Annotated in this window: 56 protein-coding genes and 2 tRNA genes (1 of these 58 cut by a window edge); 22 read left to right on the top strand and 36 right to left on the bottom strand. The window is 69.0% G+C overall.

Annotated elements, in window-relative coordinates; all coding sequences use genetic code 11:
* Positions 1-267: the 5' portion of a 5-(carboxyamino)imidazole ribonucleotide mutase gene (purE, locus tag BLW27_RS15340; RefSeq protein ID WP_089884505.1), read on the bottom strand. It extends 228 nt beyond the left edge of the window; only the first 267 of its 495 coding nucleotides appear in the window; its start codon is at positions 265-267; the stop codon falls past the left edge of the window.
* A 64-nt stretch (positions 268-331) separates the two neighbouring features.
* Complete coding sequence (locus BLW27_RS15335; RefSeq protein ID WP_089884503.1) at positions 332-556, bottom strand: YdcH family protein; 225 nt, start codon at positions 554-556, stop codon at positions 332-334.
* A 155-nt stretch (positions 557-711) separates the two neighbouring features.
* On the opposite strand from BLW27_RS15335, the gene BLW27_RS15330 reads away from it, so the two are divergent.
* Together BLW27_RS15330 and BLW27_RS15325 are read left to right on the top strand one after the other, a co-directional pair.
* Entirely contained in the window at positions 712-1,122 is a 411-nt protein-coding gene (locus BLW27_RS15330; RefSeq protein WP_089884501.1) for an Hsp20 family protein, read from the top strand.
* 4 nt (positions 1,123-1,126) lie between these two features.
* On the top strand, positions 1,127-1,354 hold the full coding sequence (locus tag BLW27_RS15325) for a DUF1150 family protein (protein WP_089884499.1): 228 nt from the start codon (positions 1,127-1,129) through the stop codon (positions 1,352-1,354).
* A 124-nt stretch (positions 1,355-1,478) separates the two neighbouring features.
* On the opposite strand, the gene BLW27_RS15320 is transcribed toward BLW27_RS15325, so the two are convergent.
* The 3 genes from BLW27_RS15320 to trxB all read right to left on the bottom strand — a co-directional run bounded on the left by BLW27_RS15320 (position 1,479) and on the right by trxB (position 4,882).
* Positions 1,479-1,820, bottom strand: a complete 342-nt coding sequence (locus tag BLW27_RS15320; RefSeq protein ID WP_089884496.1) for a hypothetical protein — start codon at positions 1,818-1,820, stop codon at positions 1,479-1,481.
* A 126-nt stretch (positions 1,821-1,946) separates the two neighbouring features.
* Positions 1,947-3,665 carry a bifunctional sulfate adenylyltransferase/adenylylsulfate kinase gene (locus BLW27_RS15315; RefSeq protein ID WP_089884494.1) on the bottom strand — a complete coding sequence of 573 codons (1,719 nt, stop codon included), beginning with the start codon at positions 3,663-3,665 and terminating at the stop codon, positions 1,947-1,949.
* A 212-nt stretch (positions 3,666-3,877) separates the two neighbouring features.
* On the bottom strand, positions 3,878-4,882 hold the full coding sequence (gene trxB / locus BLW27_RS15310) for a thioredoxin-disulfide reductase (protein WP_089884491.1): 1,005 nt from the start codon (positions 4,880-4,882) through the stop codon (positions 3,878-3,880).
* A gap of 189 nt (positions 4,883-5,071) precedes the next feature.
* Between trxB and BLW27_RS15305 the strand changes: the two genes are divergently transcribed.
* Positions 5,072-5,572: an Lrp/AsnC family transcriptional regulator gene (locus BLW27_RS15305; RefSeq protein WP_089884489.1), complete on the top strand. Its 501-nt coding sequence runs from the start codon at positions 5,072-5,074 to the stop codon at positions 5,570-5,572.
* A 23-nt stretch (positions 5,573-5,595) separates the two neighbouring features.
* Here BLW27_RS15305 and BLW27_RS15300 read toward each other — a convergent pair whose 3' ends face one another.
* The 4 genes from BLW27_RS15300 to lgt all read right to left on the bottom strand — a co-directional run bounded on the left by BLW27_RS15300 (position 5,596) and on the right by lgt (position 9,182).
* Positions 5,596-6,270 carry a Hint domain-containing protein gene (locus BLW27_RS15300; RefSeq protein WP_089884610.1) on the bottom strand — a complete coding sequence of 225 codons (675 nt, stop codon included), beginning with the start codon at positions 6,268-6,270 and terminating at the stop codon, positions 5,596-5,598.
* A gap of 211 nt (positions 6,271-6,481) precedes the next feature.
* Complete coding sequence (pgeF, locus tag BLW27_RS15295; RefSeq protein WP_089884487.1) at positions 6,482-7,240, bottom strand: peptidoglycan editing factor PgeF; 759 nt, start codon at positions 7,238-7,240, stop codon at positions 6,482-6,484.
* Complete coding sequence (locus BLW27_RS15290) at positions 7,237-8,298, bottom strand: class I SAM-dependent methyltransferase (RefSeq protein ID WP_089884608.1); 1,062 nt, start codon at positions 8,296-8,298, stop codon at positions 7,237-7,239. The genes pgeF and BLW27_RS15290 overlap by 4 nt, the downstream gene beginning before the upstream one ends.
* Positions 8,295-9,182 (bottom strand): prolipoprotein diacylglyceryl transferase, encoded by an 888-nt coding sequence (gene lgt / locus BLW27_RS15285; protein ID WP_089884485.1) that lies wholly within the window; start codon positions 9,180-9,182, stop codon positions 8,295-8,297. Before lgt ends, BLW27_RS15290 begins: the two co-directional genes overlap by 4 nt.
* A 92-nt stretch (positions 9,183-9,274) precedes the next feature.
* On the opposite strand from lgt, the gene BLW27_RS15280 reads away from it, so the two are divergent.
* Positions 9,275-9,535 carry an accessory factor UbiK family protein gene (locus BLW27_RS15280; protein WP_089884483.1) on the top strand — a complete coding sequence of 87 codons (261 nt, stop codon included), beginning with the start codon at positions 9,275-9,277 and terminating at the stop codon, positions 9,533-9,535.
* A gap of 81 nt (positions 9,536-9,616) precedes the next feature.
* Here the strand turns inward: BLW27_RS15280 and BLW27_RS15275 are convergent, their stop codons facing one another.
* The 3 genes from BLW27_RS15275 to dapF form a co-directional block, all read right to left on the bottom strand.
* Positions 9,617-10,315, bottom strand: coding sequence for a CDP-alcohol phosphatidyltransferase family protein (locus BLW27_RS15275; protein WP_089884481.1), 699 nt, complete (start codon positions 10,313-10,315; stop codon positions 9,617-9,619).
* A gap of 107 nt (positions 10,316-10,422) precedes the next feature.
* The gene (gene mtaB / locus BLW27_RS15270; protein WP_089884479.1) at positions 10,423-11,682 is read right to left on the bottom strand and encodes a tRNA (N(6)-L-threonylcarbamoyladenosine(37)-C(2))-methylthiotransferase MtaB; all 1,260 of its coding nucleotides are present in this window, start codon (positions 11,680-11,682) and stop codon (positions 10,423-10,425) included.
* Entirely contained in the window at positions 11,679-12,512 is an 834-nt protein-coding gene (dapF, locus tag BLW27_RS15265) for a diaminopimelate epimerase (RefSeq protein ID WP_089884477.1), read from the bottom strand. Before dapF ends, mtaB begins: the two co-directional genes overlap by 4 nt.
* Before the next feature lie 127 nt (positions 12,513-12,639).
* Between dapF and BLW27_RS15260 the strand changes: the two genes are divergently transcribed.
* Positions 12,640-12,715, top strand: a tRNA-Lys gene (locus tag BLW27_RS15260).
* On the opposite strand, the gene BLW27_RS15255 is transcribed toward BLW27_RS15260, so the two are convergent.
* A complete protein-coding gene (locus tag BLW27_RS15255) occupies positions 12,710-13,363 on the bottom strand; it encodes a YciE/YciF ferroxidase family protein (RefSeq protein ID WP_089884474.1) in 654 nt (217 codons plus the stop codon). The genes BLW27_RS15260 and BLW27_RS15255 overlap by 6 nt on opposite strands.
* Positions 13,364-13,812: 449 nt before the next feature.
* Between BLW27_RS15255 and BLW27_RS15250 the strand changes: the two genes are divergently transcribed.
* Positions 13,813-15,387, top strand: a complete 1,575-nt coding sequence (locus BLW27_RS15250) for a flavin monoamine oxidase family protein (RefSeq protein WP_245710898.1) — start codon at positions 13,813-13,815, stop codon at positions 15,385-15,387.
* 14 nt (positions 15,388-15,401) lie between these two features.
* Positions 15,402-15,881 carry a c-type cytochrome gene (locus BLW27_RS15245; RefSeq protein WP_245710897.1) on the top strand — a complete coding sequence of 160 codons (480 nt, stop codon included), beginning with the start codon at positions 15,402-15,404 and terminating at the stop codon, positions 15,879-15,881.
* Positions 15,882-16,087: 206 nt separating this feature from the next.
* Here BLW27_RS15245 and BLW27_RS15240 read toward each other — a convergent pair whose 3' ends face one another.
* The 13 genes from BLW27_RS15240 to BLW27_RS15180 form a co-directional block, all read right to left on the bottom strand.
* Positions 16,088-17,458, bottom strand: a complete 1,371-nt coding sequence (locus BLW27_RS15240; RefSeq protein WP_089884472.1) for an aspartate aminotransferase family protein — start codon at positions 17,456-17,458, stop codon at positions 16,088-16,090.
* A gap of 85 nt (positions 17,459-17,543) precedes the next feature.
* Positions 17,544-19,019: an NAD-dependent succinate-semialdehyde dehydrogenase gene (locus tag BLW27_RS15235; RefSeq protein ID WP_089884470.1), complete on the bottom strand. Its 1,476-nt coding sequence runs from the start codon at positions 19,017-19,019 to the stop codon at positions 17,544-17,546.
* 122 nt (positions 19,020-19,141) lie between these two features.
* On the bottom strand, positions 19,142-19,615 hold the full coding sequence (locus BLW27_RS15230) for an Lrp/AsnC family transcriptional regulator (protein WP_089884602.1): 474 nt from the start codon (positions 19,613-19,615) through the stop codon (positions 19,142-19,144).
* 134 nt (positions 19,616-19,749) lie between these two features.
* Positions 19,750-21,960: a catalase/peroxidase HPI gene (katG, locus tag BLW27_RS15225; RefSeq protein WP_089884468.1), complete on the bottom strand. Its 2,211-nt coding sequence runs from the start codon at positions 21,958-21,960 to the stop codon at positions 19,750-19,752.
* Between the two features lie 188 nt (positions 21,961-22,148).
* Positions 22,149-22,673, bottom strand: a complete 525-nt coding sequence (locus tag BLW27_RS15220) for a flagellar basal body-associated FliL family protein (RefSeq protein WP_089884466.1) — start codon at positions 22,671-22,673, stop codon at positions 22,149-22,151.
* Between the two features lie 10 nt (positions 22,674-22,683).
* Positions 22,684-23,421 carry a flagellar basal body L-ring protein FlgH gene (gene flgH, locus BLW27_RS15215; RefSeq protein ID WP_245710896.1) on the bottom strand — a complete coding sequence of 246 codons (738 nt, stop codon included), beginning with the start codon at positions 23,419-23,421 and terminating at the stop codon, positions 22,684-22,686.
* Between the two features lie 8 nt (positions 23,422-23,429).
* Positions 23,430-23,876, bottom strand: coding sequence for a flagellar basal body P-ring formation chaperone FlgA (flgA, locus tag BLW27_RS15210; RefSeq protein WP_089884462.1), 447 nt, complete (start codon positions 23,874-23,876; stop codon positions 23,430-23,432).
* Positions 23,876-24,661, bottom strand: coding sequence for a flagellar basal-body rod protein FlgG (gene flgG / locus BLW27_RS15205; RefSeq protein ID WP_089884460.1), 786 nt, complete (start codon positions 24,659-24,661; stop codon positions 23,876-23,878). Before flgG ends, flgA begins: the two co-directional genes overlap by 1 nt.
* A gap of 12 nt (positions 24,662-24,673) precedes the next feature.
* Entirely contained in the window at positions 24,674-25,387 is a 714-nt protein-coding gene (locus BLW27_RS15200; RefSeq protein ID WP_089884458.1) for a flagellar hook-basal body complex protein, read from the bottom strand.
* Between the two features lies 1 nt (position 25,388).
* The gene (locus BLW27_RS15195; RefSeq protein ID WP_089884456.1) at positions 25,389-25,658 is read right to left on the bottom strand and encodes a flagellar biosynthetic protein FliQ; all 270 of its coding nucleotides are present in this window, start codon (positions 25,656-25,658) and stop codon (positions 25,389-25,391) included.
* Between the two features lie 3 nt (positions 25,659-25,661).
* Entirely contained in the window at positions 25,662-25,955 is a 294-nt protein-coding gene (fliE, locus tag BLW27_RS15190) for a flagellar hook-basal body complex protein FliE (RefSeq protein ID WP_089884454.1), read from the bottom strand.
* Positions 25,956-25,985: 30 nt separating this feature from the next.
* Positions 25,986-26,375 carry a flagellar basal body rod protein FlgC gene (gene flgC / locus BLW27_RS15185; protein ID WP_089884452.1) on the bottom strand — a complete coding sequence of 130 codons (390 nt, stop codon included), beginning with the start codon at positions 26,373-26,375 and terminating at the stop codon, positions 25,986-25,988.
* An 11-nt stretch (positions 26,376-26,386) separates the two neighbouring features.
* Positions 26,387-26,764: a FlgB family protein gene (locus BLW27_RS15180; protein WP_177177932.1), complete on the bottom strand. Its 378-nt coding sequence runs from the start codon at positions 26,762-26,764 to the stop codon at positions 26,387-26,389.
* Positions 26,765-26,866: 102 nt separating this feature from the next.
* On the opposite strand from BLW27_RS15180, the gene BLW27_RS15175 reads away from it, so the two are divergent.
* Together BLW27_RS15175 and BLW27_RS15170 are read left to right on the top strand one after the other, a co-directional pair.
* Positions 26,867-28,249: a FliI/YscN family ATPase gene (locus BLW27_RS15175; RefSeq protein ID WP_089884448.1), complete on the top strand. Its 1,383-nt coding sequence runs from the start codon at positions 26,867-26,869 to the stop codon at positions 28,247-28,249.
* Between the two features lie 70 nt (positions 28,250-28,319).
* Positions 28,320-29,705, top strand: a complete 1,386-nt coding sequence (locus BLW27_RS15170; RefSeq protein ID WP_089884446.1) for a phosphomannomutase — start codon at positions 28,320-28,322, stop codon at positions 29,703-29,705.
* 10 nt (positions 29,706-29,715) lie between these two features.
* On the opposite strand, the gene kdsA is transcribed toward BLW27_RS15170, so the two are convergent.
* The 3 genes from kdsA to BLW27_RS15155 are packed head-to-tail and all read right to left on the bottom strand — an operon-like array spanning position 29,716 to position 32,332.
* Positions 29,716-30,555, bottom strand: coding sequence for a 3-deoxy-8-phosphooctulonate synthase (kdsA, locus tag BLW27_RS15165; RefSeq protein WP_089884444.1), 840 nt, complete (start codon positions 30,553-30,555; stop codon positions 29,716-29,718).
* Positions 30,552-31,340, bottom strand: coding sequence for a 3-deoxy-manno-octulosonate cytidylyltransferase (locus tag BLW27_RS15160; RefSeq protein WP_089884442.1), 789 nt, complete (start codon positions 31,338-31,340; stop codon positions 30,552-30,554). Before BLW27_RS15160 ends, kdsA begins: the two co-directional genes overlap by 4 nt.
* Positions 31,337-32,332 carry a KpsF/GutQ family sugar-phosphate isomerase gene (locus BLW27_RS15155; RefSeq protein WP_089884440.1) on the bottom strand — a complete coding sequence of 332 codons (996 nt, stop codon included), beginning with the start codon at positions 32,330-32,332 and terminating at the stop codon, positions 31,337-31,339. The genes BLW27_RS15160 and BLW27_RS15155 overlap by 4 nt, the downstream gene beginning before the upstream one ends.
* Before the next feature lie 135 nt (positions 32,333-32,467).
* Between BLW27_RS15155 and BLW27_RS15150 the strand changes: the two genes are divergently transcribed.
* The gene (locus BLW27_RS15150; protein WP_089884438.1) at positions 32,468-33,532 is read left to right on the top strand and encodes a Hint domain-containing protein; all 1,065 of its coding nucleotides are present in this window, start codon (positions 32,468-32,470) and stop codon (positions 33,530-33,532) included.
* 21 nt (positions 33,533-33,553) lie between these two features.
* Here the strand turns inward: BLW27_RS15150 and BLW27_RS15145 are convergent, their stop codons facing one another.
* Positions 33,554-34,051, bottom strand: a complete 498-nt coding sequence (locus BLW27_RS15145) for an SH3 domain-containing protein (RefSeq protein ID WP_089884436.1) — start codon at positions 34,049-34,051, stop codon at positions 33,554-33,556.
* 105 nt (positions 34,052-34,156) lie between these two features.
* Here BLW27_RS15145 and BLW27_RS15140 point away from each other — a divergent pair, with 105 nt between their 5' ends.
* The 5 genes from BLW27_RS15140 to BLW27_RS15120 all read left to right on the top strand — a co-directional run bounded on the left by BLW27_RS15140 (position 34,157) and on the right by BLW27_RS15120 (position 38,274).
* Positions 34,157-35,143 carry a 2-hydroxyacid dehydrogenase gene (locus BLW27_RS15140; RefSeq protein ID WP_089884435.1) on the top strand — a complete coding sequence of 329 codons (987 nt, stop codon included), beginning with the start codon at positions 34,157-34,159 and terminating at the stop codon, positions 35,141-35,143.
* A 124-nt stretch (positions 35,144-35,267) separates the two neighbouring features.
* On the top strand, positions 35,268-35,729 hold the full coding sequence (locus BLW27_RS15135; protein ID WP_089884433.1) for a COG4315 family predicted lipoprotein: 462 nt from the start codon (positions 35,268-35,270) through the stop codon (positions 35,727-35,729).
* Between the two features lie 364 nt (positions 35,730-36,093).
* Positions 36,094-37,041, top strand: coding sequence for a cytochrome P450 family protein (locus BLW27_RS15130; protein WP_089884431.1), 948 nt, complete (start codon positions 36,094-36,096; stop codon positions 37,039-37,041).
* Positions 37,038-37,319 carry an acyl carrier protein gene (locus tag BLW27_RS15125; protein WP_089884429.1) on the top strand — a complete coding sequence of 94 codons (282 nt, stop codon included), beginning with the start codon at positions 37,038-37,040 and terminating at the stop codon, positions 37,317-37,319. The genes BLW27_RS15130 and BLW27_RS15125 overlap by 4 nt, the downstream gene beginning before the upstream one ends.
* Positions 37,300-38,274, top strand: coding sequence for a hypothetical protein (locus tag BLW27_RS15120; protein ID WP_089884428.1), 975 nt, complete (start codon positions 37,300-37,302; stop codon positions 38,272-38,274). The genes BLW27_RS15125 and BLW27_RS15120 overlap by 20 nt, the downstream gene beginning before the upstream one ends.
* Positions 38,275-38,343: 69 nt before the next feature.
* On the opposite strand, the gene BLW27_RS15115 is transcribed toward BLW27_RS15120, so the two are convergent.
* Together BLW27_RS15115 and BLW27_RS15110 are read right to left on the bottom strand one after the other, a co-directional pair.
* The gene (locus tag BLW27_RS15115) at positions 38,344-39,912 is read right to left on the bottom strand and encodes a 2-isopropylmalate synthase (protein ID WP_089884426.1); all 1,569 of its coding nucleotides are present in this window, start codon (positions 39,910-39,912) and stop codon (positions 38,344-38,346) included.
* A gap of 80 nt (positions 39,913-39,992) precedes the next feature.
* Positions 39,993-40,220 carry a hypothetical protein gene (locus BLW27_RS15110; protein WP_089884424.1) on the bottom strand — a complete coding sequence of 76 codons (228 nt, stop codon included), beginning with the start codon at positions 40,218-40,220 and terminating at the stop codon, positions 39,993-39,995.
* Here BLW27_RS15110 and BLW27_RS15105 point away from each other — a divergent pair.
* Complete coding sequence (locus BLW27_RS15105) at positions 40,219-42,909, top strand: type I secretion protein (RefSeq protein ID WP_089884422.1); 2,691 nt, start codon at positions 40,219-40,221, stop codon at positions 42,907-42,909. The genes BLW27_RS15110 and BLW27_RS15105 overlap by 2 nt on opposite strands.
* Here BLW27_RS15105 and epsE read toward each other — a convergent pair.
* Positions 42,849-44,114: an exopolysaccharide biosynthesis GT4 family glycosyltransferase EpsE gene (gene epsE, locus BLW27_RS15100; protein WP_089884420.1), complete on the bottom strand. Its 1,266-nt coding sequence runs from the start codon at positions 44,112-44,114 to the stop codon at positions 42,849-42,851. The two genes, BLW27_RS15105 and epsE, sit on opposite strands and share 61 nt — an antisense overlap.
* A gap of 182 nt (positions 44,115-44,296) precedes the next feature.
* Here epsE and BLW27_RS15095 point away from each other — a divergent pair, with 182 nt between their 5' ends.
* The 3 genes from BLW27_RS15095 to BLW27_RS15085 all read left to right on the top strand — a co-directional run bounded on the left by BLW27_RS15095 (position 44,297) and on the right by BLW27_RS15085 (position 47,381).
* Complete coding sequence (locus BLW27_RS15095) at positions 44,297-45,136, top strand: glycosyltransferase family 2 protein (protein WP_089884599.1); 840 nt, start codon at positions 44,297-44,299, stop codon at positions 45,134-45,136.
* Positions 45,133-46,497 carry an oligosaccharide flippase family protein gene (locus BLW27_RS15090; protein WP_089884418.1) on the top strand — a complete coding sequence of 455 codons (1,365 nt, stop codon included), beginning with the start codon at positions 45,133-45,135 and terminating at the stop codon, positions 46,495-46,497. Before BLW27_RS15095 ends, BLW27_RS15090 begins: the two co-directional genes overlap by 4 nt.
* A gap of 92 nt (positions 46,498-46,589) precedes the next feature.
* On the top strand, positions 46,590-47,381 hold the full coding sequence (locus BLW27_RS15085) for an inositol monophosphatase family protein (protein WP_089884416.1): 792 nt from the start codon (positions 46,590-46,592) through the stop codon (positions 47,379-47,381).
* On the opposite strand, the gene BLW27_RS15080 is transcribed toward BLW27_RS15085, so the two are convergent.
* Genes BLW27_RS15080 through putA form a run of 3 tightly spaced genes read right to left on the bottom strand, consistent with a single transcriptional unit; the run spans position 47,378 to position 52,066 of the window.
* A complete protein-coding gene (locus BLW27_RS15080) occupies positions 47,378-47,770 on the bottom strand; it encodes a GFA family protein (protein WP_089884414.1) in 393 nt (130 codons plus the stop codon). The two genes, BLW27_RS15085 and BLW27_RS15080, sit on opposite strands and share 4 nt — an antisense overlap.
* Positions 47,767-48,561, bottom strand: a complete 795-nt coding sequence (locus tag BLW27_RS15075; protein ID WP_089884412.1) for a rhomboid family intramembrane serine protease — start codon at positions 48,559-48,561, stop codon at positions 47,767-47,769. The genes BLW27_RS15080 and BLW27_RS15075 overlap by 4 nt, the downstream gene beginning before the upstream one ends.
* A gap of 55 nt (positions 48,562-48,616) precedes the next feature.
* A complete protein-coding gene (putA, locus tag BLW27_RS15070) occupies positions 48,617-52,066 on the bottom strand; it encodes a bifunctional proline dehydrogenase/L-glutamate gamma-semialdehyde dehydrogenase PutA (protein ID WP_089884410.1) in 3,450 nt (1,149 codons plus the stop codon).
* A gap of 104 nt (positions 52,067-52,170) precedes the next feature.
* Between putA and BLW27_RS15065 the strand changes: the two genes are divergently transcribed.
* The 3 genes from BLW27_RS15065 to BLW27_RS15055 all read left to right on the top strand — a co-directional run bounded on the left by BLW27_RS15065 (position 52,171) and on the right by BLW27_RS15055 (position 53,349).
* Positions 52,171-52,647: an Lrp/AsnC family transcriptional regulator gene (locus tag BLW27_RS15065; protein WP_089884408.1), complete on the top strand. Its 477-nt coding sequence runs from the start codon at positions 52,171-52,173 to the stop codon at positions 52,645-52,647.
* A 31-nt stretch (positions 52,648-52,678) separates the two neighbouring features.
* Positions 52,679-53,221: a tetratricopeptide repeat protein gene (locus BLW27_RS15060; protein ID WP_089884406.1), complete on the top strand. Its 543-nt coding sequence runs from the start codon at positions 52,679-52,681 to the stop codon at positions 53,219-53,221.
* Between the two features lie 44 nt (positions 53,222-53,265).
* Positions 53,266-53,349, top strand: a tRNA-Leu gene (locus BLW27_RS15055).
* Positions 53,350-53,602 lie beyond the last annotated feature (253 nt).

Genomic DNA, 53,602 nt, shown 5'->3' with positions numbered 1-53,602 from the left:
GCCGATCACCGGCACGCGGGTCTTGGAGGCCATCATGCCGGGCAGGTGCGCCGCGCCGCCGGCGCCCGCGACAATGACGTGCAGACCGCGATCGACGGCGGTTCTGCCGTATTCCCAAAGCCGATCCGGCGTGCGGTGGGCAGACACGATCCGTGTCTCGTAAGGCACCGAAAGCTCGTCGAGTACATCGGCGGCTTCGCGCATGGTCGGCCAGTCGGACTGGCTGCCCATGATGATCCCGACCCTGACCGTTTCGCCGTCCGCCATGCCGTGCCCTTTCGCCTTGCGTGGGCGCACCATAGCGGACGCGCCGCGCCGCGCAATCGGGCGCTCAGGCGATGATGTCCGGGGTCAGTCGGTCCTCGATCTGGGCGATCTTGTCCTTCAGCAGAAGCTTTTTCTTCTTGAGCCGCTGCAGGGTGATCTGGTCGGCGGTCGAGCCCGCCTGAAGCGCACGGATCGAGTCGTCGAGATCGCGATGCTCGCGCTTGAAGACCGCCAGTTCGACGCGCAGCACCTCGTCGGATTTCATTGAGAGATCGGACGGCGCGTTCATTCCATGCCCTTCGTAAAGCCCAGCCAGGCACGAATGGTAGCCAAATCCGTCGCGCCGCGCAAAGCCCTTGCGTGCGCAACGGAGCACACCCATATTTCGATGGCGGTCGCCGGAAGGGGCCGCATCGGACGGTCGCTTTGAAAAAGGACGTGTCGATGACCAAACTGACCTTGGGGTCCTATCCTCACATGCTCGGGTTTGAGCAACTGGAACGCCTTCTGGAAAGAACGGCGAAGTCCAGCGAAGGCTATCCGCCGTTCAACATCGAGCAGACGTCGGACCATTCCTACCGGATCACGCTTGCCGTGGCCGGCTTCGCCGAGAGCGACCTTTCGATCACCGTCGAGGACCGCCAACTGGTGATCCGCGGCCGGCAACGCGAGGATGCGGAGCCGCGGGTGTTCCTGCACCGCGGCATCGCCGCGCGCCAGTTCCAGCGCAGCTTCGTGCTGGCCGACGGTGTCGAGGTCGGCGAGGCGATGATCGAGAACGGCCTGCTGCACGTGGACCTCACGCTCAGCCGTCCCGAAACCGTCGTTCAGACGATCCAGATCAAGAAAGGGTAACGGTATGAATACGAAGTACGATCTTTCCAAGCTCGACGAAGGCCGGACCGTCTATGTCCGGTCCGTCAAGGCCGAGGATCTGCCCGAGGACGTGCGCGAACAGGTCGGCGGTCTGAAGACATTGTACGCGGTGCATGATTCGGAAGGTCAGCGTCTGGCACTCGTGCGCGATCGAAAGTTTGCCTTCGTGCTGGCGCGGCAAAACGACCTGGCGCCGGTCACCGTACATTGACGGCAGCGACAGCCGCGACGGGCGCGAACGTAAAAGGCCGGGCAGAGCGCCCGGCCTTTTCGCTTCGCGCAGAGCGATGTGTGCCGGATGCCTTGTCGCAGTGGCGACCCCGCCGCGCCCGTGCTCACTTCAGTGCAAAGCTCTGGCCCTTGTAGGGGCCCGAGAGACAGACAACCGTGTCCGGACGTCCGGGCGTGCGATCCACGTAGAAGCGGGAGTTGCGTCCGGTCTGCCTGTCGCGCAATTCGACGGTGTCGTCCGAAAAGACCCTGAAGCTGCCCGCTTCGCCGCCGTTGTCGTGGCGGAACGTGAAGGTCCCGTCGCCGGCGAACCGCGCGACGCTGCCGGCCTGAAACTGCCACGGTCCTTCGGCCATCATTCCAGCCACGGACTGGCCTGACATGCGTTCGGCCAAGGCCGGACCGGCCAACGCCACAAGAGCGGCGGCACATGAAAGAAGGCGCATCTGGAAAATTCTTTTTGCAATGGGCACGGATATCCTGCCGCGGAGGGCGCCACTGTCGCAACGACTGGAAAACGAGAAGACCCGGCCGTTGTAGCCGGGTCACACCATCTCACGTATCAACGCTTTCTACTGACCTGCGATCAAGCCCATGGATTCCAGCTTCAGGATCACCTGATGCGCGCAGTTGTCGACATCGATGTTGACGGTATCCACGCGCAGCTCGGGCGTCTCGGGCACGTCGTAGGGGTCGGAGATCCCCGTGAATTCTTTGATCTTGCCCTCGCGCGCCAGCTTGTAGAGGCCCTTGCGGTCGCGGCGCTCGCATTCCTCGAGAGGGGTGGCCACGTGCACCTCGACGAACGCGCCGTATTGCTCGATCATCTCGCGCACGCTGCGGCGTGTGGTGGCGTAGGGCGCGATCGGGGCGCAGATGGCGATGCCGCCGTTCTTGGTGATCTCGGACGCGACATAGCCGATGCGCTGGATGTTGAGATCCCGGTGCTCCTTCGAGAAGCCCAACTCGGAGCTGAGATTCTTGCGCACGATGTCGCCGTCGAGCAGCGTCACCGGGCGGCCACCCATCTCCATCAGCTTGACCATCAGCGCGTTGGCGATGGTCGACTTGCCCGAACCCGAAAGCCCGGTGAAGAACACGGTGAACCCCTGTTCGGCACGCGGCGGCGAGGTGCGGCGCAGCTCCTGCACGACCTCGGGGAACGAGAACCATTCGGGGATTTCTAGGCCTTCGCGCAGGCGGCGGCGAAGCTCGGTCCCCGAGATGTTGAGGATGGTGACGTTGTCGCGGTCCTCGATCTCGTCGGCGGGTTCGTACTGGGCGCGTTCCTGCACGTAGACCATGTGCTTGAAGTCGACCATCGTGATGCCGATTTCGTCCTGGTGCTGGCGGAACAGCTCCTGCGCGTCGTAGGGGCCGTAGAAATCCTCGCCCGCGCTGTTCTTGCCGGGGCCTGCGTGGTCGCGGCCGACGATCATGTGGGTGCAGCCGTGGTTGCGACGGATCAGCCCGTGCCACACGGCCTCGCGCGGGCCGGCCATCCGCATCGCCAGGTTCAGCAGCGACATGGTCGTCGTCGAGCTGGGGTATTTGTCCAGCACCGCCTCGTAGCAGCGCACGCGGGTGAAGTGGTCGACGTCACCGGGCTTTGTCAGGCCGACGACGGGGTGGATCAGCAGGTTCGCCTCGGCCTCGCGCGCGGCGCGGAAGGTCAGTTCCTGGTGCGCGCGGTGCAGCGGGTTGCGGGTCTGGAAGGCGACGATCTTGCGCCAGCCCAGTTTCCGGAACTGGGCGCGCAGCTCGTTCGGGGTGTCGCGGCGGCCGCGGAAATCGTAGTGCACCGGCTGCTGAATGCCGGTGACAGGCCCGCCCAGATAGATATTGCCGGCCTGGTTGTGCAGGTAGTTCACCGCCGGGTGCGCGGAATCGTCCGCACCGAAGACCTTTTCGGCTTCGCGGGCCTTGTTCGGCTCCCACTTGTCCGTGACGGTCATCGTCGCGAGGATCACGCCCTCCTGGTCGCGCAGGGCGATGTCCTGGCCGATCTCGACGGTCTCGGCGAAGGCCTCCTTCACGTCCAGCGTGATCGGCATCGGCCACAGCGTGCCGTCGGCCAGGCGCATGTCCTCGACGACGCTGTCGTAATCCGCCTCGGGCAGGAATCCCTTGAGCGGGTAGAAGCCCCCGTTCATCAGCAGCTCCAGATCGCAGATCTGTCGCGGGGTCAGGTCGAGCGACGTAAGGTCACCCGCCTCGACCTTCAGCTTCTGGGCACTCTCGTAGGACACGTACAGTTCGGGAAGCGGAGCGAGGTTCGCGGGCATGGACATGGGCAAGACCTTTGGTTTCAATCGAACGAAAATGGCGTGGATGTTCGCGGCGGCCTTAGCTTTGCCCTAGAGCGCTTGCAAGACCCGCAGACGGAAATGGTCGCCGTAGGCCCGGAATTGCCGCGTTGCGACAAATGCATGCCTCCAAAAGGAACCGGCCCCAGTCCGCGGCGTTGGATCTTTCGCTGTTTCGTGCGCTCTTGCCGCTGCGGCTATTCGGCGGCCGGGGTCTCGGCGCCGTAGCCCAAGGGCTCGGAAACGTCCTTTCCCGAATCCAGGTCCTGCTCGGCCAGCCAGCGTTCGGCCTCGAGCGCGGCCATGCAGCCCATCCCGGCGCTGGTCACTGCCTGCCGGTACTTGTGGTCGGTCAGGTCGCCGGCCGCGAAGACGCCGGGAATCGAGGTCTCGGTGCTATCCGGCTTGGTCACGACATAGCCGCCCATGTGGGTTTCCAGCACGTCCTTGACCAGTTCGTTCGCCGGAGCATGTCCGATGGCGACGAAGGCGCCCGCACACGGGATTTCCCGTGTCTCGCCGCTCTTCACATGCTTCACGCGCACCCCGGTTACGCCCTTGGGGTTCTCGTCGCCCAGAACCTCGTCGAGTTCGTGGTCCCACAGGCACTCGACCTTGGGGTGTTTGAACAGGCGGTCCTGCAGGATCTTCTCGGCGCGCAACGTGTCGCGGCGGTGGATCAGCGTGACCTTGCTGGCGAAGTTGGTCAGGAACAGCGCCTCTTCCACGGCGGTGTTGCCGCCGCCGATCACGACGATTTCTTTCCCGCGATAGAAGAACCCGTCGCAGGTGGCGCAGGCGGACACGCCGAAGCCCTTGAAGGCCTCTTCGCTTTCCAGCCCCAGCCACTTGGCGCGAGCGCCGGTCGCCAGTATGATCGAGTCCGCCGTGTAGGTCGTGCCACTGTCGCCATGCGCCACGAAGGGCCGCTTGTCGAAATCCACCTTGGCGATGATGTCGCCGACGATGTCGCAGCCCATGGCCTTGGCGTGCGCCTCCATTCGGAGCATCAGGTCGGGGCCCTGCACCTCTGTGTCGCCGGGCCAGTTCTCGACCTCGGTGGTGGTGGTCAACTGGCCGCCGGGCTCGATCCCCTGGACCAGCACCGGGTCGAGCATGGCCCGGGAGGCGTAGATTCCGGCAGTGTAGCCCGCCGGGCCAGAGCCGATGATCAATACCTTGCTGTGACGCGTCTTGGACATTGCTCTGCCTCCTGCTTCGGCCTACTTGCCGGGATATAGCGTCGGGGTGGGCTGGACGAAAGGGTCGTTCCGTCGCGGAGGCTGCCTGGCCCTAAGTCCAGATTGCGGAACAATGTTGCGCGATATTGAAACATTCTTGCGCCGATCGCGGTTGGTGCTATAACAATCGCGAATTCCAAGGAGGCGCAGATGCCAGGGCACCGGTTGGACCCGATCGACAGGAAAATCTTGTCAGAGTTGCAAGCCGACGGTCGGATGACGAACGTCGAACTCGCCCGCCGTGTCGGCATCTCGGCGCCGCCGTGCTTGCGCCGGGTTCGTGTGCTCGAGGAGATGGGCCTGATCCGGGGCTATCACGCCGATGTCGATGCCCGCGCGCTGGGGTTCGAGGTTCAGGTCTTCGCCAATGTCGGCCTGCAAAGCCAGGCCGAGGCAGACCTGCGCGCTTTCGAGAATCGCTGCCGCGAGTGGCCGCTGGTCCGCGAATGCCACATGCTCAACGGCGAGGTGGATTTCATCCTGAAATGCGTCGCACCCGACCTGTCGAGCTTCCAGGCCTTCCTGACCGACCAGCTGCTGACCACGCCCAACGTCGCCAGCGTGAAGACGTCGCTGGTGATCCGCGGCGCCAAGGACGAACCGGGCGTGCCCTTCGATGTGCTGGAAGACCGCTTGAGCCGATCCGCCTGAGGCGCGCGGCCCAATCGAACGCGTCAGCTTCCGATCAATCGCTCCAGCGACTGGCGCGTGGTGCGCGACAGTGCGACCTGCCCGAAGGCGCCGGGGCCGTCAAGGTTGGGGAACAGCGCCATGAACGCGCCGCGCAGGCCGGTCTGGGCAAGTGCCTCGATTGCGCTGCCGGGGTGGTAGGTTTCCAGCGAAATGCCACCAAGGCGCAGCAATGCGTGTCGCGCCAGAAGCAGGTGGTACAGTTGCACCGGGCCGTGTGGCGTGACCGGAACGAAGCGGTCGCCGTCGGCATAGTCGGACAACGGCACAAGCACCGAGGCGCGGCCGAGCAAAGGGCCCAGCCGCGGGTGACGAACCACGAGGCGCGCCGCCGGACCGACGAGGAGGTCCGGTTCCGGCAGTGCATCGCCGACGGAGTCGTTCATCACCCGCATCATGCCCGCGCGAGCGCGGTTGCGCGGACGCGAAAACAGCGTCGAGCCGATCCATATCAGACGTTCTACATCGCCGCTATCGGTCGTTACCCGGTCGCCGGGAAGCAGATCCTCGACCGCGACGGGGCCTTGCGGTGTGGGTACCAGCGTGCCACGCGCAAAGGCAGTTGCGGCCTCTTCGATCGCGGGCACGGCGGGGGCCGATACCGAGCGGTGTTCGACCGCACCGCCCGGCATGAGTGCCGCGATCTCGAACTGGCGCATGGGCATGCGCTGCGCCGCGGGCCGATCCGAAAGCGGCCCCGCAGTCACGGGCGGCGAGCGGCGGTTGTCGATCAGGGGGCTGATGCTGGACACGGGCGACGGACCTTTTCCTGCGGCGTCCGGGGCGGCGCCTTTGGGTCTGGTCGTCAAGAAATGGAGGTTGATTCGGGCCTGTTTGTGACGGTGCCGGGCCTTTCCTTGGCCCTTGGCGTCAGAGCCGGATGGCCGCGATCAGCCGACCGTAATCCGCCTCGCGCGCATGGGTCGCGCGCCGGTAGGAGTAGAATCGCGCGGCATCGGAATAGGTGCAGTGGCGCGTCCACTCCGCCGTCACTCCGGCCTCGCGCAAGCGGTGCAGGCCGTATCCGGGCAGGTCGAACAGGTAACGGTCGCCACTTCCGTTCGCGAAGAACCGGGCGTTTTCGGGGTCTGCGTCGACGAAGGTTTCGATGAACTCCGGCCCGACCTCGTAGGCGCCCTGGCTGATCGTCGGGCCGATCACGGCCGTGATGTCCGCGCGTGCGGCACCCAGTCCCACCATCGCGTCGACCGTGGCGTCCAGCACGCCGTCCAGCGCACCGCGCCAGCCGGCATGCGCGGCACCAACGACGCCGGCGTTTCTGTCCGCCAGCAGCACGGGTTGGCAATCGGCGGTCAGCACCGAGAGCGCGACCCCTAGCGTGCGCGTGACCATCGCGTCGGCGCGGGGCAGGGGACGCGGCAGGGGCGCGTCGGTCACGATGACGACGTCGGCGGAATGGACCTGGTGCGGCCCGACCAGGTGATCCGTGCCGACCCCGAGCGCGTCGGCCGCGCGGCCGCGGTTGATGGCGACGATCTCGGATTGGTCCGACGATCCCGCGCCGCAATTGAGCCCGGCGAACACCCCGGACGACGCACCGCCGCGGCGCGTGAAGAAGCCGTGCCTGAACGGGGCCAGACTGTCGGATGTGATGATCTCCAGCGTCATGGGTCCAGTCCGGGCAAGGCGGGCGCGTCGGCGGGGGCGAGCCCAAGGATCCTGAACACCGAACCCATTTCGTCGGGATGCGTCAACCGCCGATGTGCGGCGGCGATGGCGTCCACCTGTGCCGCGTCGCCACCGCTGGCTAGGCTGCGCGCCCGTTCGGTGATGCCCAGCCGTTCGAGAAAGACGCCCTGAGGGATCAGCGGCGTTGCCCTTGCCGGCGCGGCGGCCAGCGCCAATGCCTCGAAATCCACGTGCGCGGTCAGGTCGGCCTGTCCCGGCGTGGCGAACGGATCGATCGGTGCGTGGCCAGCCACCGCCTGGAGTGTGTCGCCCCGGCTGCGCCAGTCGCCGTAATCGACGATCAACGCGGCGCCGCCGCGGCTGGCAATACGGGCGCCCAGTTCGGACGCTATGGCCGCGGCCGGGGCGCGGGTCTCGACGATGCCGCCGTCGGGCGTGTCGGCCAAGCGGTGCTCCAGCGCGGCAACGGGCGCGGCGCTGGACTGACCGATGACCAGCCGATCGCCATCCAGCCCGATCATGCGTTCGGCCCAGCCATCGCCCACGCGTTGAAACTGCCGGATCGGAAGCGCGTCGAAGAATTCGTTCGCGATAAGGAATAGCGGCGCGTCGGGCAGCGTCTCGACGCTGTCATGCCAGGTTGGCACGGCGTCCAGCGTCGCCGCCTGGACAGCGCGCAAGGGCGAAGATGTCTCGACCAGGTGCAGTTGCGCCGCCTCCCGGAATCCCGGCACGGCGCGGGTGACGCGCAGCGCGTCGGCCATCAATGTGCCGCGTCCGGGGCCGAGTTCAGCCAGTGTGAAGGAGGCGGGGCGGCCATGGTCGATCCACGCCTGTGCCAGGGTCAGGCCCAGCATCTCGCCGAAAAGCTGACTGATCTCGGGCGCGGTGGTGAAATCGCCCTGCGCCCCCAGCGGGTCGCGGGTGGTGTAGTAGCCGTGCTCTGGATGGCCGAGGCAGGCGGCCATGTACTCGGCTAGGCTGATCGGACCGGTCGCTGCGATCTGGCGCACCAGCAGCGCGGCCAGCGGGGTCATGCCCCGGCCCGTCGCGCCCGTGCGATCAGCCACAGCCCCAAGGCGATCATCGGCAGGGTCAGAAGCTGGCCCATGGTCAGCCCCCAGCCGTTCACGTGCCATGCGAGACCCAGCGGGTTGCCGGGTTCGACGAACTGCGCGTCGGGCTGGCGCACGAACTCCACCGCGAAGCGCGCGGCACCGTAGCCGGCGAGGAACGCGCCCGTCAGCAGGCCGGGCCGCTTCAGCGCGCCCCGCGAGGCGAGCCACAGCAGCAGAAGCCCCAGCACAAGCCCCTCGAGGCCGGCCTCGTAGAGCTGCGAGGGGTGGCGCGCGCAGACCTCGCCAGCGGGTTGGCCGCAATCCTGCGCGGCCGGGCCGGGAAAGATCACGCCCCACGGCAGGTCGGTCGGACGGCCCCAGAGCTCGGCGTTGACGAAGTTTGCCAGCCGTCCCAGCAGCAGGCCCACGGGTGTCGCGAGCGCCATCATGTCCAGCGTGGACAGGCGGGGATGGCCGCCCCGGCCGCAGAACCACAGCACGGCGACGGCAACGCCGATCATGCCGCCGTGGAACGACATGCCGCCGGTCCAGATGGCCAGGATCTCGGCCGGGTTCGCCAGGAAGTAGGCGGGCTGGTAGAACAGCACGTAGCCTAGCCGCCCGCCCAGGATGACGCCGAGAATGACCGCGGTCAGCAGATCCTCGACCTGGCGTGGGGTCATCGGCGGAGTGTCTGCGGGCCACAGCGCCTCGCGCCGGACCGAGGCGACGGCAATCCGCCAGCCGATCAGGATTCCCGCGATATAGGCTAGCGCGTACCAGCGCAGGGCGAATTCGAACCCGAACAACGAGATCGAGAAAAGTTCGGGCGAGAGATTCGGGAAGGGGATACCTGTCTGCATGCGCGTTGTTGTGCGCGGCTGCGCGGCGAAGTCAACCTTGAGGCTCAAGCCTCCGTATCCCATATAGAGGACAAGCCAAGCTGGAGAGAGCCATGCAATCGCGCAACAAGATCTTCGAAGACATGTCGCAACTTATGACCAACGCCATGGGCGTGGCTCAGGGGGCGCGGGAAGAGGCCGAGACGGCGATGAAGTCGATGATGGATCGCTGGCTCGCCGACCGCGACTTCGTCACCCGCGAGGAATTCGATGCGGTGCGGTCGATGGCGCAGAAGGCGCGCGAGGAGAACGAGGCGCTGAAGGCGCGGCTCGACGCGCTCGAGGCAAAAGGCACGAACAGCGTCGGCGACTAGGCCGGCACACGGTGCTCGCGCCTGACGGCGCGTCGCCCCGCCCGCCGTCCCGCGGGCCCGCACCAGGGGCGGACCGTGGCCTTAGCGGGCGCGACGCTCGGGCACGATCTGCTGCACGACACCGACTAGGATCAGGTAGGCCGAGGTCGCGACCAGACCCCAGAGCGCCCAGCTTTCGGGGTGGAAATCGACCCAGGCCGCCCATCCGGCGAAGAACGTCCATGCCAGCGCGATCGGAAGCGACAACTTGCGCCACCGCTTGGTGCGCACCGGATGGATGAACTTCAGCGGCAGGAACATCGCCACCGCCAGTATCGAGACGATGAAAAGCGTCACCCAGAAGTCGGGCTCGACCGCGAAGAGCACCAGCACCAGCATGTTCCAGCAGCCCGGGAAGCCGTGGAACGAATTGTCCGAGGTCTTCATCCGCGCATCGGCGAAGTACATGGCGCTGGCGAAGGTGATCAGGATAATCGCGAACCATCCGGTCCAGCCTGGCAGAAGCCCCGACTCGAAGAGCGCGAAGGCCGGTATGAAGGTGTAGGTCAGGTAGTCGATGATCAGGTCCAGCAGCACGCCGTCGAAGCGCGGCGCGTTGGTCTTGACGTCGTACTTGCGCGCCAAGGGACCATCGATGCCGTCGACAGCAAAGGCGATCACCAGCCACAGGAACATCACGGACCATGCGGCCTGCGCAGCGGCCAGCATGGCAAGCATGGCGAAAACCGCGCCGGTGGCGGTGAACAGGTGGACCAGCAGGGCCTTCGTTGCGAGTGTCATCCACTCCTCATGCAGTAAATCCCGCACGGTTGCAAACCTCGGGAACAGGCGCCGCGGGCCGCGTGTCGCGACGGCCCGGACAGGCGCGTCACGAGCCTTTCCGCCGGTCAGGCGAGCAGCGCCGCGCCTTCATGGCCCGCTATGGAGGCCGAGATCACCGCGCCCTCGGGGCGCGGCTGAGCAAAGCGGACCTCGGTGAACTGTTCGGTCCGGCCCATCAGGGGCGATTCCATCAGCACCGAATGAGTGCGGCCCACTTGCGCATCCAGGTGCCGGGTCACTGCGCGCGCGCCGGCGTCGCGCAGGCGGGCGGCGCGGACCTTGATCGTCGCGCCGTCGACGCAGCTGGGGATGCGGGCGGCGGGCGTGCCGGGACGGGCCGAGTAGGGGAAGACGTGTAGCCAGGTCAGGTCGCATTCCTCGACCAGCTTCAGCGAATTCTCGAAATGCGCCTCGGTCTCGGTGGGAAAGCCGGCGATGATGTCGGCGCCGAAGGTCATGTCGGGGCGCAGGCGGCGCGCGTCCTCGCAGAAGGCGATGGCATCGTCGCGCAGGTGCCGTCGCTTCATCCGCTTCAGGATCAGGTCGTCGCCGTGCTGAAGGCTCAGGTGCAGGTGCGGCATCAGGCGCGGCTCGGTTGCGATGGCCTGCATCAGGTTCTCGTCCGCTTCGATGCTGTCGATGCTGGAGATACGCAGCCGCGGCAGGTCCGGCACCAGTTTGAGGATGCGCATCACCAGGTCGCCCAGCCGCGGGGTGGCCGGCAGGTCGGCGCCCCACGATGTCAGGTCGACGCCGGTCAGCACCACCTCGTTGAGCCCTTTCTGCACCAGCCGCTTGATCTGGTCGACGACTACGCCCGCGGGCACCGAGCGCGAATTCCCGCGGCCGTAGGGGATGATGCAGAAGGTGCAGCGATGGTCGCAGCCGTTCTGGACCTGCACGTAGGCGCGGCTGCGCGTGCCGAAACCGTCGATCAGATGGCCTGCCGTTTCTTTCACCGACATGATGTCGTCGACCATGACCGCCTCGGTTTCGCCCACGAAATCGGGCGACAGGCGCGTCCAGGTGTCGGGCGCCATCTTTTCGGCGTTGCCGATCACGTGATCGACTTCGTCCATCGCAGCGAAGCTGTCGGGGTCGATCTGCGCGGCGCAGCCGGTGACGATCAGGCGCGCGTCGGGGTTCTCGCGGCGCAGGCGGCGGATTTCTTGCCGTGCCTTGCGCACGGCCTCGGCGGTCACGGCGCAGGTGTTCACGACCACGGCGTCACCGAGGCCCGCATCGGCGGCAAGACGCTTCATTGCCTCGGTCTCGTAGGCGTTGAGGCGGCAGCCCAGCGTGGTGAAGCGCGGCGCGTCGCTCATGCCTCGGCCTCCAGCCAGGCACGGGTGAGCGTGCCGTCGAAGACGTGGCAAGTGGCGCCGGTCATCCAGACGCCGTCCTCGCGCCAGTCGATCAACAGGTCGCCCCCGTCGAGCGTGACGCGCACCCGGCGCCCGGTGAGCCCGCGCCGCACTGCCGCGACCGCCGTCGCGCACGAGGACGAGCCCGAGGCCTGGGTGATGCCGACGCCGCGTTCCCAGACGCGCATGCGCAGGTGGTCGGACCCGAGAAGGCTGACCACCTGCACGTTGGTGCGCTGCGGGAAAAGCGGATGGTGTTCGTAGCGTCTGCCGAACTGATCCAGCGCAACCGCCTCTGCGTCGTCGACGAAGAACGTGCAATGCGGGTTGCCCATACCGGTCGCCGTGGGAGCACCCTCGATCGGAATTTCCAGCGTGTCCATCGCCTCGGCCAGCGGAATCTCGGCCCATTCCGTCTGGGGATGTCCCATGTTGACGCTGACCTGGCCATCCGCCTCTCGACGCGCCGGCAGGAGGCCGCGGTCGGTGGTCAGCGTCAGCGCGTCGCGCCCCGTCTGGTCCATCAGGTGCGCGGCGATGCAGCGGGTGGCGTTGCCGCAGGCGGCCGAGACCGAGCCGTCGGAATTGTAGAACGTCAGGTGCGCGTCGGCCTTGCCGGTGCCGATCACCGCCAACTGGTCGAAGCCCACGCCGCGATGCCGGTCCGCCAGCCGCCGGACGAGCGTATCCGTCAGGCGCAGCGCCGTCGCGCGCGCGTCGAGGACGACGAAATCGTTGCCCAGTCCGTGCATCTTCATGAACGGCAGATCGGTATCGGTGGCCATGCTCATGCGCGCGCATATACGCCTGGTCGGCCGGGCATTCCAGCCCGGAGCGCGGGCATCCCGCGCCACCGGCGCAATTTTTCTATTTTCCGCCTTGACCCCGCCCTGCGGCCTTTGTAGGTCCGCGCCCAGTGGGCCGTTAGCTCAGTTGGTAGAGCAACTGACTTTTAATCAGTGGGTCGCAGGTTCGAATCCTGCACGGCTCACCACTGAACTTCAAGAAAATCGCCGCTCTGCGAGAGGTCGCGCACCGCGGGCAAGCCGCCGGAATGCGAGGCGGAGCCCGTCGGCGTTTCAGGCGCCACCTCCCCAGAGGGATGAAGAGGCGTCGGTGACGGGGTCGCCCTCAGGTGCGAGCCGCTCCAGTCCTGCTTCGCCGCCTTGTTTGCCTTCTGGGCCTCCTTGTTGAGCAGGTCGTCCGTTTTCTTCTCTTCCTGCAGGGTCTGGGCCAGCAGTTTCGCCGCGTCGTCGTGCCCAAGCTGCTTGGCCCAGGTCACGAGGGTCCCGTAGCGGGCGATCTCGTAATGCTCCTTCGCCTGGGCGCCGGCGATCAGGACGGCATCCGCGGCTTCGGTGGCCTTGAACTCGTCGATATGATCCTCGAATTCGGCCATCAGCCCCTGAATGCTGTCGCAGGTCTTGCCGCGGGCGGCCTTGCCGATCATCTCGAACACCTGCTCGAGGCGTTGTTTATGCTCCTCGCTTTCCCCGGCATGGTGCTCGAAGGCTTCTTTCAACTCGGGCATCTGGGCGGCCCGCGCCGCCTTCTTCTGCGCCCGCAGCGAGGCCCGTTCCGCGAAGAGGACGTCCCTGAGGCCGTCGTGGAATGCGTCCTGGAGCGTCTTGTCGGTCGCCATTTTCGTGTTCCTTTCCGGGGTGGAAGTTGTCTCGCGAGAAAACGGAACTTGCCGGGTTTGATTGCGCCCTTCCTGCCGCGGCGGACCAAGCCAGCCGGGCCGGCGCCTGCCGGCGACAGGCGCGTGGGGCGATGTCCCAGCGTGGGACATGCCTGGTGCTATGTCTTTTCAATGGCTTGCAGAGACGGATTCGTATTCCGTTAACGAACGCGCGCGCGCGACGTCGTTGCCGGGTTCCGGAGGCGACAGATGGTGGGGACCGATGCAGGGCCCTGCGCGACGTCGATCCCATCGAACGGCGCGGATCGAGGCCGCGTCATTGCGCGCGGAACGGTGCCGGCGGTCAAAGACGATCAGGAAGGAACCGCCGGTTGCCCGACCTGTTGGTCTCGGTAGGCCGCTTCCGAGAATCCGTTCGAAGCCGCCGCACTGGAACAGGGAGAAACGGCATGACCATGACACGACGTGAGCTGCTCACGACGATCGGGGTGACCGCCGGCACCGGGGCCATGTACACCGCCATGGCCAGCCTCGGCTTCGCGCAGGAGTCGAGCTATACCGGGCCGGTGGAGCTGACCGGCGATCCGGGCGGGGCGCGGGTTCTGGTGCTGGGCGCCGGGCTTGCGGGCATGACCGCGGCGATGGAATTGCGGGCCGCGGGCTACGAGGTGCAGGTCCTCGAATACCGCGAGAAGGCCGGCGGGCGCTGCTGGACCCTGCGCGGCGGCGACACCTACACCGAACTGGGCGGTGCCACGCAGGAGGTCGACTTCGAGGAGGGGAACTACTTCAACCCCGGCCCGTGGCGCATTCCCTACAACCACCACGCGATCCTCGACTATTGCCGGCGGCTGGGCGTCGAGCTTCAGCCGTTCATCCAGGAGAACCACAACGCCTACCTGCACCGCAGCGACGCCTTCGACGGCAAGCCGCAGCGCTACCGCGAGGTGGCGTCGGATTTCCGCGGCCACGTGGCCGAACTTCTGGCCAAGGCCACGAACGGTGGCGCGCTGGACGAGGAGGTGACCGAGGAAGACCGCGCGCTTCTGCTCGAGGCGCTGCGCGACTACGGGTCGCTGACCGAGGAATACGAATACGTCATGAGCGAGGAGACGAGCGACTTTCGCGGCTTCGAGCGCTGGCCTGGCGGTGGCCGCAATGCCGAGGGCGTGCCATCGCAGCCGATGGACCTCGAGACGCTGCTGGATTCGCGACTGTGGCGCTGGCTTCCGGACGCCGAGACGGTCCACCACCAGCAGGCGATCTTTCAGCCCGTGGGCGGCATGGACAGGATCGCGCAGGCCTTCGAGCGCGAGGTGGGCGACCTGATCACCTACAACGCCAAGGTGGTGACGCTGCACCAGGACGAGAACGGCGTGACCGCGAGCTACGTCGACGCGCAGGAGCCGGGCGAGGTCACCGAGGTGACGGCCGACTGGTGCGTCTGCACGATCCCGTTCTCGATCCTCGGGCAGATCCAGCACAACTTCTCGGGCACGAAGGCGCAGGCGATCAGCACGATGTACTACGCCGGCGGCTTCAAGGCGGGGCTCGAGTTCAAGCGCCGCTTCTGGGAAGAGGACGAGCACATCTACGGCGGGATCACCTACACCGACCTGCCGATCTCGCTGATCAGCTACCCGTCGAACGACTATCTCAGCCAGGGCGGCGGAGTCCTTCTGGGGGCCTATAACTGGGGGGCGAACGCCTACCAGTTCAACGCGATGCAGCCCGAGGAGCGGACCAAGTGGGTCGTCGAATACGGCTCGCGCATCCACCCGCAATACACCGAGGAGTTCAAGACCGGCGTCAGCGTGCCGTGGCACAAGGTGCCGTGGGTGCTGGGCTGCTACGGCATCTGGGAGGACAGGGAGCGCGACTACGAGGAGACGGCGCGCATGGGCGAGGGCGAGCGGATCGCGCTTGCCGGCGAGCATCTGTCCTACCTGCCGGGCTGGCAGGAGGGGGCGATCCTCTCGGCGCTCGACGCCATCCAGCAGCTTCACGAACGCGCCACGCAGTGATGAGGAGAGCGGACATGAACCCGATCAAGACAACGATACTGCCGTTCGCGCTGCTGGCTGCCGGCATGGCAACGGCACAGGAAAACCTGCCGCCGGTCGAGGTGCCCGAGGGCGAGCCGGTGTCCGAGTTCCGGACCTTCGACCCGACCGAGGAGGAGTTCGAGAACTTCCGCGGCGCGGGAAACATCCCGCACGAGGGCGGCGAGGCGGTCTACAACGCCGTCTGCTCCGGGTGCCACATGCCCGACGGACAGGGCGCTGTCGGCGCGGGTGAATACCCGGCGCTGGCCGACAACGAGCTTCTGGCGGCGCCGGGCTACCCGATCTACATGGTGGTCCACGGGCAGGCGGCCATGCCACCCTTCGGCAGCCTGCTGGACGACCAGCAGATCGCGGACGTGGTGAACTACGTCCGCTCGCATTTCGGCAACGACTTCGTCGAGGGCGAGTTCGGCGAGGCGGCCCCCGAGGACGTCGCCGCGACGCGCGAGTGACAGAGGTTCCGCGTGTCCCACGATGGGACACGCGGACGCCCCAACAAGATCAAGGGCTTGCAGAGACGGATTCACCGGGCGTTAACACTCGGGCCGGTGAGGGAGCGGGCGCGATGGCGCATCACCCTGCGCTCCGCGAGCAAGGAATAGGGGCGGCAGTCGATCGGCTGCCGCCCCATTTGTTTGCGCCCGGACGGGCGGATGGCTCAGCCCAGCACGGACCCGACCGCGGCGGCAGTCTTCTGCACGATCTCGTCGGCTTCCTCGCGCGTCAGGCAGAAGGGCGGGGCGAAGCCCAGGATGTCTCCTTGCGGCATCGCCCGGGCGATCACGCCGTGTTCCAGCAGCGCGGCGGCGACGCGGGCGCCGACCTTCTCGGACGCGTCGAAGAACGTCCGGCTGTCGCGGTCCTTGACGAATTCGACCGCCATCAGCAGCCCTTCGCCGCGGACCTCACCCACGTGGGGATGCGCGCCGATCGCGTCGGCCATCGCGGCGTTGAGGTAGGTGCCCACGGTGCCCGCGTTGGAGATCAGGTCCAGGTCGTCCAGCAGCTTGAGATTCGCGACACCCGCCGCGGCGCCGATCGGGTGGGCCGAGTAGGTCCAGCCGTGGCCGATGGGTCCGTTCTCGTCCGTGCCCTGTTCCAGCACCTTCCACATGCGGTCGGACACGATCGAGCCGGACAGCGGCGCGTAGGCCGATGTAAGCCCCTTGGCGATGGTCATCAGGTCGGGCTTCAGCCCGTAATGCTCGGACCCGAACATGCTGCCCAGACGGCCGAAGCCGGTGACGACCTCGTCGGCGATGAGCAGGATGTCGTGCTTGGTCAACACCTTCTGGATCGCGGCCCAGTAGCCGGCGGGCGGGGGCACGATGCCGCCGGTGCCGAGGATCGGCTCTCCGATGAAGGCGGCGATGGTGTCGGCGCCCTCGCGCTCGATCATCGCCTCAAGCTCGGCCACGCAGTGGGCGACGAAGGCGGCTTCGTCCATCGACGTGTCGGAACGGCGGAAGAAATAGGGCGCCTCGGTGTGGAGCACCTGCGAGAGCGGCAGGTCGAACTTCTTGTGGAAGAGTTCGAGACCCGTCAGCGAGCCAGTCACGAGGCCGGAGCCGTGGTAGCCGCGCCAGCGCGAGATGATCTTCTTCTTCTCGGGGCGGCCGAGGATGTTGTTGTAGTACCAGACCAGTTTCACGTTGGTCTCGTTCGCGTCCGAGCCGGACAGGCCGAAATAGACCTTGCTCATGTGGTCGGGCGCGCGGTCGAGGATCATCTTCGACAGGGTGATCGCGGCCTCGGTGCCGTGGCCCACATAGGCGTGGTAATAGGCCAGCTCGCGCGCCTGTTCGGCGATGGCGTCCGTGATCTCGGGGCGGCCGTAGCCGACGTTCACGCAATAGAGGCCGGCGAAGGCGTCGAGCATCGTGTTGCCGTCGCGGTCGGTGATGTGGCTGCCCTTGCCGGTCTGGATCACGCGCTGGGGCGCGTTGCCGCGGGCGAATTCGGCCAGATGGGTCGAGGGATGGAAGAAGTTCTCGCGGTCCCACTGTTCCAGCATGTCGTTGCGAAGCATCGGTCTTTCCTTTCGTGCGTGCGGAGGGCCCGGCCGGCTGTGCAGGTCGCCGGGCCGCGTGTCGATGTGTGCGTCAGGCCCGGTTTCAGGCCCAGTCGCGGCAGACGTACTTGATGTCGGTGAATTCCTCGAGTCCCTGCCGCGCCCCTTCGCGGCCCAGCCCCGACTGCTTCATGCCGCCGAAGGGGATCGGCGCGCCGGTGACCTTGGTGCGGTTCACCGCGACCATGCCGAATTGCAGCGCGCGGGTCATGCGGTAGATCCGGCGTGGGTCCATCGTGTGCACGTAGGCGACGAGGCCGTATTCGGTGGCGTTGGCGCGGCTCGTCACCTCGTCCTCGGTGTCGAACGGCACGATGGGCGCGACGGGGCCGAAGGTTTCCTCGTGCAGGATGGCGGCGTCGTCGGGCACGTCGGCGATGACCGTGGGCGCGTAGAACAGCGGGCCGAGGTCGAGGCGGTCGCCCCCCGTGAGCAGCTTGGCGCCCTTCTTCAGCGCGTCGGTGACGTGGGCTTCCTGCTTTTGCACGGCCTTCTCGTTCATCAGCGGGCCGAGGTCGCAATCGTCGAGGCCGGCGCCGATGGTCAGTGCCTTCGTGGCTTCCGTGAATTTCTCGCAGAAGGCGTCGTAGATGGCGCGCTCGACGTAGATGCGGTTGGCGCCCAGGCAATCCTGCCCGGTGGTGGCGAACTTGGCCTTGATCGTCTCCTCGACCGCCTGATCGAGGTCGCTGTCGGCGAAGACGATGACTGGCGCGTGGCCGCCAAGCTCCATCACCAGCCGCTTGATCGTGCCGGCGCACTGGCCGTAGAGCAGCCGGCCGATCTCGGTCGAGCCGGTGAAGGACAGCGCGCGCACGCGGTGGTCCTGGGTCCAGGGCTCGACGATCTCGGGGGCATTGCCCGTCACCACGTTGAACACGCCCGCGGGCATGCCGGCGCGCTCGGCCAGTTCGGCCAGCGCGGTGGCCGAGAAGGGCGTTTCCGACGACGGGTGCGCGACCACGGTGCAGCCGGCGGCGAGTGCTGCGGCGGCCTTTCGGGTCAGCATGGCGGCGGGGAAGTTCCACGGCGTGATGAGCGCGGCCACGCCCAGGGGTTCGCGCCACAGCTCGACCTCGGCGTCGGGCAGGTGGGAGGTCACGCCCTCGATGTTCGGACGACGGGTTTCCTCGGAGTAGAATTCTACGAACGAGGCGGCGTAGTCGATCTCGCCGCGCGCCTCGGACAGGGGCTTGCCCTGTTCCGAGACCATGATGCGCGCGAGGTCTTCGCGGTGCTCGATCATCAGGTCGTGCCAGCGGCGCAGGATGGCGGCGCGGTCCTGCGGCAGGGTCTGCGACCACGTGGCGAAGGCGGTGTGCGCGGCGTCGACCGCGCGGCGGGAATCGTCGGCGGTGAGACGCGCGATGTCGCCGATGCTGTCGCCGGTGGCGGGATCGGTGACGGGGATCGTGTCGTTCCCCTCGCCGGCGGTCCACTTGCCGCCGATATAGGAAAACGGCCGCACCAGGCGCTTGTCCTGAATCGTGCGGTCGGCCGAAAGAACGCTGTCCTTCATCGTCGAATCTCCTGTCTGGCTGGGGACAGGATGGCGCAGGCGGGCAGGCGATCGGGTCTTTTATCGGCGCGCGATTCAGGCGGTTCGGACCATGTGGGCGCGGTCGCGGAGAGGAATCGTCTTCAGCCGCGCAGCAGGGCGAAGGGCGGGCTTGAGGGCGGCTTGACCGCCTTGGTGACGATGTAGGTGTAGTAGCGCGCGAGCCCGATGCGGGCGTCCAGCATGTCGTCGACCAGCCGCTGGTAGGCGTCGATGTCGCGGGTCACGATCTGCAGGAAGTAGTCGAAGCCGCCGCCCAATGCCCAGCAGGCCGTGACCTCGTCGTAGGTGCGCACGGCGGCCTCGAAGGCGCGGAACGTCTCGGACGTGTGGTCGCGCAGCTCGGCGGCGACGAAGACGGTCACGTGGGGTCCGAGTTTCCGCAGGTCGACATCGGCGTGGTAGCCGCGCACCAGCCCGAGGGATTCGAGCCGCTTGAGCCGGTTCCAGCAGGGCGTGGGCGACAGGCCGACGCGTTCGGCAAGGGCTGCCTTCGAGATGCGCCCCTCGGCCGAGAGGGTGGCGAGGATCGCCACGTCGCGGTCGTCGAGCGGGATCACGTTGCGGTTCCAAGGGCGGTGCGCGGGGTCATGGGCGGAAGGAAGCAGAGCGCGGCGGGTTTGTCACGCTTTGGAAATGCAAAGCGGCGCCCGGATCCCTCCGGGCGCCGCCTGTGGTGTCTTGGACGGTCTTACGCCTGCAGGTCGAAGCGGTCGGCGTTCATCACCTTGGTCCAGGCGGCGACGAAGTCCTGCACGAACTTCTCGCGGTGGTCGTCCTGGGCGTAGGCTTCGGACAGGGCGCGCAGCTGCGAGTTCGAGCCGAACACCAGGTCGACGCGCGATGCGGTCCACTTGGGCTCGCCGGTCACGCGGTCCTTGCCCTGGAACACCTGGGCGCTGTCGTCGGTCGCTTCCCACACGGTGCCCATGTCGAGCAGACGCACGAAGAAGTCGTTCGTCAGCTGGCCGGCGCGGTCGGTGAAGATGCCGTGCTGCGTGATGCCGTAATTGGCCCCCAGCGCGCGCATGCCGCCCACCAGAACCGTCATCTCGGGCGCGCTCAGCGTCAGCAGTTGCGCGCGGTCGAGCAGCAGCTGCTCGGCCGGGACGGTGAACTCGGTCCGCAGGTAGTTGCGGAAGCCGTCGGCGGCCGGCTCCAGCGGTTCGAAGCTTTCGGCGTCGGTCCATTCCTGGCTGGCATCGGTGCGGCCCGGGGTGAACGGCACCGTCACGTCATGGCCGGCGGCCTTCGCCGCCTTCTCGACCGCGGCGACGCCGCCCAGCACGATCAGGTCGGCCAGCGAGATCTTCTTGCCGCCCTGCGCCTTGCCGTCGAAATCGGCCTTGATGCCTTCCAGCACCTCGAGCACGCGGGAAAGCTGGCCGGGCTGGTTCACTTCCCAGTCCTTCATCGGCGCCAGCCGGATGCGCGCGCCGTTGGCGCCGCCGCGCTTGTCCGAATCGCGGTAGCTCGCGGCCGAGGACCAGGCGGTGTAGACCAGTTCCGCGACCGAAAGCCCGCTGTCCAGCAGCTGCGTCTTCAGCGCCGCGACGTCCGAATCGTCCACGAGCGGGTGGTCGACCGCCGGCAGCGGGTCCTGCCAGATCAGGTCCTCGTCGGGCACTTCCTCGCCCAGGTAGCGGACCTTGGGGCCCATGTCGCGGTGGGTCAGCTTGAACCACGCGCGGGCGAAGGCATCGGCCAGCTCGGCGGGGTTCTCGTGGAACCGGCGCGAGATCTTCTCGTAGGCCGGGTCGACGCGCATCGCGATGTCGGTGGTGGCCATCATCGTCTTGACCTTGCCCGAGCCATCGACGTGCGGGGCCATGTCCTCTTCGCGGACGTCGCGCGGCTCCCACTGCCAGGCGCCTGCGGGGGATTTCACCAGGTCCCACTCGTAGCCGAACAGCATGTCGAAATAGCCGTTGTCCCACTTGATCGGGTTCGGCGTCCAGGCGCCTTCCAGCCCCGAGGTGATGGTGTGCACGCCGAAGCCGCTTTCGTGCTTCGAGGTCCAGCCCAGGCCCTGCTCGGCGATGTCCGCGCCCTCGGGCTCGGAGCCGACCAGCGAGGCGTCGCCCGCGCCGTGGCACTTGCCGAAGGTGTGGCCGCCGGCGATCAGCGCGACGGTCTCGTAGTCGTTCATCGCCATCCGGCCGAAGGTCTCGCGGATGTCGTGCGCCGCGGCCTCGGGATCGGGCTTGCCGTCGGGGCCTTCGGGGTTGACGTAGATCAGGCCCATCTGCACGGCCGCCAGCGGGTTCTCGAGCGCGCGGCCCTCGGAGTAGCGGCTGCCTTCCTTGTCGGACGTGGCCAGCCATTCCTGCTCGGATCCCCAGTAGACGTCTTCCTCGGGTTCCCAGATGTCCTTGCGCCCGCCGCCGTAGCCGAAGGTCTTGAAGCCCATCGATTCCAGCGCGACGTTGCCGGTCAGGATGAACAGGTCGGCCCACGAGATCGCGCTGCCGTATTTCTGCTTGATCGGCCACAGCAGGCGGCGTGCCTTGTCGAGGTTGGCGTTGTCCGGCCACGAGTTCAGCGGCGCGAAGCGCTGCGCGCCCGAGGACGAGCCGCCGCGACCGTCACCGCTGCGGTAGGTGCCGGCGGCGTGCCACGCCATGCGGATGAAGAACGGGCCGTAATGCCCGTAATCGGCCGGCCACCATTCCTTGCTGTCGGTCATCAGCGCGGTCAGATCCGCCTTCAGCGCCTTGAGGTCGAGACCCTTGAACGCGCGGGCATAGTCGAACTCGCCGCGCATCGGGTCGCCCAGCGGGCTGTGCTGGTGCAGGATCTTGAGGTTGAGCTGGTTCGGCCACCATTCCTTGTTGGTGCGCAGTCCGAAGGTGGTGTGCACGGGGCTGCCGTGCATGACCGGGCATTTGCTTTCGCCGTCCATGTCGCGTTTCTTCCTTCTCTGTCACGGGTCGCGCCGAGCGCGGTAAAGAGCATCGGCCGCGTCCCTTCGCAGGGGGCGGCCGACGCTTCTAGAATCGTTATAAACTGAAGCCCGGGGCATGTCATCGGCCAAAGCCGAAAAATGACGACGGCGCCGGCGCACGCCTGCGTGAGTCGGCCAGGGCGCGGTCAGCTGTCCTGGCGCGCCAGTTCGGTGATCAGGACGTCGCTGACCTGGCCGCCCATCACCGGGCGGGCGGCCTCGAGAAGGGCGGTGCGCAGCGCACTGAGGCGCGTGGCGGCCGTGAAGTTGCCGTCGAAGCCGCCGATGCTGGCGTGGTCCAGCATGACCCGCAGGAAGGCGTCGCGCAGCTTCGGCTCGCGGGCGAAGACCGCCTGGGAGCCGCCGGTCCCCACCTCGACCGAGAGCGAGGCGACGACCAGCGACGACACCTTGTCGTTCGAGATCACGGGGATGACGAACTGGTTGCTCATCTTGACGTATTCGCGTCCCTCGGGCGGCAGGTCGTGCGAGTCGGGCGCGCCCGCAATCTGCGGCACGCAATCGGCCGCGGGTCCGGCGCCGGCGGCGTGATCGGTCCCGGCCGGCGCGTCGGCTGCCGGCGCGGCCCGCGAGGGGGCGAAGGCCAGGCCTGCGCCCACGCCCGCGCCGACGCCCGCGATCAGCAGGATGAGGGGAAGGAGCTTGATCATGGTGCGTGCCTCAGAAGGGGAGGATCGCGTCCAGCACCTGCTGGCCGATCCGGGGTTGCTGCACGTCGCTGATCTGGCCGCGGCCGCCATACGAGATGCGGGCGTTGGCGATCTTGTCGTAGGTGATCTCGTTGCGGCGCGAGATGTCCTCGGGGCGGACGTAGCCCGACACCAGCAATTCGCGCAGCTCGTAGTTCACGCGGACCTCCTGCGCGCCCTGCAGCGCCAGCACACCGTTGGGCAGAACGTCGGTGATCGTGGCCGCGATGCGCAGGGTCAGTTCCTCGCTGCGGCGGACCGAACCGTCCCCGCGCGAGCGGCTGTCGCTCGTGATGCCGACCGCGGTGTCGAGGCTGGCGCCGTCCGTAATGTTCTCGTTGATGCGCTCGGGGATGCCGAACAGGTCGGCGATGCCGAGCGCCTCGGATCCCGTGCGCGAGCGTTCGCTGCGGTTGTTGATCTCGGCCTCTTCGTCGATGTCGATGACGACGGTCAGGATGTCGCCGCGCTTCATCGCGCGCCGGTCGCCCAGCAGCGAGCGCTGGCCGGCCGACCAGAGCGATGCGGCCTCGGTTCGGCGCTGGGGTCCGATCGCGTCGGGCACGCCGCCGGCAATCATCGCCACGCGTTCGGGGCTGGCGATCGGCGGGCTGAATTCGGGCGCCCGGCCGATATGGTCGACGCGGGCGCAGCCCGAAAGGCTGGCGATGCCGGACAGAAGCAGCAGGCAGGCGACGAAGCGCAGCATGGCGACCCTCATTGCGATACGATGACGGAACCGTCCGGCGCGACGGTGCCGAACAGCGTGGTGCGCGAGGACAGGTTCATCACGCGGATGCGTTCGCCCACGCCGCCGCGCGCCAGCGCACGGCCCTCGGTGGTGATGACGAGGCCGCCCTTGTCGAAGATCAGCTCGACCACCTGGTTGCGGTCGACCAGCGCCGGCCGGCCCAGCGTGCCGCGCATGACCGCGCGGCCGGGATAGATGGCGACGCGCGCCTCCTGGCCGATCACGTCGTCGATCTTGTCGTGCGCCCCGGCGATGGTCGCCGGGTCCAGCTTCACGTCGCCCTGGGTCAGCACCTGCTGCGGGCGGATCGTGCGCAACGCCACGACGCTCTCGGCCATCGCGGCCGCCGGCGCCAGCAACGCCGCGGCGAGAAGCGCGACCGAAACCGCCGATGATCGGACAGGCCGGGTCATCAGCGCACCTGCGCCGTGGCGCCCATCATCTGGTCGGCGGCCGAGATGACCTTGGAATTCAGCTCGTAGCCGCGCTGGGCCGAGATCAGGTCGGTGATCTGCTTGACCGCGTCGACCGAGCTTTGTTCCAGGAAGCCCTGCCGCAGGGTGCCCAGCCCGTCCTCGCCGGCGGTAGACTGGATCGCCGGCCCCGAGGCCTCGGTCTCGGAAAACAGGTTCGAGCCCATCGCCTCGAGCCCCTTGGGGTTGGTGAAGCCGGCCATGGTGAACTGGCCCAGAAGCTGCGCCTCGATCGCGTCGTTGAAATAGGCGTAGACCTCGCCGTTGGGATTGATCGAGATGCTGCGCGCGTCCTCGGGAATGACGATCTCGGGGGCGAGCGGGTGGCCGTCGGAGGTGACGATGACACCCTCGGCGTTGCGCTTCAGCCCGCCGTCGCGGGTATAGGCGGGCGTGCCGTCAGGCATCATCACCTCGAGGTAGCCGCCGCCCTCGATCGCCACGTCGAGGTCGCCGCCGGTCGCGGCCAGCGCGCCCTGCGCCAGCTCGACCGAAACGGCCGAGGGGCGAACGCCAAGGCCCAGCTGGACGCCGGTCGGCATCACCGTGCCATCGCTGGCGTTGATGGTGCCCGCGCGCGTGACCTGCTGGTAGTGCAGGTCGGCGAACTCGGCCCGGCGGGCGTTGTAGCCGGTGGTCGACATGTTCGACAGGTTGTTCGAGATGACCTCGACCCGCATCTGCTGGGCGGCCATGCCGGTGGCGGCGATCTGGAGGGCTTTCATGCCGTGTCCCCTTTATTTCACGAATGCTTTGAGCGCGGCGCGGACGCGGTCGTCCTCGCGCTGCAGGAAATTCTGGCCCATCTCGTAGCTGCGCTGGACCTCGATCATGCGGCTGATCTGCTCGATCGGGTTCACGTTCGAGCCTTCGACGAAGCCCTGCCGGATGCGCGGTTCGTCGACCGGCTCGAAGCCGGCATCGGCGCGGAACATCGCCGCGCCCTCGCGGCTCATCGCCGTGGGGTCGAGGGGACGGACCAGGCCGATCTGTCCGATGGGGCGGCCTTCGCTGCTGATCGTGCCGTCGCGCGCCACGGCCATGTCGGTGGTGCCGCGGGGGACGAATATGGGCGCGCCGCCGGCGTCCAGCACCGGGTGACCATCGGGCGTGACCAGCGTGCCCTCGGCGCTGGGCGTGAAGGCGCCGGCGCGGGTCAGGCGTTCGCCCTGCGGGGTCTCGACCAGGAAGAAGCCGTCGCCCTCGATGGCGAAGTCGAACTGGCTGCCGGTCGATTGCATGCCGCCGGGCGCGAACGACGTCTCGCGCACCCGCGCGGCCGCCATCGAGATCGACGTGTCGCCGTCGCCGCGCTGGATGAACTCTGAGAAGATCATCCCCTGCTGGCGATATCCGGTCGTGTTGGCGTTGGCGATGTTGTTGGCGATGATCTGCATCTCGCGCATCAGGCCCGACTGGCGGGTGAGCGTGGTGTAGCCTGCACTGTCCATGTCAGCCTCCGACGATGATCGGGATGATGTGGTTCTGGAAGAAATCCACCAAGGTTTCGGTCATGAAGCTCATCGAGAGCCAGTAGACGCCGACGATCGCCAGCAGCTTCGGCACGAAGGTCAGCGTCATTTCCTGGATCGAGGTGAGCGCCTGCACGAGGCCGACGCCCACGCCGGCGAGCAGCGCGGCGCTCAGGATGGGCAGCGCGGTCACGGTGGCGATCCACAGCCCGGTGCGCAGCGTGTCGAAGAAGACGACCTCGGTCAGCATGGTCTAGACCGGCATCCGCAGGATTTCCTGGTAGGCCTCGACCACCTTGTTGCGCACGGCGACCACGGTCTCGACGGCCAGTTCCGACTGTGCCAGCGCCTCGACCAGGGCGTGCGGGTCGGCGCCGCCGGTCATCGCCGCGCGGGCGGTATCCTCGCCCTTCTGGACGGTGTCGACGAAGTTCTTCGCCGTCTGCTCGAAACTCTGCGCGATGGGATTCGCGCCGGATTGGCCGGGTTCCATGGCGGGGCGGGAGGCCGCGTATTTCTGCGCGGCGAAAAGCGAACGGACGTCCATTCTGGGCTCCTTTGTCTATGGCGTGGGGGGTCAGCGACGCAGCAGCTCCATCAGGCTGCTGGACATCTGGCGGGTCTGTTCGAACATCTTGAGATTGGCCTCGTAGCTGCGCTGGGCCTCGCGGGCGTCGGCGATCTCGATGATCATGTCGACGTTCGAGCCTTCGTAGTGACCGGTGGCGTCGGCCATCGGGTGGGCCGGGTCGTGGATCCGGTTGAGCGCCACGTCCGACAGCCGGACGCGGCCGGCCTCGACCCCGGTCACGTCGGAGCGGGTCTGCGTAAGCTCGAACGGCACGGTCTTGCGGCGATAGCCGGGCGTGTCGACGTTGGCGATGTTCTCGGAGACGATGCGCAGGCGCGTGGCCTGGGCCTTCAGCGCGCTGGCGGTCACGCCCAGGGCATCAGAAAAGGCGCTCATGACGGTATCCTTCAGGTGCGGGAAACGGCGGTGCGCAGCAGCGTCATCGCGTTGCGGTAGATCGCCATGGCGCGGTCGTTCTGGCGCTTGGCCTCGACTGCCTCGATCATCTCGAGTTCGAGTGACACGGTGTTGCCGTTGGGGTCCTGCGCCTCCCGCCGGGTTTCGGCGACGACAAGGCTGCCGCGGCTGCCGTTCATGTGAGCCTCGCGCGTGGCGCGCTGGTCCATCAGGCGGTTCTGCACCGTCGTTGCGAAATCCGGCAGGTCGCGCGCCCGGTAACCGGGCGTATCGGCATTGGCGATATTCTGCGCCGACAGCGCCTGCTTGTGACCGGCGTGACGGGCCATCGACATGGCGGTGCTGAAAACGTCCAGGTTGCTGAACATCGGGGCTTCTCCCTCGATTGGCTTCAATCAAGGCTTAACCGTGATTCCTTTAGAAACGGTTTTCAGAAGCTGAACGGAGCGGACGATGGGCGGGGATCGGGGATGAGCAAGGATCAGGTGCGGGCGCTGCGCGCGCGGATCGCGCAGATACAGCCGGTGCGGGCGGTCGGGCGCGTGCATTCCGTCGACGGCACCGCCATCTGGGTGCGCGGCCTGTGCGATTCGGCCTGCCTGGGCGACAGGCTGCGGCTGATGCGGCACGGCGGCGCCGAGCTTTCCGGCGAAGTGCTGCGAATCCGTGACGACCTGGTGGCGATGCTGCCCGACGATCCGCCAGAGGGTGTCGCCCGCGGCGACCGCGTGGCCGTTCTGGGCGCGCCGACGCTGGCGCCCGACGATTCGTGGATCGGTCGGGTAATCGATCCCTACGGCCGCCCGATCGACGGGAGGCCGCTGAACCCGGGGGCCGAGCGACGGCCGTTCCGCGCCAGCCCACCGCCCGCCGCCGCGCGCCGGCCGCTGGGCACGCGGATCGGGACGGGCCTTGCGGTCTTCGACACGCTGCTGCCCGTCGTGCGCGGCCAGCGCATCGGCCTCTTCGCGGGCTCGGGCGTGGGCAAGTCTCATCTGCTGTCGCAACTGGCGCGCGGCATGCAGGCTGACGTGGTGGTGCTGGCGCTTGTCGGCGAACGCGGGCGCGAAGTGCAGGAATTCGTGCATTCGATCCTGGGGCCCGAAGGGATGGCGCGCACCGTCGTCGTCGCCGCCACGTCGGATCGCTCGCCGCTGGAACGCCGCCGCTGCCCGCTGGCGGCGATGACCGTGGCCGAGCATTTCCGCGACCAGGGCAAGCACGTGCTCTACCTTGCCGATTCGGTTACCCGCTTCGCCGAGGCGCACCGCGAGGTCGCCGTGGCCGGCGGCGAGCTTCCCGCCTTACGCGGGCACCCGCCCTCGGTCGCCAACCAGATCATGCGGCTGGCCGAACGCGCCGGTCCGGGCACGGTCGAGCAGGGCGACATCACTGCGGTGTTCAGCGTACTGGTCGCGGGATCGGACATGGACGAGCCGATCGCCGACATCCTGCGCGGCGTGCTCGACGGGCACGTGGTGCTGGACCGCCAGATCGCCGAGCGCGGGCGGTTCCCGGCGATCGACCTGCTGCGGTCGGTCTCGCGCAGCCTGCCCGGTGCCGCGACGCCGCCGCAGAACGAGACAATCGCGCAGGTCCGCCAGCTGCTGGGCGCCCACGCGCGCTCGGAAACGATGGTCCGCGCCGGGCTGTATCGCGACGGCGAGGACCCGGTGCTGGATCACGCGATCCGCGCGTGGTCCGAGCTGGATGCCTTCATGGCGCAGCCCGCCCCGAACGGGCCGGACATGGCGTTCCAGAACCTGCAGCTTCTGCTGCGGCGGACGGCGATGCCGGCCTCGGGGGCCGCGCGCGCGGCGGCCGCGGCGGCGGCACCGGTACGGCGGGCCTGATCGCAAACCGGCTGTGCCTCGGTTCCGACCTGCGGTAGGCATGGGCGGGACCGGAACAGGGACGGATGCGATGGCGGCGAAATTCGGAACCAGCGGGCTGCGCGGCTTGGTCACGGAACTGTCCGACGACGTGGTGGCCGACTACGTCTCGGCCTTCGCGCGGGCCTGCCCGACGGGGGCGGGGGTCTACGTTGGGCGCGACCTGCGCGACAGCTCTCCGGCCATCGCCGCGCAGGTGCGGCGGACGCTGGCCGGAGCCGGGCTGTCGGCCACCGATTGCGGCGTGCTGCCGACGCCGGCCCTGGCGCTGGCGGCGACGCGATCCGGCGCGGCGGCGATCATGGTGACCGGCAGCCACATCCCGGCGGACCGCAACGGGCTGAAGTTCTACACGCCCCACGGCGAGATCACGAAGGCGAACGAGACCGCCATTCTTGGCGCCCTGGGAGCGGCATTTCCCGATGGCGAGGATCCGGGTGCGGGCGAAGCGTCGGCGGAGCAGGCCTATGGGGCCCGGTATGTCGATGCGTTCGGCGAGGCGCTGGCCGGGCTGCGCGTGGGCATCTACCAGCACAGCTCGGTCGCGCGCGACCTGATGGTGACGGTGGTCGAGGCGTTGGGCGGCGAAGCGATCACGCTGGCGCGGTCCGACAGCTTCGTGCCGGTCGATACCGAGGCCGTCGACGCCGACACCCGCGCCATGCTGGCCCAATGGTGCGCCGAGAACCGGCTGGACACGGTGATCTCGACCGACGGGGACGCGGACAGGCCGATGGTCACCGATCAAACGGGGCGCATCGTGCCGGGCGACGTGCTGGGGCCGCTGACGGCGCGGGCGCTGGGCGCGCGGATCGTCTGCACGCCGGTCTCGTCGAACACGCTGGTCGATGCGGTCCCCGGGTTCGACCGGATCTGTCGCACGCGCATCGGCTCGCCCTTCGTGATCGAGGCTATGGAGGCCGTGCTCGACTCCGATCCCGCCGCGCGGGTGGTCGGCTACGAGGCCAATGGCGGCTTTCTTCTGGGGTTCGAGGCGGACGGCCCCGCCGGGCGGCTTGACCCGCTGCCGACACGGGATTGCCTGCTGCCGATCCTGGCGACGCTGTCGCAGGCGAAAGACGCGGGCGGCCTTGCCGCGCTGGTGGCGGCGCTGCCGAAACGCTTCACCGCCGCCGACCGGATCGCCGGGATCCCGTCGGAGCGTTCGCAGAGCTTCATCGCCGGCCTGACCGACGATCGCGCCCGGCGCGACGCATTCTTCACCGATCCGGGTAGCGAGGCGTGGGTCGACATGACCGACGGTTTGCGCGTCACCTTCGCGAACGGCGAGATCGTGCATCTGCGCCCCTCGGGCAACGCGCCGGAATTCCGCTGCTACGCCGAGGCGGACGATCCGCAGCGGGCCGAGGTCCTGGTGGCATCCTACCTGGAAAAGCTGCGCACCGAACTGGCTTAGCTCGCCAGCTTCAGCGCGCCTTCGTCAACGCGTCGATCGCGCGCAACCCGTCGAGCAGGGCGCGCAGGCGGTCGATCTGCACCATGTTGGGCCCGTCCGAGGGCGCGGTGTCTGGATCCTCGTGCGTCTCGATGAAGACCGCGGCGCAACCCACCGCGACGGCCGCGCGGGCCAGCGGCTCGACGAACTGGCGCTGCCCGCCCGAGGACGTGCCCTGTCCGCCCGGCAGCTGCACCGAGTGGGTGGCGTCGAACACCACCGGATAGCCGGTCTGGCCCATGATCGGCAGCGCGCGCATGTCGCTGACCAACATGTTGTAGCCGAAACTGGTCCCGCGTTCGCACAGCATGATGGTGTCGTTGCCGGTGCTGGCGATCTTGGCGGCGACGTTCTCCATGTCCCAAGGCGCGAGGAACTGGCCTTTCTTGACGTTTATCGCGCGGCCGGTTTTGCCCGCGGCCAGCAGCAGGTCGGTCTGCCGCGACAGGAATGCTGGGATCTGCAGCACGTCGACGGCCTGCGCCACCGGCGCGCATTGGTGAGCGTCGTGTATGTCGGTCAGCACGGGCACGCCGAACTCGGCGCGGATTTTCGACAGGATGCTCAGCCCCTCGTCCATGCCGAGACCGCGCTTGCCCTTGAGGGACGAGCGGTTCGCCTTGTCGTAGCTGGCCTTGAAGATCCACGGCATGCCGTCGGCGGCTTTGGCGATGCGGTCGGCCAGCATGCGTGCGTGGTCGAGGCTTTCCAGCTGGCAGGGGCCCGCGATCAGCGCCAGGGGCGCGTCGTTGGCGATGTGGACCTTGCCCGGCAGATCGGCGCCGAGGGTGACGGCTTTGGCGGCGTTCATGCGATGCGTTCCTTCTTCAGGACGGCCTCGATCCGGTCCACGTCCACGGGGTTGTTGAGTTCCCAGAACACGCGGCCGCGGGCGTCGACGGGGACGCAAGTGACGGCGGCGCCGTTCTCGACGAAGCGCAGCTGTTCCAGCCCCTCGGCGCGTTCCAGCGGGCCCTCGTCCCAGCCGGCATAGCGGCGCAGCGCGTCGGGGCGGTATGCGTAGACGCCCACGTGGTGCCAGACCTCGGGCGGGTTCGACAGGTCGCCGACATGGGGCAGCACTTCCTTCGAGAAGTAGATCGCGCTGCCGTCGGTCTTCATGACGGCGGTGGTGCCGCCGACGCGGCCCTCGCGGCGGTCGGTCACGAGATTCTCCAGCGTCTGCGGGTCGCAACGCAGCACCGGCGTGGCCATCTGCACGTGCCAGTCGGCCATGCGCTCGATCAGCGCCTCGACGAACCACGACGGCGTCAGCGGCGCGTCGCCCTGCAGGTTGACCACCACGTCCGGTTCCACGTCGAGCTGCGCCAGCGCCTCGGCGCAGCGTTCGGTGCCGTTGCGCGCGGCCTCGGATGTCATCAGCACGTCGGCGCCGAAGCCGCGCGCGGCGTCGGCAATCCGGCCGTCGTCGGTCAGCACGTAGACCGAGGTCACGCCGGAAACGGCGCAGGCAGCTTCCCAGCTTCGCTGGATCAGCGGCTTGGCGGCGCCGTCGGCGCCTGTCAGCGGCACCAGCGGCTTGCCCGGATAGCGGGTGGACGCGTAGCGCGCGGGAATGAAGATCGAGACGTTCATGCGACACCTGCCCTCAGCGCGTCGTGGATGTGCAGCAGGCCGACCAGGCGGTCGCCGTCGTCGACCACCGGCAGCACGGTGCGCTTGTTCATGTTCATGATGCCCAGCGCCTCGGTCAGCAGGGTGTCGGGCCGCGTGGTCATCGGCGCGCGCGTGGCCACTTCGCCGGCGCGGCGGTCCATCAGACCGGCCATATTGCGGCGCAGGTCGCCGTCGGTGATGATCCCGGTCAGCCGCTCGCCTTCCACCAGCGCTGCGACGCCGAAGCCCTTGCTGCTCATCGTCAGCAGCACGTCGGACATCGGCGTGTGGTCGGTCACGAGCGGCAGAGCCTCGCCGGTATGCATCACCGCCGAGACGCGCAGCAGCTGCGCGCCGAGCGTTCCCCCGGGGTGGAACGCGGCAAAGCTTTCGCGGTCGAAGCCCCGGTGCTGCATCAGCGCCACGGCCAGCGCGTCGCCCAAGGCCATAGCCATCGTGGTCGAGGTGGTCGGCGCCATGCCGATGGCGCAGGCCTCGGGCGCGTCGGGCAGCAGAAGGACGTGATCCGCCGCCTTGGCAAGCGTCGAGCCGGCGCGCTTGGTCATCGCGACCAGCGGAATGGCAAAGCGCGCGCAATGGGCGATCATGTCGGCCAGCTCGCGGGTCTCGCCGGAATTCGAGATCAGGATCACCGCGTCGGCGCGGGTGATCATGCCCAGATCACCGTGGCTCGCCTCGCCGGGATGGACGGTCTGGGCGGGCGTGCCGGTCGAGGCCAGGGTGGCGGCGATCTTGCCGGCGACATGGCCGGACTTGCCCATGCCGGACACGATGACCCGGCCCGAGACCTCGAGCAGCCGGGCGGTGACGCTGTCGAAATCGTCCGGCAGCGCGTCGGACAGCGTGGCAAGTGCGGTGCTTTCCGTCATCAGGACGCGGCGCGCGACTGCGGTCGGCGTCTCTGCGGCCGGCACATGGGGGGGCGGGGCGGGGGCGTGTTCGCTGGGCATGATGCGCCCCGTCTAGACCCTGCCGCGGCCCATGTCCAACGGGACGCTATGCGCTGGCCGCACGATGCGGTAGCATGAAGAAATTCCGCGATACGGTCGGGCGAACCGGCCGAACGGTCCAGCCCGAGCAGTACCATGACCCAGACCCGTGCCCGCGCGAGCTTTGCCATTCCCTGGCATCTGACCGAGACCGACGGCGTGCGCGCCGCCCCGCTGGCCGAGCTGCGGCTCGGCGCGGTCTGGCGCTGGCACGGCGAAGCGGTGCGGCTGGACGCGGGCGACCCGGCGCTGCGGCCGTACCCGCCCGAGCATCACGACCGGCGCGCGCGGGCGGCGCGCATCGTGGCGCAGCTGTCGGGGATCGACGCGCGGGCCGAGGATATCGACCTCGACCCCTACGACGACGACCTGCTCAGCGACGGCACCGTCGCGCTGACCGACGGGCGCCAGGAATACGTGTTGTCGCTGGTGACCATGCACCGCAGCGGTGGCGTGCTGGCGATGACGGATGGCGCGTTGCCGCCGCAGGACACCGAGTTGCGCGTCATCCGCCCGATGCGCAGCCGCGCGGGGCGCGGCGCCGCGCTGCGTGGCCCGGCGGATCTGACGGGGTTCGCGGCGGGCACCCGGGTCGCGACACCGGACGGCCCCGTCGCGGTCGAACATCTGCACGAGGGCGACAGGGTCCTGACCGAGGATGCCGGCGCCCAGCCGGTGCAGTGGATCGGCGCGCGCCGGATCAGCGGCTCGCAGCTGTACCTGCGGCCCGATTTTCGCCCAGTCCGCATCGCGCCCGGCGCGTTCGCGGCCGCCCGCCCGCACGCGTCCCTGCTGGTCGCGCCGGGGCAGGGCGTGCTGCTGCACAGCAGCGCCGCCGGGATGCTGTTCAACGCGACGGAGGTTCTGGTCGCAGGCCGCGACCTGGGCGAGAGCGCCTCGATCGAGCGGGATCTGCAGGTGACCGAGGCCACCTATTTCAATCTCATGCTGGGCCGGCACGCGATCCTCTTCGCCAACGGAACCGCCTGCGAAAGCTTCCATCCCGCCGCGGCCGCGTTGTCGACCTTGTCCGGCGAGGATCGCGCCCGGCTGGCCGAGCGCTGGCCCGCTCTGGCGCGCAACCCGCAATCCTACGGACCGTTCGCGCGCCGCCGGCTCGATGCGGGCGAGGCGGCGATTCTGGCAGCAAGCGCTGCCTGAGTTCTGCCCCGCTGAGGTCGGCTATTCGCGGGTTTCCTCCGGGCGCACGCCCCACAGGGCACTTTTAGGCGCCCAGCCGTCATGCCCTCCGGCGCTCAGCCAGCACCAGGTCGGCTGGCATTCGCCCAGCCGGGCGATCACCCCGTAGCCCAGGCGCGCGACGGTCGTCGCGGACTCGGCCGGTTGCGCGCGCAGCTCGAGCATGTCGCGCAGCACGATCACGGTGCGCACGCCCGACAGCAGCGAATAATGCACCCAGCCGCCGGCGCCTTCGTTGTCGCGCACGCGGCGCCAGTGGCCGTGCTCGGCCGTGATCTCCAGCGGCATGTTGCGACGCTTGTAGATCCAGTCGATCCGGTGCGTCAGCGACGGGCCGCGCCGCACGTTGACCTCGGAGGACTTGAGCGACACGAAGCGCGGCAGCGGCAGGTTGGTAACGGGCCCGCGCTCGGTCGACGAAAACGCGGCGGTCGCCCACAGAATCGCGGCCAGCGCGAGGCCCAGCGCTTTCACACTCATGTCGATGTCCTGCCCGAGTTTTTCGGCGGGGGTTCTTGTGCCCCATCCGTTCGTGGCACAGTGTAGCGCCACGGTTCAGCATTGGGAACGCGCGGGGAGAACCACATGCCGTCAAAACGTCTGAGTGTTGTCGTCACGCGACGCCTGCCGGCGGTGGTGGAAACCCGCCTGTCCGAGCTGTTCGACGTGCGCCTCCGCGACGACGACACGCCGATGAGCCGCGGCGAACTGGTCGACGCGGTGGCCGAGGCCGACGTGCTGGTGCCCACGGTCACCGACACGATCGACGCGGGGCTGATCGGGCAGGCGGGCGCGCGGCTGAAGCTGATCGCGAATTTCGGCGCGGGGTTCGACCATATCGACGTCTCGACCGCCCGATCGCGGGGGATCCTGGTGTCGAACACGCCCGGCGTAGTGACGGACGACACGGCCGATATCGTGATGGCGCTGCTGCTGGGCGTGACCCGGCGCATCCCCGAAGGCCTTGCGGTGATGCAGCGCGGCGAGTGGGACGGCTGGGCGCCGACGGCGTTCCTGGGCGGACGGCTGGGCGGCAAGCGGCTGGGCATCCTCGGGATGGGGCGCATCGGCCAGGCGGTGGCGAGGCGCGCGGCGGCCTTCGGGATGCAGATCCACTACCACAACCGCCGCCGCCTGCGCCCCGAGACGGAAGAGGCGCTGCAGGCCACCTACTGGGAGAGCCTCGACCAGATGGTGGCGCGGATGGACATGGTCAGCGTGAACTGCCCCTCGACCCCCAGCACCTACCACCTTCTGAACGCGCGGCGGCTGAAGCTGATGAAGCCCTCGGCGGTGATCGTGAACACGTCGCGCGGCGAGGTGATCGACGAGAACGCCCTGACCCGCATGCTGAAGGCGGGCGAGCTGGCGGGCGCGGGGCTGGACGTCTACCGGCACGGGATCAAGGGCAACCCCGACCTGCGGGACATGCCCAACGTGATGATGCTGCCGCACATGGGCTCGGCCACCGAGGAAGGCCGTGTCGAAATGGGCGAGAAGGTGATCATCAACATCAAGACCTTCGCCGACGGCCACCGCCCGCCGGACCAGGTCGTGCCGTCCATGCTCTGAGGGACCGTCCTCGGCGGGGCGCGGCCGACCCGCGTTCCCGCAGGCCGGCCTTCGGAACTGGTGCCTTCCGCAGCTGTTTCCCGATCGTCCGCATGTGCAGCGGATTCATCAATCGGAGGCTCCCATGCTGCGTTATCAAGCCATCCTGCCCGTCGTCGCACTGGCCCTGTCCGCGTCCGCGGCGGCGGCACAGGATTCCCCGACGCTGAGCGTCGGGCAAAGCGAGGAGTATGGCAGTTACATCGTCGGCCCCGAGGGCAAGCCGGTCTACCTGTTCACGACCGACACCCAGGGGAACGGCGGTGAGCCGGCCGTCTCCTGCACGTCCGAAGAGTGCCTGAACGCCTGGCCGCTCGTGACCGCCGAAGGCGAGGTGAGCGTCGGTTCCGAGCTCGACGAGTCGCTCGCCGGCACCTTCACGCATGACGGGCACACGGTCGTCACCTACAACGGCTGGCCGCTCTACACCTTCGTCCGCGACGAGGCGGGGCAGGCGCCGCAGGGCCAGGACGTCCACTCGTTCGGCGGCGAATGGTATCTGCTCGACCCGCAGGGCGAGAAGGTCGAGGAGGAAGGCAGCGAGTAAAGCGAGCGGCCCCGCGCGGCGGGGCCGCCCCATACGCGCGCGGGTGGCGCCCCGTGGCGCCGGGCGCGGGCGCGCGTCGCGGTTTGCGGCCCCCGGAGAAGATGGTGTCGTCCATGCCTGACAGGGCGTCCCACGGTGGGACACAAGGGCGCCTTAGGAAAATCAAGGGGTTGCAGGGACGGATTCAGGTTCTGTTCATCTTTGCTGCTCCCTTCGCGTCGCCGGGCCGCGTGACCGGCGCCCCGAGCGGAGGTATCGGGCAGGTTCGTGCTGCGGCTTCGGCACCGCGAATGCCCGGCACGCCCGCGTTGTTCCGCGGCGTCAAACCGTGTACCCCTTGGACATCAGGCAAGTGAAGTCGGCGATGCGGTACGCGATTCCATCCGAGCCATCCGAGATCCTGCGGTCGCGGCATGTCGACGTCGTGCCCTACGCGGCGCGCGTGCGGGCGCTGTCCGAGCGTCTGGGCGTCGATTTCTCGTCCACGCTCTATGCCTACGACACGGTCCCGCTTTGCCAGCAACGGGACGCGCACGCCGCCATGCGGCGCGAGACCGCCGAGCTGATTGCCGCGCGGACGGGCGCGCTGCGCGCGGCGATCCCGGGGCTGATCGATGCGCATTGCGCCGTCCTGTGCGGGCCGGGCCGCGTCGACGTCATGCGGACCGTGCTGGCGCCACTGGTGTCGGACGCGCTGTCGGTGCTGGTCGAGGCGCCGCTGGACCCCGACGAGGACGAGCATGTGAGCCGCGTCTTCAGCCAGGCCATGGGCGTGGCGAAGCGGCGCAAGGTCGAGGACGCGCTGACGGGCCTGCGCGCGCGCCTGCGCGAGGCCCTCCCCGAGGCCGAGGAACGCGTTCTGGGGCTGAAGCTGGCGCTGGCGATTCTTGGCCGGGACGCGATGCTGGGAACCTTCGCCTGCACGCTGCACGACCTCGTCGCCGGGCTGGACGGGGCCCCGTGGTCGGCCCTGGACTGGCCCGACATGCCGACCCGCACGGGCGTGCCCTTCGTCGACCGCGTCGCCCTGCAGGACGTCAGCGTCGATGGCGAGGCGGTCGATGCGGGCGGCTCGATCCGCGCGCAGCTGGACGTCTACGAGACCGCCGCTGACCCGCGCGACCGGCTGGCCTTCTTCGGCGCGGGGGCACATACCTGCCTCGGCCGGGCGCTGACGCTCGATCTGTGGCGGGCGTTCGCGTCGATGCTGGCACGAAGCGGGGCGCGGCCGCGCGTGGCCGACTACGCGCTGCGCCGCGACGACGTGTTCCATATCCCGCAAACCTTCGTACTGGAGATCGCGACGCCATGACATGCGTGAGGACGGTCGTGCTGAATGCGCTCGACGCGACGATCGGCATCAAGGGCAACCCGGAATTCGTCAGGGCGCAGATCGCCGGCGACGATATCGACCTGGCCGAGCTGAACATCGACAGCCTGTCGCGGATGGAAGCGATCATGCTGATCGAGGAGGCGCTGGACATCGAGATCGACGACGACGAGGTGCTGGAGCAGAAGACGGTGAACGGCCTCATCGCGTATATCGAGCCGCGCGTCGGCCCTGCCGCCGATGCGTCCCGTCATCCCTGAGCCCGAAGACCCGCTGATCGCATCGTTCCACGCCGCAAGCGGGCGGCGTGTCCCGCAGGCCGTCACCGCGATCGAGAATCACTTTTCGCCGGACGAGACGATCCGGTTCCTGCGCGGGCTGGTCGCGTCGGGCCATCCGCAGGCCGCGACGCTGCTGAAGGCCCGCACGCTGGCCGAGGTGCTGGCCGCCAGGCGCGTGCAGCCGTTCCGGCGCACGCCGATCACCCCGGACGTGAGCCTTTACGGCGCGGACGGCAGCCCCGAGGAGAAGACGCTGATCGTCGCCTTCGGCGGGGTGGGCGGGCGCCTGGGTCTGCCGGTGGCGAATGTGCTGCAGGCCCTGGACGCCGAGCGCGTGGACCTGCTGATGCTGCGCGACCCGGACAAGCGCGGCTTCGCCTTCGGGGCGGGCAGCTTTGAGCCGGATCTTGCCGGGATCGTCGCGGCCCTGCGCGCGCGCTTTCCCCTGCGGCGATACCGCAGGCTGGTCACGCTGGGTTTCTCGATGGGGGCGGCGCCCGCGTTGAAGGCGGGGTTCTGGCTGGACGCCGACCGCGCCATCGGGATCGGCACGCGCAGGTCGAACGACGACCTGATGCTGGTGCGCCGCTGCGCCGTCGGGCCGGCCTTCGATCCGTTCTGCGAATGCCTGCGGGACCGGGCGCATCGGGGACTTCTGGTCCACGCGGACCACTGCGCCCGCGACGTCGCCGCCGCGCGGCGGATGGAGGCGAACGGCGCGGGCCGAAGGATCGTCTTTCGTTGCATGAACGATCACAATCTGGTGGCGCGCTTCTGGATGATGGGAGAGTTGCGGCCGTTCCTCGACCTGCTGGTGAACGGCCGGATGACGCTGGACCGGCGCGCGGGTCAAAAGCCGCTGGTGATCGGGCGGACATGGCCGCCGCGACTCCGCGCCGGGCTGAAGCGCAGGCTGGCGATGGTGCGGGGATAGGGCGGCTGGCAGAGGTCGCCGGGGCGTGCCGGCGTGCGACGGCCCCCGCCGGAGCGGGGGCCGTTCCTGTCAGCCGACGTCCTTGTAGCTGATTTCCTTGGTGTCCTTGCCGGTCTTGTCGCGGCGCACCAGCAGGCGGTTGAGCGCGTTGATGTAGGCGCGGGCCGAGGCGACGACGGTGTCGGTGTCCGCCGACTGGCCGGTGGCGATCATGCCGTCCTCTTCCAGCCGGACCGAGACGGTGGCCTGGGCGTCGGTGCCCTCGGTCACGGCGTGGACCTGGTAGAGCTGCAGCTGCGCCTCGTTCGGGTGCAGGGCGCGCACGGCCTTGAAGGTGGCATCCACCGGGCCGTCGCCGGTGCAGGTGGCCGAGACCTCGCGGCCGTCGATCTCCATTTCCAGCGCGGCCTCGGCCGGGCCGCCGGTGCCGCAGGTGACCGACAGGTTGACCAGCTGCAGCCGGTCGGACCCTTCGGTCGTGGCGGTGACGAGGGCGAGGATATCCTCGTCGTAGACTTCCTTCTTGCGGTCGGCGAGTTCCTTGAACCGCACGAAGATGTCCTTGAGCTGGTTGTCGCCCACGTCGACGCCGAGGTCCTTGAGCTTGGCGCGCAGGGCGGCGCGGCCCGAATGCTTGCCCATCACCAAGCTGGTGGCCGAGAGGCCGACATCCTCGGGGCGCATGATCTCGAACGTCTCGGCGTTCTTGAGCATGCCGTCCTGGTGGATGCCGGATTCGTGGGCGAAGGCGTTCTTGCCGACAATGGCCTTGTTGAACTGCACCGGGAAGCCCGACACGGTCGCGACGCGGCGCGAGATGCGCATGATCTTGCGGGTGTCGATGCCGGTCTCGTACGGCATGATGTCGGAGCGGGTGCGCAGGGCCATCACGACCTCTTCCAGCGCGGTGTTGCCGGCGCGTTCGCCCAGGCCGTTGATCGTGCATTCGATCTGGCGCGCGCCGCCCTCGACCGCGGCGAGCGCGTTGGCCGTCGCCATGCCGAGGTCGTTGTGGCAATGGGTGGCGAAGATCACCTCGTCCGCGCCGGGCACCTCGGCGATGAGGCGGCGGATCAGGTCGGCGGATTCGCGCGGGGCGGTGTAGCCGACGGTGTCGGGGATGTTGATCGTGGTGGCGCCGGCCTTGATGGCGATCTCGACGACGCGGCGCAGGTAGTCCCATTCGGTCCGGGTGGCGTCCATCGGCGACCATTGCACGTTGTCGCACAGGTTGCGGGCGTGGGTCACGGTCTGCTCGATCCGCTCGGCCATCTCGTCCTGGGTCAGGTTCGGGATCGCGCGGTGCAGCGGCGAGGTGCCGATGAAGGTGTGGATGCGGGGGCGTTCGGCGCCCTTGACGGCCTCCCAGCAGCGGTCGATGTCGGGCAGCTGCGCGCGGGCGAGGCCGCAAATCACCGCCTGCTTGGAACGCTGGGCGATCTCCGACACGGCGCGGAAGTCGCCCTCGGACGCGATGGGGAAGCCGGCCTCGATGATGTCGACGCCCATGTCGTCGAGCAGCTCGGCGATCTCGAGCTTTTCCTCGTGCGTCATGGTGGCGCCGGGAGATTGTTCGCCGTCGCGCAGGGTGGTGTCGAAGATGACGACGCGGTCCTTCGGCGTGGTTTGGTCGGTCATGATATGTCTCTTTCTGTCTTCATCCGTTGGCATCGGCGCGAGGCAGCCTCCTCTGAGCGGTCGCGCCGAATGCGCCGCGCTCAGAGGCGGATTAGGAGAAGACGGACGGCGCCCGCACGCAGCCCGCCGGGGCGCGTCGCAAGGGGGATGTGGCCGATCTTCGTCATGGGCGGGACGATAACCGCGGCATTTCGGGAATCAAAGGGAAAATTCGCCCCGCGGCGCTTTGCGCGGATCGCGGCTTGGGGCATGATGCCGCCGAAGGCCCGGGGTGAAGGGCGCGGCAAGGGCAGGATGCGCAGGAGCATGATCGCGGGTATCGCAAAGGGCCTTGCGGCGGCGGGCGCGCTGCTGGGCGCAATGCTGGCAGGGCCGGCGCAGGCCGAGCGGGATGCGGCGCGCGGCTATTTCTTCGGCAACTCGCTGGTCTACCACCTGAGCGAGGAGGCGCACCGGACCTCTGTGCCGTTCTGGGTGGGGCAGCTGGCGGACTCGGCGGGCAAGGATTTCGCCACGGACGGGCAGTGGGGCTTTCTGCGCAACTTCGCCGCCGATCTGCCGCCGAAGCCGAACTGGGCCTTTCCGGGGGTCGAGGATGCCTGGCCGCGCCACGACGCGGATTTCGCGGCCCAGGATTTCGACGCGGTCGTGGTCACGCCGGCGAATTTCATCCAGTTCCAGAAGCCCGACGCACCCTATCACGGCGATCCCGACGATTCCTCGCCGCTGAGCGCCGTGCTGGCGGTGCTGGACCACGTGGCGGCGGCCGAGGCGGGCGCGCGGCTGTTCCTGTACGAAGGCTGGGCCGACATGGGGCCGGTCACCGGGGGCTTCCCGCCCGAAGAGCCGGGCTATGGCCGCTACATCGACCTGAACGCGACGGCGTATCCGGCGTGGTACGACGACCTCGAGGCCGCGATCGCCCGCGCGCGGCCGGGCCTGCGCGTGGCGCGCATCCCCACGGCGCAGGTGCTGGCGCGGCTGCTGGACGAGGGCGGGCTGCTGGCGGGGATCGACCCCGCGGACCTGTTCGCCGACGCCTCGCCGCACGGGACGCCGAGCCTGTATTTCCTGGCTGGCATGGTGACCTATGCGGCACTGTTCGACGCGGCGCCGCCGGCGGATTTCGAGGTGCCGAAGGACATCGCCGCGCCGATCCGCGAGACCTATGCCGAGATCGCCGCGCTGGTGGCCGAGATGCGGCCCGAACCCGCGCAGGGCGAGGCCGCGCGCGAGGCGGAGCCGCTGCCGCTGCGAGAGATCGTCGCGTTGCCGCCCAGCGGTCTACGCCCCGACAAGGCGCCCGCGCTGGGCATGGGGCTGGCCGGGCTGGACGACTGGGCGACGCAGCATCCCTTCCTGGACCTGATGAAAAGCGCGCGGCCCTGGGTCGGGCACACCGAGGATCGCTGGGGCGGCGTGTCGACCGACTATCTGCGCGCGGGCGGGCACCTCGATGCCAACGGCTGGCCGCTGAGCATCCCCGACGGCGCGACCCGGCTGGAAACGGTGTTCCTGACCGACATGCCCGCCGAGGCGGAGCATCTGCGCGGCGATTACGTGATGCTGTATGACGGGCAGGCCGAGTTCGAGCTGACGGGCCGCGCGACGCGGGTGCGCTACGAGCCGGGGCGCGTGACATTTTCCTACGAGCCCGGCCCCGGTCTGGTCGGCATCGCCATCGACGCGTTGCCCGGGGACGACCCGATCCGCAACATCCGCGTGGTGAAGCAGGAGATGATGCCGCTTCACGAGGCGGGCGCGATCTTCAACCCCGACTGGATCGCGCGGATCGAGGACATGCGCGTGCTGCGCTTCATGGACTGGATGCGCACGAACGCCTCGCCCATCGCGCGGTGGGAGGACCGGCCGCGGCTGGACGACGCCACCTGGACCGCCTGGGGCGTCCCGCTGGAGGTCATGCTTGCGCTGGCCAACCACGTGGGCGCGGATCCCTGGTTCACCCTGCCTCACATGGCCGACGACGACTACGTGCGCCGGTTCGCCGATGCGGTGCGCGACGGGCTGGACCCGCGGCTGAAGGCGCATGTGGAATACTCGAACGAGGTCTGGAACTGGATCTTCCCGCAGGCGGACTGGGCGAAGGCGCGCGGCGAGGACCTATGGGGCGCGTCGGGCGATGGATGGATGCAGTATTACGGCCTGCGCGCGGCGCAGGTGGCCGACATCTGGGCCGAGGTCTTCGGCGAGGCGGCCGAAGACCGGCTGGTGCGCGTGGTGGCGGTGCAGACCGGCTGGCCGGGCCTTGAAGAGTCGGTGCTGACCGCGCCGCTGGCGATGCTGCGGCTGGGCCGGATGCCGAAGGACAGCTTCGATGCCTACGCCGTGACCGGTTATTTCGGCTACGAGATGGGCGGCGGCGACATGGCCCCCGTGCTGCGCGACTGGCTGGACCGGTCCGAGGCCGCCGCCCGCGAGGCCGCCGAGGCGCAGGGTCTGAGCCGGGTCGCGCTGCGCGAATACGTGCGCAAGCATCGCTTCGACGCCGCCATCGCGCCGATGACGCAGGCGCTGCGCGAGGGCAGCCTGCGCGAACTGGTCGAGGAGATCCTTCCGTATCACGCCGCCGTCGCCGAGGAGGCCGGCCTGCGGCTGATCATGTACGAGGGCGGCACGCACCTGACCGCGCGCGGCGCGCAGGTCGACGACGTGCGGCTGACGGATTTCCTCGCGCATTACAATTACACCCCCGAGATGGCCGCGCTCTACGAGGTGCTGCTGCAGGGCTGGGTTTCCGCCGGCGGCACGCTGTTCACCGCCTTCGTGGACGTGGGGGCTCCGTCGCGCTGGGGAAGCTGGGGCGCGTTGCGGCACCTGGACGACGCGAATCCGCGATGGGACATGCTGATGGCGTTCAACGCCACGGCGCCCGTCGACTGGTCGGACCGCGGGGCCGGGGTCTTCGCCCGCAACGCTCAGGCGCCGGAAGCGCCATCCGCTTCCGAGCCGTTGCCGGTGCCGGCGTCGGACCGTTGATCGCTCAGGGCGCGGCGGATCTCGTCCGCGAGGGTCTCGGCGCCGAAGCGCGTCTGAAAGTCCGCCTCGACCCGCGCGCGGCCGGCGGCGGCGTAGCGCGCGAGGCGGTCGGGATCGGCCACGACGTCGCGGATGGCGCGGGCCAGCGGGCCGGGGGCGCGCGGCTCGACCAGCAGGCCGGTGCGGCCGTCGTCGATCAGTTCGCGCGTGCCGCCTGCATCGGTGCCGATCACCGGCACCTCCATCGCCATCGCTTCCATGTAGGCGACGCCCAGCGGTTCGTGCCAGCTGGCCAGCACGAAGAGGTGCGCCTTCTGCAGATGCGCGCGCACGGCGTCGGCGTCGATCGCGCCGAGCAGGCGCACGTGGTCCTGCAGCCACAGCCGGGCGATCAGCGCCTCGAGCTCGGCGCGGTAGCCGGTGCCGCCGTCGTCATCCTCTCCGGCGATGTCCAGGCGCACGTCGACGCCCTGGTCCAGAAGCTGGCGCGTGGCCTGCAGCAGGTCCTGGTGGCCCTTCACGACGTTGAGCCGACCGCAGGAGAACAGCCGCACCGGGCGGCCGCGCTGGGGCGGGGCGTAGGGCCCGTCGCGGCGCAGCACGTCGGTGTCGACACCCATCGGGCGGACGACGAGGCGCGGCGGGAGGTGGTCGGGCAGGGAATTGGCCAGCTCATCCAGCAGCTTTTGCGTGATGACGGTGCCGAAGGCGGCGCCGGCCCATTTCAGCGCCTGGCCGGGGCCGTAATCGTGCAGCGGGCCGTGCAGGGTCAGCGAGTAGGGCGCGCCGCCCATGCGCCGGGCGAATGCGGCGATCAGGGCCGCGCGGCCGCAGGAATGCGCGTGCACGTGGTCGAGCCCGCGGGCGCGCGCCTGGTCGCGCAGCGTCTGCGCGGCGCCCAGCGTGACGGCGGCGTCGCGTGCGAGGCGCGGGCCCTCGCGCCCCTGCCGCGCGATCCACAGCGGCAGGCCGCGCGGGGTCAGCCGGGTGAGGGCCCCCAGCGTGGGGCCGATGGCGGGCCGGCCAAGGTAGGTGGTTCGCGCCATCGCGTCGCCCGACCAGTCATGCGCGATCAGCCCGGCCGCCGGCGGGCGGGTCGAGAAGACGTGCACCTCGTGGCCCATCGCCTCGAGCGCCGCGATCTCGCGCCAGAAGAAGATGTGCGTCTGCCCCGGGAACTGGGGCACGAGATAACCGATCCTCAAGGGATGCGTCACGGTCCGACCTATCGTGTGAGGGGCATGGGCAGCTTCGGGAGGCCACTTTCGCGGGGTTTCCTTTTTTTGGCCATACACGCCCGGCAGGGTGACGCCTGCGCGGGGGCGAATTTTCGCGGCCTGTGGCGCGGGGGGAACGGGGGGCGGTGCGTCGCATGCAGGCGGACCCGATGACAGCCAGCCGGCCGGTTCTGTCGGTGATCGTGCCCGCCAGCAACGAGGCGCGGCATCTGGGCGCGTGCCTCGACGCGCTGGCCGCGGCGCATTGGCCGCGCGTGGCCGAGGTCGTGGTCGTGGTCAACGGCTCGCGCGACGATACGGCGGCGGTCGCGCGGTCGCGGGCGGCGGCGCTGGCGCGGGCCGGCCTGCCCCTGCGGGTGATCGAGCGGGAGGAGGCGTCGAAGATCGGCGCGCTCAATGCCGGGGACGCGGCGGCGCGGGGGGCGGCGCGGATGTATCTGGACGCGGACGTGGTCGTGTCTGCGGACTTGCCGGCGCAGATCCTCGGGGCATTGGCAGCGGACGGCGCGCGCTTTGCCAGCGGCAGGGTGCGGATCATCGGGCGCGGTGCCATGGCGCGCGCCTACGCGCGGTTCTGGCGCAACGTTCCGTTCATGCGCGCGGGCGTGCCGGGCTGCGGGCTTTACGCGGTGAACGGCCCGGGGCGCGCGCGGTGGGACGCGTTTCCCGACATCATCGCGGACGACCTGTTCGCACGGCTGTCGTTGCGCCCCGAGGAGCGCGTGGCGGTGCCGGCCGCCTTCGATTGGCCGGTGGCCGAGGGCTGGCGCAATCTTGTCCGGGTGCGGCGGCGGCAGGATGCGGGCGTGGCCGAGATCGCGCGGCGCTTTCCGGAGCTGATGCGCAACGAGGACAAGGCGGCGCTTTCCCGCGGCGATGCGTTCCGGCTGGCCCTGCGCGACCCGGCGGGCTTCGCGGCCTATGCTTCGGTCGCGCTGGCGGTGCGCTCGACGCGCGGGCGCCGCGATGGCTGGAGCCGGGGTCGATGATCACCGTGATGCACCGGATGCGGGGCGGATCGCTGGGCGCGCGGGCGGCGCGGTCGACCCTGCTGACGGTTGCCGGCTATGGCGGCAACCAGGCGATCCGGCTGGCGTCGAACCTGATCCTGACGCGGCTGCTGTTTCCCGATGCCTTCGGGCTGATGGCGCTGGTGCTGGTCTTCCTGATGGGCCTGTCGCTGTTTTCCGACATGGGGATCACCCCGTCGATCCTGCATTCCGAACGCGGCGACGATCCGGATTTCCTGGACACCGCCTGGACGATGCAGGTGGTGCGCGGCTTCGTGCTGTGGGGCGTCGCCTGCGCGGGCGCCTGGCCCGTGGCGTGGTTCTACGACGAGCCGATGCTGGCGCAGCTGGTCCCCGTGGCGGCCGCGGCGCTGGCGATCAACGGGTTCAAGCCGACGCGCATGGACACCGCCAACCGCCACCTGCTGCTGGGCCGGCTGACGGCGATCGACCTTGGCGTGCAGGTCGTCGGCATCGGCACCGGCGTGGTGCTGGCCTGGCTCACGGGTTCGGTCTGGGCGCTGGTGGCCAGCAACCTCGTTGCCGCCGTGGTCGAGGTCGGGGCCAACGCCGCCCTGCTGCCGGGCCACCGCAACCGCCCGAGGATCGAGCGCGCGGCGATGTCCCAGTTGGTGCACTTCGGCAAGTGGGTGTTCCTGGCGACCCTGTGCCACTTCGCCTACAGCCAGGGTGACCGCATCCTGATCGGCAAATGGCTGACGCTCGAGACGCTGGGGATCTACAACATCGGCTTCTACCTGGCCTCGTTCCCGATGCTGCTGGGCGGCATGGTCGCGTCGCGCGTGCTGATCCCGATCTACCGCGAAAGCCCGCCCTGGGAGAGCCGCGCGGCCTTCGACCGGCTGCGCCGGATGCGGGTCTTCGTCACCGGCGCGCTTCTGGCGCTGGTCGCCGGCGTGGGGGCGGCGGGCGTCTGGCTGGTCGAGGTCCTGTACGACTCGCGCTACGTCATGGCCGGCCCGATCGTGGTGCTGCTGGCCTGTGCGCAGATCCCGCTGCTGATCGCGCAGACCTACGACCAGGCGGCGCTGGCGCGGGGCGACAGCCGCAGCTTCGCGGTGCTGGGATTCCTGCGGGCGGCGTTCATGGTGGGGATGATCGTGGCCGGGCTGGAGCTGGCGGGGCTGGCGGGCGCCGTGATCGGGCAGGGCGTGGCCCATGCACTGACCTACCCGGTGCAGGTGTGGCTGGCGCGGCGCTTGGGCGCGTGGGACCCGCTGCACGACGCGGGGTTCGCCGCGCTGGGACTGGGCGCGGCGGCGCTCGCGATCTGGCTGAACGCCGACGCGATCCGGGCGCTGGTGGTCGCGGGGCCGTAAGGGGTCCTTGCCGGAAGGGACGCGCCGGGCTTGGCATTCGCGGCCGGGCCGCGTATAGGCGCGGACTGAATTTCCGGACAATGGGCAGGGCCATGAAGGGCAGCGCGAATCTCAACGTGATGATCAAGACCGCGCGCAAGGCGGGCCGGTCGCTGGTCAAGGACTTCCGCGAGGTCGAGAACCTGCAGGTCTCGATGAAGGGTGCGGGCGACTTCGTCAGCCGCGCCGACATCGCGGCCGAGAAGATCGTCCGCGACGAGTTGATGGCGGCGCGTCCGACCTACGGCTTCGTCGGCGAGGAAGGCGGCGCGACCGAGGGCGAGGACCCGACCCGTCGCTGGATCGTCGATCCGCTGGACGGCACGACGAACTTCCTGCACGGCCTGCCGCACTGGGCGGTGTCCATCGCGCTGGAGCACAAGGGCCAGATCGTCGCCGGCGTGGTCTACGACCCCGCCAAGGACGAGATGTTCTACGCCGAGAAGGGCGCCGGTGCCTGGCTGAACGATTCGCGACGCCTGCGCGTGTCGGGCCGCCACGCGATGATCGAGGCGGTCTTCGCCACCGGCATCCCCTTCGCGGCCAAGGCGACGCTGCCGGCGATGCTGACCGACCTCGCGAAGATCATGCCCGCCTGCGCCGGCGTGCGGCGCTTCGGCTCGGCCGCGCTGGACCTGGCCTACGTCGCCGCCGGCCGCTACGACGGTTACTGGGAGCGCGAACTGAGCATCTGGGACGTCGCCGCGGGGATGCTGATCGTGCGCGAGGCGGGCGGCTTCGTCGAGGGCATCCGGGCCGAGCAGGACCCGCTGGAAAGCGGCTCGATCCTGTGCGCGAACGGGCAGTTGTTCGACCCGCTGGCGAAGCTGCTGCGCGACCGCTAGGGGTTCCCGCTGCGGTCCGACGGGTGGTTGACGCCGTCGGCCCAGGGCAGCGGTTCGGTTTCCTTCGGCTCGATCCCCTCGATGGCATAGAGGTTCACGCCGTATTCGTTCGGGTTCGAGCGGCGGCGGTGATACATGTAGATGCCGCAGATCCGGCAGAAATGGTGCTTGGCCGTGTGCGTGCCGAAGCTGTAGAGCGAAAGCTTGTCCGCGCCGCGCACCACCTCGATCCCGTCCAGCGGCGCCGAGACCGCCGGCGCGCCCCGCCTGCGGCAGAACGAGCAGTCGCAGCGGCGCGCGGTGTTCAGACCGTCGGTCAGCCGCACGCGCAGCTCGACGGCGCCGCAATGGCAGGTGGCGCGGCGGGTGCCGTTTGGTTCAGTCTTCATCGTCGTCCACGTCCCCAGGGGCCGCCACGCCCGCGCGCCTGCCCGGGCGACTGGCGCGGCACGCGCGGGATATGCGTGCGCGTCAGCGGATAGCGCGCATCGGGATGCGGGGGATGGCCGTGGGTCACCTGCCAGTAGGCCGGTCCGCCGCGCTTAAGCCAGACCGGGATGGTCAGCACGATCCCCGCGATGAAGCCGCCGGCGTGGGCCCAGTAGGCGACGCCGCCCTGTCCGCCGGTGCTGGAGAAGCCGCCGAAGATCTGCATGGCGAACCACAGCGCCAGCAGGATCCAGGCGGGCAGGGGGATGACGCGGAAGATGATCACCAGGATTATCAGGATGTCGACGCGCGCGCGCGGATAGAGCAGCAGGTAGCCGCCCATGACGCCCGCGATGGCACCCGAGGCGCCGACCATCGGGATGGTCGAGGCCGGATCGGCCACGTATTGCCCGAGCCCCGCCGCGAGCCCGCAGGCAAGGTAGAACAGCGCGAATCCCGCATGCCCCATCTCGTCCTCGATGTTGTCGCCGAAGATGAACAGGAACAGCATGTTGCCCAGCAAATGCATGATGCCGCCGTGCAGGAACATCGAGGTCAGGAAGCCGGCGAGGCCGGCGCCCTCGCTCACCAGGGCGGGGATCAGCGCGTAATCGGCGTAGAAGCTCATCAGCGCGCGGGGGTTCGCCTCGAGGTTCCAGGTGGCGAGGTAGACCGCCACGTTGACCGCGATCAGCGCGTAGGTGACGAACGGCGTTCGCCCCGAGGGGTTGTGGTCGCGGATCGGGAACATGCAGGGACAGTGGCACGCGCGGCGCCGGCGTCAAGCCGCGCGTGCCACCGAGCGGTCATTCCCCGCCGGCGAGCAGCGCCGCGTTGCCGCCCGCGGCGGTGGTGTCGATACAGACGTGACGCTCGGCCCTTGCATGGGCGCGGTCGGGCGTGCCGGTGATCAGCGGCACGATCGGGCCGTCGCGGCGCGCGAGCGCCTGCCGCATGCGGCGCGCGGTGTCGGCATCGCCCCACCACAGCAGGCCCGACAGGCCGTGAAGCTGCGTCAGCGCCGCGGGATCCGGCAGGCCATTGGCCTCGACCGCGATGCCGTCGAGGGCGCGGATCTGCCGGGCCTGTTCGGCGGCCGCCTCGGCTCCGGGGCCGAGGCACAGCACCGGGCCGCGCGGCAGGGTGACGTACTGGTTCGCCTCGCCCGTCGGGCCGGGCAGGTCGTGGCGCGCGACGGGGCCGGGCCGCGCGGCCTTGGCAAGCCCTGCGTTCAGCGCGTCCGCGTCGGTGGCGCCCGACCATGCGCCGGTGGAAGTCGTCGGCGCGTCGTGGCGGCGGAAGCGATCGACGTAGAGCGGCCCGCCGGCCTTGGGGCCGGTGCCCGAAAGCCCTTCGCCGCCGAAGGGCTGGCTGCCCACGATCGCGCCGATCTGGTTGCGGTTGACGTAGAGGTTGCCGGCGTGGATGCGCTCGGTCACGTGCTGGACGCGGTCGTCGATGCGGGTCTGCAGTCCGAAGGTCAGCCCATAGCCGGTGTCGTTGATCGCGTCGATCACCCGATCGATGTCGCGCGCCTTGAAGGTGGCGACGTGCAGGACCGGGCCGAAGATCTCGCGCTGCAGGTCCGCGATGCCGCCCACGCGGATCAGCGTCGGCGCGACGTAGTGGCCATGGTCGGGCGTCGGATAGGTGCGCAGAACGCGGCCGTCGGATTGCGCCTGCGCCACGTGGGCCATGATGCCGGATTTCGCCTCGGCGTCGATCACGGGCCCGAGGTCGCAGTCGAAGTCCCAGGGCGCGCCAATGACCAGCGCGTCCATCGCGCCCTGCAGCATCTTCAGGAAGTCTTCGGCGATGTCCTCCTGCACGTAGAGGCAACGCAGCGCCGAGCAGCGCTGACCGGCGGACTGGAAGGCCGATTCGACGATCGCCTGCACGGCCTGTTCGGGCAGCGCAGTACTGTCGACGATCATCGCGTTCAGCCCGCCGGTTTCCGCGATCAGCGGCGCGCCGGGGTCAAGGTGGTCGGCCATCGCGCGATGGATCAGCCGGGCGGTCTCGGTCGAGCCGGTGAAGGCCACGCCGTCGACGCCCGGCGTCGAGGTGAGCGCCGCGCCCACGTCGCCCGCGCCGGGCAGAAGCTGAAGCGCGTCGCGCGTTACGCCGGCCTCGTGCAGCAGTTCGACCGCGCGGTGCGCGATCAGGGGCGTCTGCTCGGCCGGTTTGGCGAGGACCGCGTTGCCGGCGGCCAGTGCCGCGGCGATCTGCCCGGTGAAGATCGCCAGCGGGAAGTTCCACGGCGAGATGCAGGCGAAGGTGCCGCGCGGCGGCGCGCCCTCGGCCCGCGCGCCGTAGTAGCGCAGGAAGTCGACCGCCTCGCGCAGTTCGGCCACGGCGTCGAGCGGCGTCTTGCCGGCCTCGCGGTGCAGCAGGGCGAAGATCTCGCCGAAATGGGATTCATAAAGGTCGGCGGCGCGGTTCAGAACGGTCTTGCGCGTTGCCGCGTCCGCGTCCCACGGCTGCGCGGCTTCGACCGCGGCGGTGACCGTCTCGGCGCTTGCCCAGGTCACGTGGCCGACAAGGTCCGAGGGGTCGGACGGGCTGCGCATCTCGGTCGTCTCGCCCGCGGGCGCGTCGCAGGCCAGCAGCGGCGCGGCCGTCCAGACATGGGTGCGGAACGCCTCGCGCGCGACGTCGAGGGTCGCGGCCTCGGGGCGGTCGCGCAGGTCGAAACCCTTGGAATTCGCGCGCTCGGGGCGGAAGAGGTCGGGGCCGGCAGTCAGGGAGCGGGTATCGCCCTGCGCCAGCGCGTCGAACGGATCGGCGGCGACCTCTTCCGGGGGCACGTCCTCGTCCACGATCCGGTTGACGAAGCTGGAATTGGCGCCGTTCTCAAGCAGGCGCCGCACGAGGTAGGCCAGCAGGTCGCGATGCGCGCCCACCGGCGCGTAGATGCGGCAGCGCGTGCCCTCCTGCTGGCGCACGAGGTCGTGCAGCGTCTCGCCCATGCCGTGCAGGCGCTGGCATTCGTATTCGGCGGGGTCCTTGCCCATGGTGTCGGCCATGTGCAGCACGGCGGCCACCGTGTGCGCGTTATGGGTGGCAAATTGCGGGTAGATTCGGTCGGTCATGCCCAGCAGCTTGCGCGCGTTGGCGATGTAGGACACGTCCGTCGCCCATTTCGAGGTAAAGACCGGGAAGCCGTCGATGCCCGCGACCTGCGCGCGCTTGATCTCGGTGTCCCAATAGGCGCCCTTGACCAGCCTGACCATGAACCGCCGGTCGAGGCGCTGGGCGAGGTCGTGCAGCCAGTCGATGACGTGGCCGGCGCGCTGGCCGTAGGCCTGGACGACGATGCCGAACCCGTCCCAGCCCTTGAGCGAGGGTTCCGACACCACTTCCTCGATCACGTCGAGCGACAGCGACAGGCGGTCGGCTTCCTCGGCGTCGATGTTGAGCCCGATGCCCGCGCTGCGCGCCAGCTGGCACAGCGTGCGCAGGCGCGGCACCAGCGTATCGCGCGCCGCCTGGGCGTGCAACTCGTCGTAGCGGGCGAAAAGCGCCGACAGCTTGACCGAGATGCCGGGATTCGTGCGGATGTCGTTGCCGCGCGCGGCCTCGGCGATGGCGCCGATGGCACGGCTGTAGGACAGGTGGTAGCGGCGGGCGTCCTCTTCGGTGCGCGCGGCCTCGCCCAGCATGTCGTAGGAATAGGTGTAGCCCTTCGCCTCCTGAGCGGCGCCGCGTTTCATCGCGGACTGGATCGTCTCGCCCAGCACGAACTGCGCGCCCATCTCGCGCATGGCGCGGCCCACGGCGGTCCGGATCACCGGCTCTCCCAGCCGGCGGATCGCGCCGCGCAGGTGCCTGACCGGGCTCTGGTCGCGGTCGTCCAGCACCTTGCCGGTCAGCATCAGCGCCCAGGTCGAAGCGTTGACCAGCGGCGAGGTCGAGTGCCCCATGTGCTTGCCCCAGTCGCTCGGGGCGATCTTGTCCTCGATCAGCGCGTCGATCGTGTCGGCGTCGGGAACGCGCAGCAGCGCCTCGGCCAGGCACATCAGCGCGATGCCCTCGTCGGTCGAGAGACCGTATTCGGCGAGGAAGACCTCCATAAGGCCGGGGCGGGTGGCGCCGCGGATGTCCTTGACCAGCGCGACCGCGCGGTGCTGTATGGCCTGCCGCTGCTCGGGCGTCAGGTCGGCCTCGGCCGTCAGGCGGGCGATGGTCTCGGCCTCGTCGGCATAGGTAGCGGCGTCGATGCGCGCGCGCAGGTCGGTCTGGGTATCCCGGGGCATGGCTCTCTCCGTCGTTCAGGGCAGTTTACAGCGTGACGGGAAGGCGTTCCGCCTTATAATGATGATCCGCGCGGTCCTTTGATCCGAAAAACAGGTGAGACACGATGCAAACGGAAACGAGCGGGCTCGACCGCTTCGACCGGGCGATTCTGGCGGTTCTGACGGTCGAGGGGCGGGTGTCGATCACCGAGCTTGCCCGGCGCATCGGCTTGTCGAAATCGCCCACGCAGGCGCGGCTGCGACGGCTGGAAGAGACGGGCGTGGTGCGCGGCTACCGCGCCATCGTCGACCCGATCCGGTTGGGGCTGGACCACGTCGCCTTCGTCGAGGTGAAGCTGAGCGATACGGGCGAGCACGCGCTTGCCGCCTTCAACAACGCGGTGACGGCCATCGCCGAGATCGAGCAGGCGCACCTCATCGCGGGCAACTTCGATTACCTGCTGAAGGTGAGAACCGCGGACATGCGCGCCTATCGCCGCGTGCTGGCCGATCGCATCTCGACCCTGCCGGGCGTGGCATCGACATCGACCTACGTGGCGATGGAGGCGGTGAAGGAGGATGGTCTCGGCGACGTGACTTGATCGGTTCCGGCGAACGGGCAGGATAGGGAGCATGAAACGGATCGTCTTCGCGCTTGTCCTTATGGGCTCGCCGGCCCTGGCCGACGGTTGCCCGGCCGCGCCCGACCACGAGGCGGCCATCTCGGACCTGCTGGCGCGCATCCAGGCCGCTCCGGACGAGATGACGGCGCGGCCGCTGAACGGGGCGTTGTGGGAGCTGTGGCTCGACGCGCCGGACGAGCCCAGCCAGGCGATGCTGGACCAGGGTATGCGGGCGCGGTCGTCCTTCGACTACCTGAATGCGCTGGAACGGTTCGATGCGCTGGTGGATTACTGTCCGTTCTACGCCGAGGGCTACAACCAGCGCGCCTTCATCAAATTCCTGCGCGAGGACTATGCCGCGGCACTGCCCGACCTTGACCGGACGCTGGAGATCGAGCCCCGGCACGTGGGTGCCCTGTCGGGCCGCGCGCTGACACTGATGGCGCTGGGCCGTGCCGAGGAAGGGCAGGCGGCGCTGCGCGCGGCGCTCGCGCTCAACCCCTGGCTGGCCGAGCGTGTGCTGCTGGTGCCCGCGCCCGGGCGCGACCTCTGACATCCCTTTGCAATGCCGCGCGGCATGCGGCAGAACGGTCCCGCGCCCGCGTGGTGGAATGGTAGACACAGGGGACTTAAAATCCCCAGGCTTCGGCCGTGCCGGTTCGAGTCCGGCCGCGGGTACCAGCGCTTCCTTGGATCGAACGACTCGGGCGGGCCTTGCAGACGCCGGGGTGTCCCAACGGCAAGGTGGACGCAAACGGCGGACGTGCGCGCGGTGGGTTCGGCAAGTGACTGATGTTTATGCCGAAATCGCATTCGTTAAGATTTTCTGCCCTCACCCTCAAAAAACTGCTTGCGGAGTTTGTGCGTGATCCGTAGATAGCCCCTCACCGGCGGCGCTGAGGCGCTGGCGGGACAATCCGGAGCGAGATTGGCG

Source organism: Citreimonas salinaria (assembly GCF_900107235.1).
In the GTDB taxonomy this organism is placed as follows: domain Bacteria; phylum Pseudomonadota; class Alphaproteobacteria; order Rhodobacterales; family Rhodobacteraceae; genus Citreimonas; species Citreimonas salinaria.
Note: the sequence above shows the minus strand (reverse complement) of the source record. Positions and strands in the feature narration are given on the sequence as shown.

Bases quoted from the DNA above. Each gene is read 5' to 3' on its own strand.
- mtaB (WP_089884479.1), bottom strand. From the start codon at position 11,682: ATGAGCGACGCGCCGCGCTTCACCACGCTGGGCTGCCGCCTCAACGCC.
- BLW27_RS15320 (WP_089884496.1), bottom strand. From the start codon at position 1,820: ATGCGCCTTCTTTCATGTGCCGCCGCTCTTGTGGCGTTGGCCGGTCCG.
- BLW27_RS15250 (WP_245710898.1), top strand. From the start codon at position 13,813: ATGACCATGACACGACGTGAGCTGCTCACGACGATCGGGGTGACCGCC.
- BLW27_RS15280 (WP_089884483.1), top strand. From the start codon at position 9,275: ATGCAATCGCGCAACAAGATCTTCGAAGACATGTCGCAACTTATGACC.
- katG (WP_089884468.1), bottom strand. From the start codon at position 21,960: ATGGACGGCGAAAGCAAATGCCCGGTCATGCACGGCAGCCCCGTGCAC.
- BLW27_RS15090 (WP_089884418.1), top strand. From the start codon at position 45,133: ATGATCACCGTGATGCACCGGATGCGGGGCGGATCGCTGGGCGCGCGG.
- BLW27_RS15125 (WP_089884429.1), top strand. From the start codon at position 37,038: ATGACATGCGTGAGGACGGTCGTGCTGAATGCGCTCGACGCGACGATC.
- BLW27_RS15325 (WP_089884499.1), top strand. From the start codon at position 1,127: ATGAATACGAAGTACGATCTTTCCAAGCTCGACGAAGGCCGGACCGTC.
- BLW27_RS15115 (WP_089884426.1), bottom strand. From the start codon at position 39,912: ATGACCGACCAAACCACGCCGAAGGACCGCGTCGTCATCTTCGACACC.
- BLW27_RS15120 (WP_089884428.1), top strand. From the start codon at position 37,300: ATGCGTCCCGTCATCCCTGAGCCCGAAGACCCGCTGATCGCATCGTTC.
- trxB (WP_089884491.1), bottom strand. From the start codon at position 4,882: ATGTCCAAGACGCGTCACAGCAAGGTATTGATCATCGGCTCTGGCCCG.
- BLW27_RS15080 (WP_089884414.1), bottom strand. From the start codon at position 47,770: ATGAAGACTGAACCAAACGGCACCCGCCGCGCCACCTGCCATTGCGGC.
- BLW27_RS15195 (WP_089884456.1), bottom strand. From the start codon at position 25,658: ATGCTGACCGAGGTCGTCTTCTTCGACACGCTGCGCACCGGGCTGTGG.
- BLW27_RS15335 (WP_089884503.1), bottom strand. From the start codon at position 556: ATGAACGCGCCGTCCGATCTCTCAATGAAATCCGACGAGGTGCTGCGC.
- BLW27_RS15180 (WP_177177932.1), bottom strand. From the start codon at position 26,764: ATGTTCAGCAACCTGGACGTTTTCAGCACCGCCATGTCGATGGCCCGT.
- putA (WP_089884410.1), bottom strand. From the start codon at position 52,066: ATGCCCCGGGATACCCAGACCGACCTGCGCGCGCGCATCGACGCCGCT.
- BLW27_RS15135 (WP_089884433.1), top strand. From the start codon at position 35,268: ATGCTGCGTTATCAAGCCATCCTGCCCGTCGTCGCACTGGCCCTGTCC.
- BLW27_RS15305 (WP_089884489.1), top strand. From the start codon at position 5,072: ATGCCAGGGCACCGGTTGGACCCGATCGACAGGAAAATCTTGTCAGAG.
- BLW27_RS15150 (WP_089884438.1), top strand. From the start codon at position 32,468: ATGACCCAGACCCGTGCCCGCGCGAGCTTTGCCATTCCCTGGCATCTG.
- dapF (WP_089884477.1), bottom strand. From the start codon at position 12,512: ATGAGCATGGCCACCGATACCGATCTGCCGTTCATGAAGATGCACGGA.
- BLW27_RS15315 (WP_089884494.1), bottom strand. From the start codon at position 3,665: ATGTCCATGCCCGCGAACCTCGCTCCGCTTCCCGAACTGTACGTGTCC.
- flgG (WP_089884460.1), bottom strand. From the start codon at position 24,661: ATGAAAGCCCTCCAGATCGCCGCCACCGGCATGGCCGCCCAGCAGATG.
- BLW27_RS15245 (WP_245710897.1), top strand. From the start codon at position 15,402: ATGAACCCGATCAAGACAACGATACTGCCGTTCGCGCTGCTGGCTGCC.
- BLW27_RS15170 (WP_089884446.1), top strand. From the start codon at position 28,320: ATGGCGGCGAAATTCGGAACCAGCGGGCTGCGCGGCTTGGTCACGGAA.
- pgeF (WP_089884487.1), bottom strand. From the start codon at position 7,240: ATGACGCTGGAGATCATCACATCCGACAGTCTGGCCCCGTTCAGGCAC.
- BLW27_RS15220 (WP_089884466.1), bottom strand. From the start codon at position 22,673: ATGATCAAGCTCCTTCCCCTCATCCTGCTGATCGCGGGCGTCGGCGCG.
- BLW27_RS15240 (WP_089884472.1), bottom strand. From the start codon at position 17,458: ATGCTTCGCAACGACATGCTGGAACAGTGGGACCGCGAGAACTTCTTC.
- BLW27_RS15155 (WP_089884440.1), bottom strand. From the start codon at position 32,332: ATGCCCAGCGAACACGCCCCCGCCCCGCCCCCCCATGTGCCGGCCGCA.
- BLW27_RS15065 (WP_089884408.1), top strand. From the start codon at position 52,171: ATGCAAACGGAAACGAGCGGGCTCGACCGCTTCGACCGGGCGATTCTG.
- BLW27_RS15130 (WP_089884431.1), top strand. From the start codon at position 36,094: ATGCGGTACGCGATTCCATCCGAGCCATCCGAGATCCTGCGGTCGCGG.
- BLW27_RS15235 (WP_089884470.1), bottom strand. From the start codon at position 19,019: ATGAAGGACAGCGTTCTTTCGGCCGACCGCACGATTCAGGACAAGCGC.
- lgt (WP_089884485.1), bottom strand. From the start codon at position 9,182: ATGCAGACAGGTATCCCCTTCCCGAATCTCTCGCCCGAACTTTTCTCG.
- BLW27_RS15085 (WP_089884416.1), top strand. From the start codon at position 46,590: ATGAAGGGCAGCGCGAATCTCAACGTGATGATCAAGACCGCGCGCAAG.
- BLW27_RS15200 (WP_089884458.1), bottom strand. From the start codon at position 25,387: ATGGACAGTGCAGGCTACACCACGCTCACCCGCCAGTCGGGCCTGATG.
- BLW27_RS15300 (WP_089884610.1), bottom strand. From the start codon at position 6,270: ATGCGCCAGTTCGAGATCGCGGCACTCATGCCGGGCGGTGCGGTCGAA.
- BLW27_RS15105 (WP_089884422.1), top strand. From the start codon at position 40,219: ATGATCGCGGGTATCGCAAAGGGCCTTGCGGCGGCGGGCGCGCTGCTG.
- BLW27_RS15255 (WP_089884474.1), bottom strand. From the start codon at position 13,363: ATGGCGACCGACAAGACGCTCCAGGACGCATTCCACGACGGCCTCAGG.
- BLW27_RS15145 (WP_089884436.1), bottom strand. From the start codon at position 34,051: ATGAGTGTGAAAGCGCTGGGCCTCGCGCTGGCCGCGATTCTGTGGGCG.
- BLW27_RS15175 (WP_089884448.1), top strand. From the start codon at position 26,867: ATGAGCAAGGATCAGGTGCGGGCGCTGCGCGCGCGGATCGCGCAGATA.
- BLW27_RS15160 (WP_089884442.1), bottom strand. From the start codon at position 31,340: ATGAACGTCTCGATCTTCATTCCCGCGCGCTACGCGTCCACCCGCTAT.
- BLW27_RS15140 (WP_089884435.1), top strand. From the start codon at position 34,157: ATGCCGTCAAAACGTCTGAGTGTTGTCGTCACGCGACGCCTGCCGGCG.
- flgC (WP_089884452.1), bottom strand. From the start codon at position 26,375: ATGAGCGCCTTTTCTGATGCCCTGGGCGTGACCGCCAGCGCGCTGAAG.
- flgH (WP_245710896.1), bottom strand. From the start codon at position 23,421: ATGCTGCGCTTCGTCGCCTGCCTGCTGCTTCTGTCCGGCATCGCCAGC.
- BLW27_RS15290 (WP_089884608.1), bottom strand. From the start codon at position 8,298: ATGACCCCGCTGGCCGCGCTGCTGGTGCGCCAGATCGCAGCGACCGGT.
- BLW27_RS15110 (WP_089884424.1), bottom strand. From the start codon at position 40,220: ATGCTCCTGCGCATCCTGCCCTTGCCGCGCCCTTCACCCCGGGCCTTC.
- flgA (WP_089884462.1), bottom strand. From the start codon at position 23,876: ATGACCCGGCCTGTCCGATCATCGGCGGTTTCGGTCGCGCTTCTCGCC.
- BLW27_RS15060 (WP_089884406.1), top strand. From the start codon at position 52,679: ATGAAACGGATCGTCTTCGCGCTTGTCCTTATGGGCTCGCCGGCCCTG.
- BLW27_RS15330 (WP_089884501.1), top strand. From the start codon at position 712: ATGACCAAACTGACCTTGGGGTCCTATCCTCACATGCTCGGGTTTGAG.
- kdsA (WP_089884444.1), bottom strand. From the start codon at position 30,555: ATGAACGCCGCCAAAGCCGTCACCCTCGGCGCCGATCTGCCGGGCAAG.
- BLW27_RS15075 (WP_089884412.1), bottom strand. From the start codon at position 48,561: ATGTTCCCGATCCGCGACCACAACCCCTCGGGGCGAACGCCGTTCGTC.
- BLW27_RS15095 (WP_089884599.1), top strand. From the start codon at position 44,297: ATGACAGCCAGCCGGCCGGTTCTGTCGGTGATCGTGCCCGCCAGCAAC.
- fliE (WP_089884454.1), bottom strand. From the start codon at position 25,955: ATGGACGTCCGTTCGCTTTTCGCCGCGCAGAAATACGCGGCCTCCCGC.
- BLW27_RS15275 (WP_089884481.1), bottom strand. From the start codon at position 10,315: ATGACACTCGCAACGAAGGCCCTGCTGGTCCACCTGTTCACCGCCACC.